Here is a 57671-nt window from a genome sequence, read left to right as displayed (position 1 = left end):
CATGTGTTGAATCTATTAATCAGTGGAATTAAATCTAAAGGAAGTTTTTGATGAAAAAAAATACCTTATCAAACGGAGCAGGGGCGTTTACTGTTAATCATCCATGGTGGGTTTTACTGTTGAGTTTAATTTTTATTGGGCTTAGTGGAGCCGGGATAAAAGGACTGGAATTTACTAATAACTATCGCGTATTTTTTGGAGAAGATAACCCGCAGTTATTAGCTTTTGATGCGTTACAGAATACCTATAGCAAAAGTGATAATGTGATGATTCTGGTTGAGCCCAGGAGCGGCGATATGTTTAGCAGGGAAAATCTGCAGGCCATTGTGGAATTAACTAAAGCAGGGTGGCAATTACCTTATTCCAGCCGTGTCGATTCGATTAGTAATTTCCAGCATACTATTGCCGAGGGAGATGATCTGATTGTTGCTGATTTAATCATCCAGCCACTGCAAATGACCGATGAACAACTGCAATATGTCAGGCAGGTTGCCTTGCACGAGCCTTTACTGTTAGATCGTTTAGTATCTAAAACAGGGCATGTATCCGGAGTTAATATCACTATGCAGTTGCCGGGTACCAATCCGATGGAAGCGATGGAAATTGCTACTGTAGTACGAGATATGACGACAGAGTTTAGTGCAAAGCATCCTGATTTGACCTTGCATCTAAGTGGCTTGGTGATGATGAATAATGCTTTTGGTGAAGCTGCCTTGAAAGATAATTCCAGATTGGTTCCTCTTATGTACGGTATTGTCTTACTGGTATTAATCTTTTGTTTGCGTTCTTTTACTGCAACATTGAGCGTTATTTTGCTGATCGTTTTTTCAATTATTAGCGCTTTAGGTTTGGCGATTTACGCAGGTGTAAAATTAACACCGACCTCGGCGATGGCTCCCACGGTTATTTTAACTATGGCAGTCGCTGATTGTGTGCATTTATTAATCACTTTTTTGCATAATATGCGCCTGGGACATGAAAAAAAACTGGCCATGCAGGAAAGCTTGCGTATTAATTTTCAGCCTATCATGTTAACCAGTGTCACAACGGCGATAGGATTTTTGAGTCTGAATTTTAGTGATGCGCCTCCGTTCAAGGATTTAGGTAATATAGTCGCCTTGGGAGTATTGATCGCTTTTGTCTTGTCAATTACTTTATTGCCGGCATTAATGACGTTATTACCTGTCCGCGTTAAACAACAAGATGAATTAGATAATTCTGCGATGCAGCATCTTGCCTCATTTGTCATTAATCACAGGAAATCCTTATTAGTAGGAAATACACTATTGGCTGTGGTTTTAATGAGTTTTATTCCGCGTAATGAAATTAATGATGAATTTGTAAAATATTTTGATGAAAGTATTGAATTCAGACGTGCAGCTGATTTTTTAAATGATAATTTAAGCGGTATTTATAATATTGAACTTTCGATCGATACGGGTTCAACAGGGGGCATAAGTGAGCCGGGGTTTTTAGCGAAAATTGAACAGTTCAAGCTTTGGCTACTGCAACAGCCTGAAGTCGCGCATGTAAATAGCATTACCGATACCTTCAAACGCTTAAATAAGAATATGCATAGCGATCAGCAGGAGTGGTATAAATTGCCAGAAGAGCGAGATTTAGCGGCACAGTATTTATTGCTGTATGAAATGTCTTTACCTTACGGACTGGATTTAAACGATCAGATTAATATTGATAAATCAGGTATACGAGTGATTGCCAGTCTGAAAAACTTATCCACGAATCAAATGCTGGATATTGAACAACGCATCCATGACTGGATAGAGCTGAATTTAAGTGAATATACTATTAATGCCGCTAGTCCGGTATTAATGTTCTCGCATATCGGCCAGCGTAATATTATTCGCATGTTAATCGGTTCATTCGTTGCGTTAGTCTTAATTTCTATGATTTTGATAGCTGCATTTCGCTCTTTTAAATTAGGCTTAATCAGCTTGATACCCAATTTGATACCTGCCGGGATGGCATTTGGAATCTGGGGTTTAATTGATGGTCAGGTCGGGTTAGGGCTATCAGTCGTAACCGGTATGACAATTGGCATCGTGGTCGATGATACGGTGCATTTTATTAGTAAATATCGCCGTGCCAAAGTTGAAAAAGGCTTATCTTCAGAAGAAGCTGTACGTTATGCGTTTTCTACTGTGGGCGTGGCATTATGGGTGACCTCGCTGGTTTTAGTCAGTGGTTTTATCGTGCTTTCAACTTCGTCCTTTTTGATGAATAGTGGAATGGGTTTAATGACAGCGATTACCATTGCGGTTGCGCTGATAATGGACTTTTTATTTTTACCGCCTATTTTGATGACGCTGGATAAAAAGCCTGGCTAGATAAAGTTGGACGGAATTTGGTGGTCAATTCTGGCAAGTACACCCAAAAAACTGATTGTGTATTCGATATTAAGCGAACGCAGATCATCATTAATTTTAGCAGACTGCGAAGTCCGCTCACCTTGTTTTTGATTAGGAGAAAGAGAAAATGAAAAAAATAGTTATTAGTTTATTATTTTGTTTGCTGCCAGCAATCAGCTTTGCAGAGGAAGTAACAAGTGAACAAAAAGGGCTGGAAATCATGCAGGAAGTGGATAAGCGTGATTTAGGCTGGGGGGACATGGCCACCGACATGAAGATGATACTTAAAAATAAAAATGGCGATGAGCATGTACGTAATTTAAAAATGACTACCCTGGAAATGCAGGATGACGGGGATAAAAGTTTAAGTATTTTTGATAGCCCTAAAGATGTAAAAGGCACTGCCTTTTTAAGTTTTACACATGCATTGGAAGCGGATGAGCAATGGTTGTATTTGCCGGCCCTTAAAAGGGTCAAACGGATATCATCCAGCAATAAATCGGGGCCATTTCTGGGCAGTGAATTTGCCTTTGAAGATTTAACCTCATTTGAGTTAAAAAAATATAAATATAATTATCTGCGTGATGAAGTAATTGATGGTATTGATTGCTTTGTGATTGAAACATTGCCGCAATACGAACACTCGGGCTATGCTCGCAGTTTAGTCTGGGTAGATAAAGAACGCTATATTCCAATCAGAATTGATTATTATGACCGTAAAAATGCACTGTTAAAAACACAGACATTTAGCGATTATCAGCAATATTTAGGACAATACTGGCGTGCAGGAAAATCACTTATGGAAAATCATTTAACAGGTAAAAGTACCATTTTACTTTGGGAAAACTACACTTTCCGTACGGGTTTAACAGAACGTAATTTTGATCAAAGCACTTTAAAGCGTTCACGATAATATTTAAACAGCGTAAGTTGTGTAGGATTCTTTTGCCTGGCAAAGAATCTTGCACGACATTCTAATTGTCCATAGAGAATAACAGTTCAAGAGATGTTTAGTGCAAAATAAGCAATGCTATTGGCTGGTTTTATGTCTGCTATGGATTAAGCCACTTAGTGCCTGGGAGCTATCAGGCTATGTCGGGATCGAAGATACGGTCTTTTATGATCAGCCCCTGGATTCCCGGCAATACATGAACTACCTGTCGGGCGTCATAGAAGCTGAACTCTATCATGAGTGGGATAATGGCAATCAGATATTTGCTTTTGTGCCTTATTTCCGGGGCACTCAATATGACAGTAATAGCACCTATTTTGATATACGTGAACTGACCTGGGTGAAAGCGGCGGAAACCTGGGAGTTACGCCTGGGAATTCGCAAAGTTTTTTGGGGTGTTACTGAGTCAGTTCATCTGGTTAATATCATTAATCAGCGCGATATGGTGGAAAATATTGATGGTGAAGAAAAGCTTGGGCAGCCAATGATTAATTTTGCCTGGATCCAGGATTGGGGAACCATCGATTTGTTTTTATTGCCGGGTTTCCGGGAAATGCAATTTAAAGGCGTGGAAGGAAGGCCAAGAAGCCAACCCGCAGTAGAGGGTAGTCAGGCGAAATTTGATAAAAATGGCTTTGAGAGGCAAATGGCCTATGCGATACGCTGGTCACATTCTATCGGCGACTGGGATATCGGTTTATCTAATTTTTATGGTACCAGTCGTGATCCGGTTTTTCTGCTGGAACAAGATGCAGCAGGGCAGGTCTCGATCATACCTTATTATCAGAACATCAATCAAACCGGGCTGGATGTACAGGCAACGATCGAAAGCTGGCTATTAAAGCTGGAAATGTTTGTACGCGTGAGTGAGATTGATACAACATTTGCAACGGTGGCAGGGTTAGAATATACCTTTTTTAATATCGGTGAGACCGGGCTGGATATCGGATTACTGGCAGAGTATCTCTATGATAGTCGCGGCTATTTTGCACCGACAGCTTTTCAGGATGATTTTTTTACCGGAATACGTTTTGCTTTAAATGATGCGCAAGATTCGCAGATTCTGGCAGGTGTGATTGTAGACAGTAATACGTATGCGCAATTTTATAATATTGAAGCCAGCCGGCGTTTTTTTGATAGTTTCACATTAGAAGTTGAAGCGCGTCTTTTTAATGGTGCATCACCTGGTGACCGCGCGTATATGTTTCGCAATGATAGCCATTTCAGATTTCAATTAAGTTATCATTTTTAAGTATTGAGTGATAACTCGGTATGGCTGATACCTTTTGCAACTCACAGGGCGGTGCTTTTGGGGGCGCCTCCTGCAAGCCGCAATTATTAATGCTCTAACGGCGGCTGAGCCGGCCCGGTTGCATTAATAATAACCTGATCTCCCGTATGTAAAATGCCCGGATTATCATGTAATGCATTTTGCCCAAAAAAAACCTGATTATCCCATTTTCGGGTACGTGCCAGAGTTTGTAGCGGCTCTTTGCCGGTAAGCGCTGTATCAGGGTCAATCTGGGGCACAGAGCAGCGTGAGCAGGGTTTAGGTAATCTGAAAGAAATCTCGCCTATACTGATTTTGCGCCAGATATCTTCAGCATAAGCAGTGCAATCGCTAATCACCAGATTAGGACGAAAACGGCGCATTGAAAGTGTTAAATTCATTTGCTGATTTAATAATTCCAAAGATGCCGCAGCAACAATCAGAAAAGGAAAGCCATCGCTAAAAGAGGTCTGATCATTTGCCAGCGCGTATTTCTGATCAACTGTACGAATATTTTCATTCGGTTGATAGACAAGCGAACAAGGGAATTTTAGAAAATCACTAAACCACTGACTTGCCTGTTGATTAATTTTTTGAGCTGCACACTGATCATGCCAGATTGTTACTTCCTGTATCGTATCTGTTACAGGCGGTTCAAGCCCGAGTTTTAAGTCAGTCTGATCAGGCGCAGAAACAACAAGTTGCTGATCTATAATCCGGGTTTTTATCAAAGCCATTTTAGGCAGGCGGCGTTGAGATAAAAACTGCTGCTGTTCATCGACCAGCATCCATTTTCTATCGTATTTTAGTCCGCTCCGGGTGACTTCCCACTGGTCTAGCTGGATACCTGCAAGAGATTTAATGGGGTAAATAAAAATTTGACTTAAAAAGGGCATGGTTTGACACCGAAAGCAGAATTACACAAGGGAATTTATCGCTTCTAATATATAATAAAAATACTTATTGATATATAAACTACACACTCCTGAATTGATTAACTCGAATAATTAATAAAAATGCTCACTGTCCGATTATTACTATTTTATCTACTTTTATTGTCACTGGTATGCAGTAACAAGCTGATTGCGAGTGAGCAGCAAGAAATCAAGATTGCCTATCTCACACAAGAAATACAAGTACCGTCAGCTTTGTCTAATCTTGAGCCTTTTATTACGGATAAGGGTTTGCAAGGTGCGTTGTTAGGTCTAAAAGATAATAACACCACCGGTCAGTTTACTGCTCAGAACTATTTATTAGAACAAGTTATAGTGCCTGTTGATGGTGATGTTAAACAGGCATTTGCTGAAATACTCAAGCAAGGCGTACAACTTATTATTGTGAATTTACCGGCAGAGAAGTTGCTGCAAATAAATCAACTCAATAATAATCAGGCATTACTTTTTGATGTAGCGACACGCACCGATGCTTTTCGGCATAATCAATGCCTAAGCAATGTATTGCATATATTGCCCAGCCGCGCTATGCGTGCAGATGCATTAGCACAGTATATGTTGAAAAAGCGCTGGAATCGATGGTTTCTAGTGACTGGAAATACTGCTGAAGATGCCTTGTATGCACAGGCAATTAAGCGTTCGGCTAAACGCTTTGGCATGAAAATCATTGCTGAGAAAAAATGGCTTCATAGCTATGATGCAAGACGTACCGCGCAGTCAGATATTCCGGTATTTACTCAGGTGGATGATTATGATGTCTTGGTAGTTGCTGATGAACAGGGCTTGTTCGGTGAATATATCAGCTACCGTAGTTGGTTGCCCAGGCCAGTAATCGGCACACAGGGTTTAGTGGCAACGGCATGGCATCGTACCCACGAGCAATGGGGCGCAGTACAAATTCAAAATCGTTTTAAAACTTTGGCCAACCGGTCTATGCAGGAACAGGATTACGCCGCTTATTTAGCTGCTCGAGCCATCGGAGAAGCAGTCACCCGTACCCGGGCAGTAGATGCTGTAGCAGTAAAAGCCTATTTATTAAGTGATCGCTTTAAATTGCAAGGCTATAAAGGCAAGCCGCTTAGCTTTAGAAGCTGGAATGGACAATTACGTCAGCCCGTTTTACTAGCTGCACCAACCTCATTAGTGATTACTGCACCGTTAGAGGGTTTTTTGCATCCGCATAATGAATTAGATACCTTAGGTTATGATCAGCCAGAAACACAATGCCAATAGGAATAAATATGCATACTAAAGTATTAATCAGCACAGGGCTTTTGTTATTTTCAGTAGTAAGTAGCGCAGAAACAGTGTTTGTCAGTCTGGAAAAAGATAATGCTATCGCAGTTGTTGATCCAGTTGCAGGTAAACTTATCAAGACTGTCAGTATAGGACAAAGGCCGCGGGGCATACAATTAAGTCCTGATGCACAGACTTTGTATATTGCCACTAGCGATGATGACACTGTACTTGAGATTGATGCCAATACACTAGTAGTTAAAAACAGACTGCCTTCCGGTGAAGACCCGGAAACCTTTGCTATCAATTCGACAGGCACACGCATGTATGTCTCTAATGAAGATGATAATCAGGTCACGGTGATAGATTTGCTTAGCAGACAGGCGATACATGCAATCGGTGTAGGTGTTGAGCCTGAAGGTATTGCCGTTAGTCCGGATAATCAATGGATAGTGAGTGCGTCGGAAACCACTAATATGGTGCACTGGATTGATGCCAAAACCTATACAATCAAAGCGAATACGCTGGTCGATCCGCGGCCCAGGGCGTTAAGTTTTACTGCGGATGGGCAGCAATTATGGGTGACTTCTGAAATTGATGGAACCTTGATGATTATCGATGTTGCGACTAAAGAAATTAGCCAGCGAATACATTTTGCAGTGCCTGGATTAGGTAAAGAAAAAATCCAGCCTGTGGGTGTCGTCGTTGATAAAAAGCGGCAATGGGCATATGTTGCATTGGGCCCTGCTAATCGCGTAGCTGTTGTTAATGCCCAAACGTATGAGGTGGAAAAGTATTTATTAGTCGGTGCACGAGTCTGGAATCTGGCTTTCTCACCTGAACAGACACGTTTATATACCACCAATGGCGTGAGTCATGATATTTCAATTATTGATTTAGACAATCATAAAGTAACCAAATCCATAGCGGTAGGGCGTTATCCGTGGGGGCTGGCAGTTAAGCCTTGATTAATCGTCTGTAGAGTGGACTTTAGTCACCCTGTTCGACATGTTGTATGGCATCCGGACAAATCGACTTATATATTATCAGGATAATAATGGCTGAAAAATTAGCATTAGAAATAACGAATTTAAATTTTTCCTATGGCAATAAACATGTTCTGCACGATTTGACTTTCACCGTTGCAGCAGGGCAGTGTTGTATTTTGCTGGGTCCGAATGGGGCGGGGAAAAGTACGCTTTTTTCCCTGATTACCCGTTTGTACGCACATAAGCAGGGTGATATTCATTTAGCGGGTTTTAATATTCACAAGCAACCACTAAAAGCATTGGCACAGCTAGGTGTCGTATTTCAGCAAACAACTCTGGATCTTGATTTAAGCGTACAGCAAAATTTGCGTTATCATGCTGCTTTGCAGGGGATGAGTAGAAAAAAGGCCAATCTGGGTATACAGGAACAATTAGAGCGGCTGGGCATGTACGAACGCCGCAAAGAAGTCGTGCGACAGCTGAATGGTGGACACAGACGGCGTGTCGAGATAGCTCGCGCTTTAATGCATAAGCCTGGTGTGTTGTTACTGGACGAGCCCACGGTAGGACTAGATGCGCCGAGCAGGCATGCGATTGTTAAGCATGTGCACCAACTCGCACAGGATGGCGACTTGGCAGTGCTCTGGGCAACACATCTAATGGATGAAATCTATGCTTCTGATAAAGTAGTGCTTATTCATCAGGGCGCTGTAAAAGCTGAGGGTGCTGTGAAAGATATTATTCAGCAGACACAAACGGATAATATTAATGATGCTTTTTTTAAATTAACTCTGGGAAAAGGCTGATGCGCATATTTCATTACTGGTTTGCCCTCTGGGGTATTGTATTTCGCGAGTTATTGCGTTTTGTAAAACAAAAAGAACGGTTTTTATCCGCATTAGTTCGGCCATTAATCTGGTTATTTGTCTTCGCAGCAGGTTTTAGAGCGGCATTAGGCATTGCCATTATTCCACCTTATGAGACTTATATACTCTATGAAGTGTATATTACTCCGGGCTTAATCGGTATGATCCAGCTATTCAATGGTATGCAAAGCTCCTTGTCTATGGTTTATGACCGGGAAATGGGGAGTATGCGTATATTATTAGTCAGTCCTTTGCCACGCTGGTACTTGTTACTGTCAAAATTACTGGCAGGTGTTTTTGTTTCAATACTGCAAGTCTATGTGTTTTTGGCAATTGCCTGGTTTTATCAGATTCAGGCACCTTTAGAAGGCTATTTGTGGTTACTTCCTGCCCTGATGCTCTCAGGGTTAATGTTGGGTGCATTAGGCTTATTGTTGTCATCATTTATTAAGCAACTGGAAAATTTTGCCGGGGTTATGAATTTTGTTATTTTCCCTATGTTTTTTATGTCAACTGCTTTATATCCCTTATGGAAGTTACAGGAATCCAGTGCATGGCTGTATAAATTAGCAGAATATAATCCTTTTTCTCAAGCAGTTGAGTTTCTTCGCTTTGCAATGTATGCTCAATACAACCAACAAGCTTTTGTTTATACAGCAGTTGCATTTGCGCTATTTTTTATACTTGCTATGATAGGTTATAATCCCTCCAAAGGAATGATGAAAGGGAAAGGGCGTTAATTTTAAAGTATAATAAGCAGCTGGTTTTGCATGCGTATAATAAATTCATTTAGTTGACAGAAAAACAACTAGATAAATAATAAAAATAACTATTTAGATAATGAGGAGTCACCCATGAGTGAATACAAATCGACTGAAGATGAAATAGAAAGTATAAAGGAAAATGCTGAAAAAGCAGTAGACGCTATAGAGGATGCTGTTGAAGAAGCAGTAGATGCTGTAGAGGATGCAGTAGAGGATGCAGTAGAGGATGCTGTAGAAAAAGCAAAACCTCCTTTAATGAAATTTAAAGATGAAAACCCAAAAGTATTTTTTGGAGGTATTGCCGCCATCGTAATAGTTGCTGGCATATTTCTCTTTTCAGGTGGCGATTCTAAAAAGTTGCAAGCACCACAAATAGCTCACGCGGTTGGCCAGACATATACCCTGCAGGCGGCTAATGCATTGCCTGATTCTGGTATAACATTAAAGATTTTGAAAATACCTGGGCAAATGGCTGCATTTGATAGTGAAAGTGAAGATGTAGTTTGTAATGCACCAACAGGGACTCGAGCTACTATCACAAGCTTTCAGGAAGCTTTTGGCAAGAAAAATCTTTTTGCTCAAATAGAGATATTGGACGAAGTGGGTGATTGTCGTAAAGGCGTTAAAGGCTGGACATTGACTACAAACTTGAAATAATTTATTAGGGGATATTGACAGGATCAATAATATCGCTATAATAAGCAATTCAATCAGAGCGGGAATAGCTCAGTGGTAGAGCACAACCTTGCCAAGGTTGGGGTCGCGAGTTCGAGCCTCGTTTCCCGCTCCAAAAGAATTAAAAAGCCGCGAGTAACGCGGCTTTTTTATTTCGATTTTAAGGCTGCGTAGCAAAGTGGTTATGCAGTGGCCTGCAAAGCCATCTACGCCGGTTCGATTCCGGCCGCAGCCTCCAAAAATATTCACACAAGACATACAAGAAGCGGGAATAGCTCAGTGGTAGAGCACAACCTTGCCAAGGTTGGGGTCGCGAGTTCGAGCCTCGTTTCCCGCTCCATGTTTATTTCAGTCATATTATCTTCAACCCTATCCAGGGTTAATCAAAAAAATTACATATTGATAAACGGCTTAGCGTAAAATACCTGATAGTAAAGTATTTGGCGCATTCGGTATAATAGTGATTACGTCCTAATTATCGCGTCAAATTATCTTAACACTTTTATTTTAAGAGTTTGTATGGGGTGGGTTGAACTTATTTTTTCTAACTACCTTATTTTTCAAGGAATTGATAGATTTCATTGCGGGCTTGTCAAACGGGTACGTCATCAAGCCATTCTATAAAAATGTTATATGTGTAACCCATAATCATAATGAGCAGATATTCAAAAAAACAACAGGCATCCCCTGAAACTCATGATGACGCTTTAAAAATTGCTAATGCTACACAACGGCCAGGGCAAACAAAAGAACAGACTAAGCTTATAGCCCAAGGTGTTCAGAAGGGCATAGAACAGTATAAAAAACAGCAAAAAGAAAGGTCACGAGAGCTTAATAAGAAGCTTAAAAAAGTAACGGGTAAGTTAAACCAGCTAGATGAAAAACCTGAGCATGAGTTAGATGCAGAAATTATTTATCGTCAAAGTTACCTGGCATGGGTTTTATTACTGTTAAGCTGGGGCGGTTTTGCTGCTTATCTTATATTGACTTAGATTCGACCAGATAACAATTAAATAAGCAGTTTGTCTGATTGATTTTTTTATAAACTTCAAGATAGGCATTATGTTAGCTTTCCCATTCAATATTAAACATCAAGTTTGATACCTTGATCCCACCTGATCATCTAATTACGTTTCGCGATGTAAAGCTTTACATTACGAGACACTGCTGCCATTCAAAATATATACAAATCGCTTTCATAAACTTAAACCACTCTTCAATGCCTAAATTTCAAGTCTCTCAGAATTCTGCTTTTCCGAATTTATTGCAAAAAATATTTTGAATTGATGCATGCATAGGCGGGGTAAGTTCAACAATATTGGATAATATTTTGTTGATACTGTTTATGATTAAGCAGGGCCATTCATCTGTTTCACTAAAATTCATTTAATCAGATTAGAAAGTTAATGAGTCGAATAAATGGATAACGATGAAGAAATCTTTAAGTCTAGTATTAGATTCGGCGACTTTGTTATTGAAACAACTGTTTGCGAATCAAATATCTGTTGAGCCTTGAGTTAACGCCTCAACCGGGTTTATGATTGCCCTGGCGTTAATGAGTGGCGTTTACGGGCGCTGTGCAGAGAGCACCAAGCCTTGTAACAGGCGCAAACCAACGAAAACGCCTTCTGACTGCCCCCTAAAGGCTACTCACTGCTTGTTCAATGCCTCGATTCAGGCCGGAATGCCACCGAGGGCACTTTGATCTGTCTCCAGAGATACTTTCCGGATCGGTGTGGGAGAGACTGTCCTATTGCTCCGCAGACTCGCCTATGTAGGGGGGCAGTTGTCCAGTACGCCGAAGTAAAGCTGCATGTCAGGGAAGAGTAGGTCCCGAATCCGAACATTTTCGGTCGTTAGCGTGCCAAGCTTTTGAAGGATAGGTTCATCTACCAAAATGATGGTCCTAAACTCAATAGATGTACCAAAGGAAATTCAGCTGTCAAAGATCGCTTTAATTTTTTTTTACAAGAACTTGATTTTCCACTGGTAGCTTTTTCAGCGAGCAAATCTTTAGTATGCTGTTTTAAAATGCAAACTAAAGGGCTGCTACCCGTATCATGACGTTTTAGTTTCTTAAGGTGTAATCATATTTCAAGGTATAATTAAAATTACAATTTTGCCATACGCATTCTTAAATAGTTTGCTGTCTTACTACTACGCTTCTTTACTTTTCTCTGAGCAGACTGTAGCTTAATATTTATTCGCTTTATGTTAAAAAAATCTCCCTTTAATCATTATCTCAATGTTATTGCGCTAGTTATTGCGTGTAGCCCCTTGATCTCTTTTGCATCTGCTAATCCCATTGTTGATATTCAAACTACTCAAGGATTGATTACAGTAGAATTAGCCGCAGATAAGGCCCCGCTCACTACGCAAAATTTTTTAACTTATGTCGGTGAAGGTTTTTATGACGATACTTTGTTTCATCGGGTCATTGATAACTTTCTGATACAGGGGGGAGGGTACTCTGTCTCCCTGGAATTAAAAGAAAATCATGAGCCTATTGCTTTAGAGCTGGGTGAGGGTTTGCAAAATATACGTGGTAGCATTGCAATGGCGCGGCTTAGTAACCCGGATAGCGCCAGATCACAATTTTTTATTAATACAGTGGATAATTTATCTTTTGATAACTTAGGTTATGCTGTTTTTGGCAAAGTTATCCAGGGTATGCAGGTGGTTGATACTATTAGTGCAGTGGCGACAGAGTCAGTTCCCACTGAAGCAGGGTTAATACGCAATGTGCCGGAACACCCAATTATTATCGAGGCCATGCGCCCGCGTACAGGGCAGTTAGAGTTTGTACCTTTAAATGCTGTTTATACTGCGGGTGAAGTCGTTCGAGTGCGGCTTGAAGAAACAATGCACAGGCTTGAAGTACTGGATTTATGGGTTGCTGTATTGAGCGGTGATGGTCTTATATTATATATAACCGAGAAGGGATTTTCATCTGCGCCTGCCGTGTTTAAAGAGTTAGTTCCTGTGAATGAAATAAGCCACCCGGTATTAAATTTTACGCTACCACAAGGCCTGACCGGAGAATACGCTTTGCTGGCTGTTTTTAATAAACCGGGTGCGGGGATAGAAGACTTGATGCATAGTTTACGCTCAAATATCGCGCAAATCAGTGTTGATTTTATTTTGGAATAAATTATGAAATTATTGTTTAAATTAATAGTTGCGCTGCTGATAGTCGGGCTGTGTGCTTATCTTACTGCTGAGTTTTTAATGGAATTCTGGTGGTTTCGCTCTTTGAATCTGGGCACTTATTTTATTCTGCGGGAAAGTTATGAGTGGCTGGTAAAAATTGGCACGACTATTCTTTTAACAAATCTTGTTTACTTAAATTTTTCCTATATGCCACGCGCATTATCACTACATAAGGAAAGTGATAATAAAGGTCTGTTAGCATTTTTGCAAAGCAATAAAAAGTTATTATGGCTGATATCTTTTTTGCTGGTTATACCGCTATTAATTCCAGTTTATACTCATTGGGAAAGTTTTCTATTATATTATTTTGGCGCTAAATCCGAGCTTGTTGACCCGGTCTACGCTAAAGATATCAGTTACTATTTTTTTTCCTATCCTGTCTATGCACTGATACAAAAAGAATTACTTTGGATTTTTGCCGTATTAATAGCGCTGCTTAGTTGTTTGTATCTGGTGTTTTATAAGAAACATAAACAGAAGCTACAGGAATTTCCTGCTGCGGCCAAATTACATATTGCCATATTAGTTGCGATTTTGATTTTTCTGCAAATCTGGTCTATCGCTTTAGAACGGATTGAATTGCTGTATGAAGACAGGCATTTACCTGTTTTTTTCGGGCCAGGGTTTGTGGAAATGAATCATCAATTACCACTCATTATTTTAAGTTTTATCTTGTTTTTAGGAACAGCTGTGGCCGCTATTTATAGTCTGTATAGCGGGCAAAAATATAAACTTGCTATGGGTTTTGGGCTTGCTTACTTGCTAGTATTGACTCTTAAACAGGCGGATGTCATACCAAATCTGATTGATGATTATTATGTTAGCTCCAATCCGGTTCAGGCGGAAGCTAAATATATTCAGCGCCATATTAAAGCTACTGCTGATGCGTTTAATTTTGATGATATCACGGTAAAAAATTATCCGGTAGTTCCCACTTTAACGGCCTCTATAAGTAAAGAAATCACTAGCGAATTAGACAATATTCCACTATGGGATAATGATCTATTACTTTCTGCTTTTGAGCAATTACAAAGTATTCGGCCATATTTTAGTTTTTATCAAATTGCTGCAGATCGTTATAAGTTAGGGGGTAAAAATCAACAAGTGAATATTGCTGCTCGAGAAATTGATTATCAGGGTCTTGCTGTTGAGGCACAAAACTGGCGTAACCGACATCTTGTTTATACGCATGGTTATGGCATGCTTATGTTGCCTTCCGATCAACAAGCAAATAAACCCATGCAATGGTTAATCAGTGACTTTGGGCAGGATGTAAAGTTTGATAAATTACGTATAGATCGACCTGAGATCTATTATGGGCTGGCAAAATCAAAATATGCGGTGGTACCCAATAGTGAATCATTAAAGCCTGAAAATAGAATATCAGGTGACATGAGCACTGATTATCAAGGAACGGGTGGTCTGCCGTTATCATCTTTATTTGCTAAAGCAGTGGTCTCAATATTCTTTAAAGATGAGCGTTTGTTTTTTTCTGCGGGCATAAACAACGATAGCCGTATACTCGTTAGGCGTAATATTTATCAGCGTATTAAAGAGATTGCACCTTTTTTAATGCTGGATAACGATCCCTATCCAGTCTTGATCGATCATAAAATATACTGGATAGTTGATGCCTATACCACATCTAGGCTTTACCCATTAGTTCAACCAGTGACTCTGGAAGACTCAGAGCCAGGTACAACAGCGGAAAAATTTAATTACGCCCGGAATTCCGTCAAAATTATTATTGACGCATATAACGGATCTGTTGATTTTTATGTGGTTGATAGTAAAGATCCATTAATTAAAACCTATCAACGACTTTATCCTGGCTTGTTTAAAGAGTTTGCGCAGGTGCCAAAGCCTTTTATCAAGCATTTTAGATACACTATAGCCTGGTTCGCTTTGCAAATGCGCTTATATGCACGTTTTCATCAAACAGACCCAGTCATATTTTATCAACAAAGTGCGGCTTTAGAGTTTTCTCATATAGGTGATAAACCGGGGCAGCCTTATTATTTGACTCTTGATATTGAAGAGCAGGAAAAAACTAAAGCTGTAGAGAGTCAAAAATTTATTGCTGTTAATCTCTTTTCGCCTTTAGGGCTGGATAATTTATATTCGATTGCTATTGCAGGTTGTTTAAAAGCTGAGCATTGTAATGAGCATTATCAGGATGATATTTTTATCTATAAGTTTCCTCAAGATGTTCAAGTAGAAGGGCCTGCACAGGTCAGTGCATTAATGAATCAAAATCCAGATATTTCAAGGCAGTTTAGTTTGTGGAATCAGCATGGCTCTAAAGTTATTCGAGGAAGGATGATTATTGTGTTCGTAGAGCATACTTTACTTTATATTCAGCCTTTGTATTTACAATCGAGTTCGGCAGAGGGTTTTCCTACGCTGGTGAAGGTGCTTGTAGCGCTGGGTCGGCATACGGAAATAGCAGATTCCCTGACTCAGGCTTTTGAGAAATTGCAGAAAAAAATAATGGCCGCGCAAGGGAGGATAGAGCCTATCTCAACATCCGCTGATTAAATGGTTGCGAGAGTAGGTTTTTTCCGGGGAAGCCTTTAGCCTGCACAACATATTGTACTGTTATCTGTGTAGGCTAAAGCCGGTACACCTCAAAGGCTCTGTAATTTAATCATCATCCTTGTCTGCTTTTTTCTCGGGAATGGGCAATAAAGGCACATGGTAGCTTTGCAGAATTGTATTGATTTGCTGCTGGTTTTTGTTGATTAATGCATTTAGCTGAGCTTTACGCTCGTTATCGCCATAACGCACACCCATCGCCATAGAATAATCAAATTTCAGATTTAGAGTTGATTTCATCGGCAGCATTTTATAGGCATCAGGCTGTTGAGAGACGATATAAGCAGCCATAGGTCCCCATAAAATGACCATATCAATATTACCCGCCTGTAATTCCTTTTTTATCATCATGGCCGTGTTGTTTTCACTGTCACCGGTCATGGTCTGGTAGGGAACCCCTTGGTCTAATAATCCGCTTTGTTGTAACCAGGCAGTTCCTGGTCCGCGGTCAAACATGGCTATTTTTAAACGTTCTTGCTTAGCAAGCGGGAGTGATCTGAGTTGTTCTGGAATAGTAATATTATCCCAGCCACGACCTTTAGCAATCAGCAAAACATATGTTGAATGATAATAAGAATCTGTTGTTGCGGTAAAGTCAAAACCTGCTGGTACGCCCATAATGACATCGCATTTATATTGTTCAGTATCACCAATAGTCGCTTTTAAGGTGTTGCGTACAAAGCCAATGCGCTGAGGAAACCAGAAATATTCGACTTCCTGATCTAGTTGTTTAGCAAACAGTTCAGCAATTTTATTTTCATAACCGTCTTGTTTCTTGCTTGAATAGGGAGGGTTCAATGGATCGGCACACACTCGAAATTTTTCGGTTGCGTGGCTGGAAAACGCTACTGCACTTAATATTAAAGCAGAAAGCAGTGATTTAGATGATTGTATGGCTAACATGAGTAATCTTAAATTAAAGTAGGATGTGTAGGATATGCATTGCATACCGTTAAACATAAGTAGATACATAATATACCCTACAGCATAAACAAAAAAGCCCCGGCTAAAATATTAGCCGGGGCTTTTTAGGTTTAAGTTAATCTAAAAGACAGATTATCTTAGTTAGGTAGTGCGAATACAGTAAATACACCACCTAATTTAGTAAAAGAGCTTAAGCTTCTGTATGCTCCTACCGCACCTAGGCCTTCAGAGTTTGAATCAGATTCACCTGAATCAAGTCCCGCAGCGATACCAATACCAGCCCATCCGCCGATACCTGAAAGTACACCCACATATTGCTTACCTTTGTAAGACCAGGTATTTACGTTACCGATGATGCCTGAAGGTGTTTTGAATTTATATAATTCTTTACCTGTTTTTGCATCAACAGCTTTTAAGTAACCTTCTAATGTACCGTAGAAAACTACATCACCAGCAGTTGCAAGTGAGCCAGACCAAACAGAGAATGTTTCTTTGTTAGACCAGGCAATTTTACCTGTAGTTGCATCAAAAGCAGTGAACTGTCCCAGGTTAGTTGTACCATCCGGTTTGCCTGTAAGTACGTCCGCACCTGCCGGCATCATGCTTAAAGTTGCTCCTACATAAGGCTGACCCGCAGTATATGAAACTTCAAATGGTTCGTATTCCATACATAGGTGGTTACCTGAGATATAGAATAGGCCAGTTTTAGGAGAAAATGAAACAGGCTGCTGGTTTTTAGCACCTAATGCTGCAGGGCATGTGCCTACAGTATTAACGTCTTCACCATTAGCTTCTGTACTGTATTTAAGATCCAATACTGGACGACCTGATTTCATATCAATATGTGTTGCCCAGTTAACTGATTTATCAAATTTTTCAGCAACTAACAATTCACCAGTAACACGGTCTAATGTGTAACCAAAACCATTACGGTCAAAATGCACGATAGTTTTGCGCATTGCACCTTTAACTTTTTGATCAACTAAAACAGTTTCGTTGATACCGTCATAATCCCACTCATCATGTGGAGTCATTTGATAAACCCACTTAACTTCACCCGTGTCAGCATCACGTGCCCATAAAGACATGGACCATTTGTTGTCGCCAGGGCGTTGTACAGGGTTCCATGTAGAAGGGTTACCTGATCCGTAATACACTAGATTTAGTTCAGGGTCATAACTGAACCAGCCCCAAGTAGTACCACCACCGATTTTCCATTGGTCGCCTTCCCAGGTGTTAGTACCTGAGTTTTTACCAACAGGGGTAACTTTGCCATCTTTCCAGGTTGTTGATTTTTTAGGATCCATAATAGTATCGCCATCAGGACCCATACTATAGCCTTTCCATACCAATTGACCTGATTTGATATCATAAGCAGCCAAGAAACCACGTACTCCAAATTCACCACCAGAAATACCTGTGATAACTTTGTCTTTAACAACTAAAGGGGCTTGAGTGTTAGTCATCCCTAATTTAGGATCACCATTTTGTACACTCCAAATACGTTTACCCGATTTAGCATCTAAAGCAGTTAAAACAGTATCAGATTGTTGCAGGAAGATTTTACCATCACCATAAGCTAGCCCACGGTTAACCGTATCACAGCACATAACCGGGATAGTAACGTCTGCATCCATCGTTGGCGTATATTCCCAGATAACAGCTTGTGTTGCTTGATCAATCGCATAAACTGTATTAGGGAAAGGTGTATGGATATAGATAACATCGTCAATGACTAATGGGCCACCTTCGTGTCCACGTAATACACCTGTAGAAAAAGACCATGCTGGCTGCAGATTTTTAACATTATTGGCGTTGATCTGATCCAATTCACTATAACGCGTACCTGCGTAGTTGCCACCCCAAGTTGCCCAGTTAGCAGGGTTGCTGGTTAATTTCTCAACACCACTATTTGCAGATGTAATAAAAGGCGTTGCAAGTAAAGCTGCTACAGTTGAAGCAAGTAGTAAGCGTTTTAAAGGCTTCTTCATATAATTCCTCCAAAGATTCTATTTAAAAAATAGATCCGTGTTTGTTGTTGTTAAGACTAATATTAGTTTTAAGCTTAAACGAAGTAATGTTATTTTGATCCCGAGCTACGGGTTATTCCAATCACTTCGGCCTATTAAATTTAATGATTTTGAGGTAAAAGTCAACTTATAACTTAGATGATTGTGAGGGTTAAACTTGATTGCTTATTACGAAATCAGTGTAAGTTATTGGTAAAGCATCATTTATTACGGCATAATTTTCCTTTTGAACAGAATTATTTAGATGACATTATTATGACAGATCGATGGGATACTAATTGATGACTTTACCAGATATTATATTGATTATGTCAGGATTACTGGTGATATCAATGATGGCTGATAGTCTCTGCCGCCATTTACCCATCCCTTATACCGTTTTATTAGTGATATTAGGCATGGCGGTGAACTATTTTGCGAATGATGTGCAGATTTTGAATTTACATCATTTCAGCCAGTTTCATTTGACCTCGGAATTAGTATTGTATATTTTTCTGCCCGCGTTGGTTTTCGAATCTGCATTGTCATTAGATGCGCGTGCCTTAATGAAAAATATAGTCCCGATATTAATGATGGCCATTGTCGGTATGTTGGTGTCTGTGGCACTTGTAGGTTTTGGAGTGTGGTGGTCTTTGAGCTTACCGCTAGTTGTGGCTTTACTGTTCGCCAGTTTGATTTCTGCCACAGATCCCGTGGCTGTTATTTCTCTATTTAAAGAGTTAGGTGTTTCAAAGCGCTTAAATGTTTTGGTGGAAGGCGAGTCATTAATGAATGATGCCACAGCAATTGTGTTATTCAATATATTAATGATGCTACTGGTAGAGGATAACTTTTCGTTTGCAAATGGCTTGCAGGCAGCGGGGGAGTTTTTTAAGGTTTTTTTGGGTGGTATTGTTGTCGGAATATGTACCGGCATCATCGTCAGTGAACTGTTGGTGCGCTTATTTCATGGCAATCAAAGTATTCCAGTGGTTTTATCACTGGTACTGGCCTATTTTAGTTTCATTTTTGCCGAGCATGAACTGCATGTTTCAGGAGTTATGTCCGTTTTAGCGGCGGCGATTACTTTAAACATTGCAGCCTTAAGTCGCCTGTCAAAACAAACCATTGATAGCATTCATGACACCTGGAAATTTATAGTTTTAATCTGTAATTCATTGCTGTTTATTATGATTGGTTTATCAGTTGATATAGTTCAATTGGCTGATTTTTGGCATGCTATTTTGTGGGTAGTTATCGCGGTCTATATCGCGCGTGCAGTGAGTGTTTATGTTTTAATTCCCTTGACTACAAGAAGCTTTTCGTTAGCACAAATCAGTTGGTCTGAGCGACATATCATGTGGTGGGGGGGGCTAAAAGGAGGTTTAGCGATTGCAATAGTTATGTCTATTCCTGAAGCCATGCCAGAGAAGCCTTTATTAATAAGTTTAACATTGGGTGTGGTGCTAGTTTCCTTGCTGGTTAATGCGCCTACGATTCACTGGTTAATGCATTTTTTGAAAATGGATTTATTAAACCAGAGCGAGCAAGCCGAACTTAAACAGACTATGCAGCAAGCGACTCAGTCTGTTGATAAGGTTCTGCATCAATTTACAAGCTTGCATTTACTGGATAGCACGATGGAATCAACGGTTGAGTCCAAGTTGCACCGTACTCTGGATATTGCTCAGATTACCTTGTCTGATCAGCAGTTGCTGAGACATGCGCACTTAAAGGCATTGCAGGCTGAGACAGAAGAGATTGAATATCTGTATGAAATAGGATTGGTTAATTATTATACCTTGGTCACTTTTAAGGATATTTTACGTATCGACGGGCAACACAGTATCGATTATTTGAATGCCAAGGGTAATGGCTGGCTGCAGCCTAGTCTATTACTCGATTTTGAACGCTTTATTATCCATTCTCTGAGCGAAAAAGAGTGGACTCAAGGTTTATTAACGCACTATCAGAGACGCCGTTTTGCAAATAAAATCCTACATGATATTGCTGGCGTATTAATGGCGCATAAGGGTTTGAAAGCAATCAAGCAGATGATTAAAGACGGACTTGATGCCGAATTAATTAAGCCTATTCAGCAAGGGTATCAAATACGTTTAAAACGCCGACAAAATCGCCTGCATTATTTTAGCGAAAATTACCCCTTGTTTTTTCAGCGCTATGAAGCCTATGTATTTCAAAAAGTGGCTTTGCGTTATTCATTGCAATTGCTGCAGAAAAGTCATGATCAGGGGATGATTAGTGCTAAAGTATTGCAGCTTATCAGCCAAAAATTGACCGATTCACTGGAGCAAGTGTCGTTTTTTAAAATGTCATCGCCCCTTGCTAATCGACATGCATGGCTTAATCGAGTTCCCCTTTTTGAAAATCTCCCTGTCGATTTTTTAATGAAAATGGGGCAGGAAGCTGTCTATGTTAATTTTTTACCTGGAGATACTGTTTTTTATCAAGGTGATGTAGGCGAATCACTGTATATTCTTTTAAGTGGTCAGGTCAAGGTATGGATTGCAAATGAGGCAGGTGAAAATCAACTGGTAGCAGAGCGAGGTGAGGGTGCACTTATTGGTATTCGGGCTTTATTAAAAAATAGTAACAGATCGGCAACGGTAGAAGCAAAAACCTATGTGACCTGTTTACGTTTATCAGCTAAGAATATATTGCAATTTTCTATAGAAAATGAAGTCTTGGGCGGGCGTTTACAAAAAATGGGATTATTAACAAAATAATGGATCAGCAACAACAAATTGAGGAGTTTTTTGCCGCCGACGGCAAATTAGCTAAAGTGATTCCTGGCTATTTGCCGCGTGTGGCACAAGTGGAAATGGCAAAAGCTGTCGCCCAAAGTATTGAAAATAAAGAGCACGTTATTGTTGAGGCTGGGACAGGGACAGGAAAAACCTTTGCCTATCTGGTGCCGGCAATTTTATCCGGTAAAAAAGTCATTGTTTCGACGGGAACCAAGAATCTTCAAGATCAGTTATTCAACAAAGATGTACCGCTTATACGCGCAGCGATGACAGTGCCATTTGCTGCCGCGTTATTAAAAGGGCGCGCTAACTATCTATGTACTTACCGATTAGAGCTAGCTATACACTCAAACCTGGGCTTTAGTCGCGAAGAAGCAGCAGATCTGGCTAATATTAAAAAATGGTCCAAGAGCACGCGCACAGGTGATATTTCAGATATGCCCGATGTAATGGAATCCAATCCTGTCTGGGGGCAGGCAACATCGACCCGCGAGAACTGCATAGGTCAGGAATGCCCTGAACATGCAGAATGCTTTTTAATGAAAGCGCGTAAAAAAGCTCAGGATGCGCATTTAATAGTCGTCAATCATCATTTGCTCTGTGCAGACTGGTCAATCAGAGAGACAGGTTTTGGTGAATTGCTGCCCAATGCAGATGTGGTGATTATTGATGAAGCGCATCAATTAGCCGATACCGCATCAAATTTTTTAGGCATGTCCCTGGGTTCAAAGCAACTCAGCGATTTGGCAAAGGATGCATTAATGGAATATTTTCAGGATGCTAAAGACATGCCTGATTTACGCGTGGCCTGCGAAAACCTTGAGCATGAAATTAAAGATATGCGCCTGGCCTTTGGCCTGGATATGACGCGGGGTGACTGGAAGGATATCGAAGCTAACCCCAAAATTATGGACGGATTAAAGCGTTTACAACAACACCTGGATAGTTTGGCTGATCAACTGGAACTCGCTTCAGTGCGCACCAAAGGGCTGGAAAGTTGCTTTAAACGCGCGGAAGAACTAGAACAGCAGTTTAAAAATATCTTACAGGATAGCAGTGGCAAATGGGTGCGCTGGTATGAAACGCATAAAAAATCTTTCACCTTAAATCTAACACCATTAGATATTGCAGCAGAATTTAAAACCTTTATGGCACAGCACAGTGCATCATGGGTCTTTACTTCTGCAACCTTAAGTGTCGCACATAAATTTGATCACTTCGCTAAAAGCCTGGGGATTAGCGATCCCAAAAGTTATAGCTGGGAAAGTCCCTTCGATTTCCCCAATCAATCCCTGTTTTATCATCCCAAAGGCTTGCCTCAGCCGAATTCACCTGAATTCGTTGCAGAGATTGTAAAAGTCGCAATTCCTGTTATTAATGCCAGCAAAGGGCGCACCTTTTTCTTATTTACCAGTCATCGGGCCTTACAGGCGGCTGCGAAAATATTAGACAAACAGATCAAGTATCCTATATTAGTTCAGGGTGACAAGCCGAAAGCTATTTTACTGGATGATTTTAAGCAGAAAGGTAATGCAGTATTACTCGGCACCGCCAGTTTCTGGGAAGGTATTGATGTACGGGGTGATGCATTATCAACCGTTATAATTGATAAATTACCCTTTTCATCGCCGGGTGACCCGGTTTTAAAGGCACGTCTGGAGGCCATGGAAAGGCAAGGTCGAAAACCGTTTATTGAATATCAGTTACCCACCGCTGTCATCGCCTTGCGTCAGGGAATAGGGCGGCTAATTCGTGATGTTAATGATCGCGGAGTGTTATTACTATGTGATCCTCGATTACTCAAAAAGTCTTACGGGCATATGTTTTTAAACAGTGTACCCGCTATGCGCAGGACGCGTGATATTAAGGATGTTGAAGCGTTTTTTGCTGAGCAAGAAGAGTAAATCAAACTTTAGACGTTTAGCAATGCAATGAAGTAAAAAGGGGCATTACGCTGCAAGTCCTTTCCAGAGTGTGCTAGTTTTTAGTGGCGCCTGCCTGGTACACCAGAGCATGTAAGCAAAGGAGTTCATGATGCGGCGTAACACTGTTTTTGTTGAAACTGGGCAAGGCTGACGATTCTCTTTTTAGCTTATTTGTCTATAGATTCGTAATCTATGTTCTTCCTTAAAAAATGAAAGTGTGTTACGGTTTCATATATATTTTGCTGCACATCAGGAGATATGTGGCATTCGGTAAACCCCTCTAGCCACTTTAATAAAAACGAGGATGCCATGGATATGAAACGAACCCTTATTTTCGTCCTGTCACTTTTTCTGACATCACAAGTTCAAGCACAAAGTGATCAAGAAATCTTGCAAATGCTCAGAAATGCAGCTGAACTGGTTCGGACGAAAAATGCCACAACCCAGAGTATGCTGGGTATTTACCAAATGGCAAACAATGCTGAAGGTTACCGATTGTCTCAGCACGAGGCTCAGTACCATCAGCAATTTTTCAATTATCTGGAAAGTTTATCGAAGAATCCTGGTCAGTTACGGAACCCTACGAATGCTCTGGATTACGATGCAAAGTACTGGGAGTATTGCTATCGCACAAGCCAGCAAGATTATCGGGCCTATCAGCAGATTGCACCTGCTCTGCAACAATGGGTGGCTCAAAGGCAATGGGAGGCTTCTACTTCTGAAGGGCGCCAGGCATATCAAAATCGTCGTCAACAAAACCAATCAAACTGGAATGCGTATCAGGCTAATCGCAAGGAAAAAGCCGCTGGATTCGATAGCTATATGAAAGGTTTGCGTGAAGCTTCAAATCAACGTGATAAGAATCAACGCCAGTTCATCAACGCCATCAACGAGGAGGAAACTGTAACTAATCCGTATGATGGGGAATCCTATCAAATAGACTCAGGTGCAAATCAAACGTGGATGAACACTGATGGCGAGTATATTCAAAGTGATGACGTCTTTTACGACCCGAATGCCGATAATGACACGAATTATCAAAACTGGCAGGAGGTACAGCCGGATTAGGGGGGGTAATGACATTAAGTTTATATTTACTTAGCCCTCTTGTAGTTTCCAAAATGGAATTTATTTTTCATTTTGGATTTAGCTCTGTTATAGCTTCTACCAACCCGTATCGGCTCATTCGTACAAAGTGCAAATAGGGACTTCAAGTCTTGCAATGATGCGTTAATGCAAGACCTGAACATCCCTCTGGAATTTACAAGTTATTTTTATAAATCAAACTAATTATCTGGCGAGATAAGATTAGGCTGATACTTTTTTATTCGTAATGATATTACGATCTATACGAATTACTCTTCGTCTTGTGATTTTGAGTTTTTAGCAGAGGTCGTTATTTTTTTTAAATCACTTAAATTAAAGTCATCTAAATAAAGTATTAATATTCCCAAAGAAATAGAGAATAAATAGCTAAATGTAGGCACTCCAGGAAATAAATAAATATCCAACAGCCCCCAGACTCCTCGCCATAGCATAATCATAGCTATCAGAATGACAATGGCATTAATGCTGGGATATTGCTTTAATTTAGCTAATGGAAGTTTTGCTTTTAGTTTTATTAACATGATTTTTCTCTTAAAATTTGGAGTAGTCGCCAATCGCTGGAGGATATAGAGTATAGGATTGTAGTTTTTTAAACTTCAATTCTTTTATTTTAACACGAATGGGAGCAAGCGAAGCCAGGGAGGTCCCAGTTCTAACAATACAATATCTATACTGCTATCAAAGGCGTGGCTAGATTGTTAACGCACAGGGTAAAGTCTATGATTCCAGAAAAATGTATGAATATTAGAACTGATCCTAAAGTTCCTTAATTCAAACGACACACTTTGAGGTGTGATTGGTTTTAACCTGTCAAATATAGGGTACTAACTGGCGCGGGCTAAAGCCATGGCCTACTAGGGATTATTTACTACATAGACAGAAAATAACTGCTGTCTATCGCGAAACATTTTTTTAATAACAGAAAGTCCTGTCTGGCGGAAACACTTTTTATAAAAATGCTCGTTTTCTGGTAAATCGTTATCTATCACATGTGAGCAAATGCTGCTAATCGCCTCATCATCAAAATCATGCCATTGTTCTGTAAATACATCACATGCTCTTTTAATATAGGCAGGTTGATTTTCATCTGCTGTCATTTCTAGATCATAAAAAATAAATACTCCCTGGTTCGATAAATGCCGGGATATCAAGCTAAAACATTGTTGTTTCTGTTCTGTATTCAGATGATGCAGGCTATAACCTAAGAGAATAATGTCATAGCGGTGTTGATTAGTTTGCAATTCACTGAGTAAATCATTGTTGATTAGCTGTATATTTCCACTGAGCGATTGTAAATTAGTTTTGCCAATTTCCAATGCCGCAGGTGATAAATCGATACCACGGTAATCAATTTGTTTATGTCTATTATTTACATTTTTGATACTCTGGCTGAATATATAAGCATCCCCACAACCTAGATCGAGTATAGACAGGCTGGTAAATTTTCCGATTTCGCAACTGACAATATCTACAATTTCAGCATGGTACATATAATTATTGCGGATTACTTTTTGATAAATATTCCACTGCTGAGTAAATAATGTTTGCTGAGATTTATCTTCAATTTTCAATACTGACTCCTGACTCTTGTCCTATTCTTGATTTTGCCATTGCACTAGCATCAGATTCAACACAAACACTGAATAATAAACCAAACCAAAAGAGTTAGTATGGATTAAAAATTAAAATTAATTATCTGCTGCTTATGGCTGTACGCTGACGACTATCTTAAATTAAAAACATCACGCAGGGACTCGTCCTGATTCTGCCAAATTGGAAAGCATTATTTGTCAATTGTTCTTGCCCCACAATACACCGTTGACTATACCTTTTGCGTTAAAGCCCTGGGCGAACCATGACGTATTAAGTGTTGTAAGCAGTGCTCTCCGAAGTATTATGCGGGATTATCACTATCAATAAATACGCATTCTAAATGAAAGTGCATTTGTATTTTTTGCATAAGCGCTAGTACGCCAAAAATTTCTGTTGCATAATGCCCTCCGGCAAACATATGGATACCGTTTTCCTGACTTTCATGCCAGTCATGTTCGGATATCTCGCCGGTAATATATGCATCCAGTCCTGCTTTTTGTGCCAGAGCCCAGTGACTGTTCGCTCCGCCAGTAATAATTCCGATTGATTCAATCAGCTGATTTTCATCTGGACTGGCTATAATGACATCATGATTTAGTACAGAATGTAATTTCAAGGCAAGTTCTTTGGCAGAGAGTGGTTGTTCAAGCAGACCTTCAATCCCGGTCGGATTACCTTTATAATCCCCAAACGGGCCTTGTTGATGACAGCCTATCAGTTGACCCAGGAGAGCTGCATTACCGACTTCAGGATGTGCATCCAATGGGAGATGGTAGGCAAATAAATTGATATTGTGTTTTACCAAAGGGAAAATGCGTTTGGCAAAAGATCCGGTCAGCGTACGAGTGCCGTGGAAATGCCAGAATAAGCCATGATGTACAACCAGCGTGTCGGCCCCAAGATTTGCTGCCTGGGTGATTGAGTCACGCGTAGCAGAAACAGCAAACGCTACTTTCTGGATGCTTTCTGATCCCTCAATTTGCAAGCCATTAGGACAATAGTCTTCAAAGCTTGACGGGTTGAGCAGGTCGTTAAAATAGCGATTTAATTCGTCCCTATGCATGGTTTTGTGCCTCGAATTTTAACCATAAGGTTTTAAACGTGTCAGTAAGAGTCTGGTCGTTATCGGCAACGCGCCGGGAAATATCTTTTATATTAAACCATTGACCACCATCAATTTCTTCCGCTTCTAATGTAAAAGGGCCGTTGTGTGTACTACGATAGACCTGTACAAATTCCATGCCTGTTTCGGGTATTGCAGGTAATTTGAACAGAAACGTGAGTGTTGAGTCTACACAAACCCCCAGCTCTTCAATAGTTTCCCGGTGAGCACAGGCAGCGTATGTTTCTCCTGCATCGACATGCCCCGCTGCTGAAGTATCCCATAGCCCGGCATTGATATCTTTACTTAGTGAGCGTTTTTGTAAAAAAAGCTGCTGTTTATCATTGAATACGAGAATATGCACAGCTCTATGACGCAAGCCAAGTTGATGGACTTTCTTACGGGGCTGGTTTTCGATAAATTGGTCATTTTCATCAACAACAGCAATCAGTTCATGGTTCATATGTCTCCGTATAAGCATAAACCTGCAGGAATCAGTCAGACTGTTATTTTATTAAACTGATTTTTACAGGATAAAGGCTTTAGCCTTTTTTAGTATTGAGGTATTCTAAAACATTCATCAGCTAATGCGGTAATATTATGGCAAGACGTAGTGAACATAGTCAGGTAGAAATAAAGCAAATGGTGCTGGAAGCTGCGGAAGATATTGTCCAGGAGTATGGATACACTGCGCTGAAAGTGCGTAAAATTGCCGCCGACATCGGTTATACCGTCGGTAGTATTTATATGGTTTTTGCTAATATGAATGATTTGATCATGCATATTAAAGTCCGGACATGGCAGAAACTGGATCAGTACTTACAAGCGCGATTAAAGACAACTGGAACCGTGCAAGGTATCGCGCTTGCTTATCTTGATTTTGCTGTCGCTAATGAAGGTTTGTGGCGCATGCTGTTTGAGCATCAGTTGCCGCTGGGAGAGCCTGTTCCTGAAGGGTATTTGCAAGAAAATCAGCGAACTTTTGAGTTAATGTATGACTTGATTAGGCAGCTTGATCTCAGGCATACCGATGATCAGGTGCAAATGGCTGCACAGGTTTTAATTAAAAGTGTACAAGGGATCGCTATGCAATTATTAATGCAAAATCAAACGTCGGAAAACATCACAGTAGCAAAGGCAGAAATTATATTGCTAGTTGATTGTTTCTTGGGCGGCTGGGGCAATCAGGCTAAATAAAGTGACTTTTATTTCTGCTCAACAAATAACACTCGTAAATGTACTAGTAAATATATACAAGCTGAACTGAAACAAGTTTTTTCTATAAAGAATATCAAGTATGCGTACAAAATGAGCAAACAGGAAAATTACCAGATTCGTCGAAGTCAGCGTGCCAGGCGTGCCAGGATCGTGGTAACAGCTGATAAAGTAGAGGTTGTAGCGCCGTTGCGTATGCCCGAGAAACAAATTCAGCAGTTCATGCACGCTAAGCAGGCGTGGATTGAATCGGCAAAAAATAAAGTGCAGCGACATGTTGATAGCAGCGTAAGTTTTGCCCCCGAAAGTTATCAGCAGGGTGCGAAGATTCCCTATTTGGGAGAAAGCTATTTATTGCAGATTGAATTTGGCCAGCACACGCAGATTAGAATCGATTTTTTTCAGTCTTTTATTGTTTATGTACCTGAGAAATTTAAAAAAATGTACAGTGGAACGGCACTGAATGAACAAATTCGTCTGGCAATTATTCACTGGATGGGACAGGCCGCTGCAAAGCAGGCGCAAAAAACGATTGATCAGTTTGCTCCCTTATATCAGCTCAGCCCGCGTTCTATTAGCATTAAAACCCAGAAAAGTCGCTGGGGCAGTTGTGGTATTCATAATGATATTAATTTGAACTGGTTATTGATTCTAGCACCTGCCGAGGTATTTGAATACGTGGTGGTGCATGAGTTATGTCATATACAACAACGTAATCATTCTGCTGCATTTTGGGCTCTTGTTGCCAGACATTGCCCGGGATATGAGCAACAGCGACGATGGCTTAAAAAGTACGGGGCGAGTTTAATGCTCGGCTTATGAAAATAATAAGGGATTTATTGTTATTGATTATGTTTGTCGGATTGTTACAAACCTTTATGCAGCGTGATATGCGCTCAGGTGCTACGCCTGATTTGCCGATGAAAACCCTAAGCGGCGAAAATAGCGCTAAGCTGTTGGCCAATAAACCGGCTATTATTTATTTCTGGGGAAGTTGGTGTGGCATTTGTGCTGCTATTCAAGGCACCATCAGTGAGGTTTTGCATGATTATCCGGGGATAACAGTCGCTTTGCGCTCCGGCAATAATGCCAATGTTTTAAGCTATATGCAAAAACATAAGCTGAATTGGCAAGTTATTAATGATAATGACGGTGCTTTAGCAGAAAGTTTCGGAGTGAGCGCAGTGCCTGCTGTTTTTATCCTGGGGGCTGATGGAGAAGTAAGTTTCATTACGCTGGGGTATGTAACTGAAATAGGTTTAAGAGTCAGGTTGTGGTGGTTGACATCTGGTTATTGGGTCGGCTGATTTTGGTGTAAGCCGTAAATAATATACAATACAAAAAATTTTTTAAGAGAAAAAACTAATGAGTAAACTTAAATGTGCAGTTATTGGAACCGGTTATCTGGGTAAGTTTCATGCCGAGAAATACGCTTCACTGCCTGATTGTGAATTAGTCGCTGTCGTTGATATTAATCAGCAGGCGGCTAAAGATGTTGCCGAAAAACATGGCGCTGAAGCCTTAACAGATTACCAGTCTCTATTAGGTAAAGTCGATGCAGTCAGTATCGTCGTGCCAACAACTTTGCACCATCAGGTTTCTAAAGATTTTTTAAACGCTGGGGCACATGTTTTAGTAGAAAAACCAGTGACTGTTACAGTTGAAGAAGCAGATGAACTTATTGCGATTGCTAAGCAGAAAAATCTTGTTTTACAGGTAGGACATTTAGAACGTTTTAACGCCGCAGTGATGGGTTTAGGTGTCTTGGAAGATAAACCTTTGTTTATAGAATCTCATCGCTTATCACCTTTTAATCCTCGTGCTAATGATGTTAGTGTCGTTCTGGATTTAATGATTCATGATATAGATATTATTCTAGCCATTGTTGATTCAGAAGTAGATCATATCGAAGCCAGCGGTACGGCAGTATTGACAAAAGGAACAGATATTGCCAATGCGCGTTTAACGTTTAAAAATGGTTGTGTGGCTAATGTCACGGCCAGTCGTATAAGTATGAAGATGGAACGTAAAATGCGTATGTTTCGTCCAAATTCATATATTTCTATTGATTTTCAAAATCGTGTTTTAACCAAGCATTTTGCCGGTGACAAAGAAATGTTTCCTGGTATACCTGAAATTGAAACTGAAAAATCTGTTTTTGAAAATGGGGATGCTTTGTTAGAGGAAATCAAGCATTTTGTTAACTGTATTCAAACGGGAACGACGCCTGATGTTTCTGGTGAAGCAGGCCGGCGTGCGTTGGCAACAGCCATTGAGATTACTAAGTTGCTTCAATAGAACAAGGCCTTAGGACGGATTTGAGTCCGTTTGTTATGCAGTTACAAAACATTTAATAGTGAAAGGTGATAAATATGATCCCAATGGTAAACCTGAAAGCGCAGTATGCGGAAATAAAAGAGGAAGTTGAGCAGGGCCTGGCAAAAACAATAGAAAATTGTTCTTTTATTTTAGGCCCAAATGTACAAGGCTTTGAAAAAGAAGCGGCTGAGTATTTAGGTGTTAAACATGCCATTGGTGTAGCTTCTGGTACCGATGCTTTGCATTTGGCTTTACTGGCTGAAGGGATTGGTGAGGGTGATGAAGTTATTACCAGTGCTTTTACTTTTATCGCTACCGCTGAAGCCATTTGTTATGTTGGCGCAAAGCCGGTTTTTGTTGATGTTGATCCTAAAACATTCAATATCACTGCAGAAGCAATTGAAGCCGCTATCACGGATAAAACTACAGCGGTTATGCCGGTACATTTGTTTGGTCAACCTGTCGATATGACTGCGATTAAAGCGGTATGCGATAAGCATAAGCTCAAATTAGTAGAGGATTGCGCGCAGTCTTTTGGCGCATCTGTAGCGGGTAAACAAACTGGTAGTATTGGTGATTCTGCAGGATTTAGCTTTTTCCCAAGCAAAAATTTAGGTGCTTTTGGTGATGGTGGTTTAGTGACGACTAACTCTGATGCAACCGCTGCTAAAGTTAAACAATTACGTAATCATGGATCTGATGTGCGTTATTATCATGATGTGATTGGTTTTAATAGCCGTCTTGATGATATGCAAGCGGTTGTGTTACGTGCCAAGTTAAAGCATATCGATCGTTATAATGACAGCCGTCGTCATGCGGCGCATTTGTATTCGGAGTTAATGGCTGATTTACCATTAGAAACTCCGTATGAGGATGGCGCGGGCGTACATGTTTATCATCAATATACTTTACTGGCAGATCGACGTGATGAGATTCTAGCGGCTTTACAAGCAAAACAAATAGGCTGTGCGGTATATTATCCTGTGCCATTGCACCAGCAAAATGTCTTTAAAGAAGATTGTACTGGCGTTAGCTTGCCAGTAACTGAAGCGATTGCAGCACGTTGTCTGTCTTTACCGATTTGTTCTGAATTGAGTGATGCAACAGTTAAAGAGATTGTTGCTGTCATTCGCAGTGTGTATGCCGAATAAATATTTTGTAGCCAGAGTTAGTATATTAAGAAAGCGCGATATTTAAGCTAATTATTATCGGTAAAATCCATATCTTGTCGGTTTCAACTTTATTGCCTGGCAATCGAGGATTTAAAACGACCTACCTTAAGTGTTATATGAACAAATCCCTAATTTACGCATTAGATTTTGATGGTGTTATCTGTGATAGTGCCGTAGAGACAGCAATTACCGGCTGGAAAGCAGCCACCCATATGTGGCCTGATATGGTGGGCACTATTCCGACTGAAGCACATATAGAACAATTTCGTAGTTTACGTCCACAATTGGAAACAGGCTATGAAGCCATTGTTTTAATGCGCCTGTTACAACAAGGTGAGTCTGTTGCCAATATTAAAGCAAATATGGGCCAATTTATTGACCATTTAGGGGAGGATGTCGCTTTATTAAAAACCTTGTTTGGCCAAACACGCGATCAGTGGATAGAACATGCAAGAGATGAATGGATTATTATGAATCCTTTGTTTGAGGGTATTTCCGATAAATTACAGCAATTGCAGGGGCAACCCTGGTATATCGTCACGACCAAACAAGAGCGTTTTGTCAAACAAATTTTAGCGGCTAATCAAGTTTCTATGCCTGATGATATTTATGGTTTGGATAGAAAGATGAGTAAAACTGAAGTTTTGCAAGAGCTCGTGCTTAAACATGCTGATGCAAAGCTATGTTTTATTGAAGATCGTTTGCCTACTTTACTGACTATTGCGGATAACAAATCTTTATCTTCTGTTGAATTGCAGTTAGTGGACTGGGGCTATAATACTGAGCAAGACCGCAATCAAGCCAAAGAATCAGGCTTTCAAGTTATTTCGTTGCCTGAGTTTTTAGCTTAAAGATAATTTATTGAAGCGTCCTCCGGTTCGCGCTATATGATTTATGGCATAATGACCGGTAAACGATATGGCTAAGGAGATAAGGTGATGAGCGAAGCTTATACTGATACAGAAGTAACAAACAGGTTAACTGAAGAATTGCCGCACTGGGTTTATGAAAAAGGCTGGATTCGGCGCAAAATTAAGACCAGCGGCTGGAAAGCGAGCTTAATGGTGGTTAATACGGTGGGTCATTTAGCCGAAAAAGCTTGGCATCACCCCGATTTAACCGTGTCGTATGCATTTGTGATTGTTAAACTTGTTACGCATTCAGCAAAAGGCATTACCGAAAAAGATTTTGCTTTAGCGAAAAAAATTGAAGAAGTAGTCATGTGGGATGCCGCAGAAACATCACAGGGTATTTTTGAAGGTACGCCTGATGATCCACGCTTTAAATATATTAAAAAAGATACATAGAGGAACAGCGAGTGATTGAAATAACTGAAGTACCCAGTCCTTTTTGTGGTATTGGAACGGATGATCTGACGGTTCAAATCGACGGATTGGCTGTAAAAGTTAGTGCCAATGGTTGTACAGTGAACACACCTGCGTTTGAACAAACGATTACCGATACCAGTGCGCGCGTGGACGGTAAGAAAGTTAGTCTGGATATCGCTGTTGCGAAAGCAGCTGAATTATTGCGCGGGAGTAATCAGCCTGTTATCGGTGGTTGTGCAACCGATGTCAATGGCATGCGTGGCGTTATGGCGGTGGCTGATAAGGCTGGGGCTGTGGTCGATAATTTGAATTTTACCGCAGCGCGACGTAATTTTCTGGCTTTGCAAGATACCGGCTGGATGAATACCACTTTAGCGGAAATAAAAAACCGTTGTGATTTATTGTTGATTGTTGGTGTTGATTTAGAAGGTTTTGCCCCACGATTTTTTGAACGTTATTTATGGAATAAAGAATCCATGTTTTTGGCTGATACCAGCCAGCGCAATGTTGTGTATTTAGGTCGAGCACCCTCGGGCAATGCTTCGACCTCTCCCGCAGGTATTAAAGCAAAAGTGCTACAATGTGCTGATGCAGATTTACCTGAAGTGATGGCGGTTTTACGTGCTTTAGTGAAAAGTAAAAAGATTGTAGCTGAGTCGGTGTGTGGTATTGCTGTAAGTGATTTACAGCAAGTGGCAGAGCAGTTAAAAGCCGCTAAATACGGTGTCGTGACTTGGGCGGCAGGAGCTTTAGACTATGATCAAGCGGAATTGACCGTACAAATGCTCTCGGAAATGGTGAAAGATATTAATACCATGAATACGCGTTGTTCTGGTTTTCCATTGGGCGGTAAAGAAGGCGATCAAACGGCTAACCAAGTGTGTGGCTGGACCTCGGCTTATCCTGCTAGAGCGCGATTTTCCAGTGGTTTTCCCGAGTATGACCCTTTTCTATATGATAGTAATGCGATGTTAGCCAATGGTGAAGCCGATGTTTTGGTGTGGGTACAGGCCTTTAATAGCACTTCTTTACCACCCGCAACAGAGTTACCAATAATTGTTGTGGGGCGTTCAGGCATGACTTTCGCTAAAGAACCCGCTATTTTTATTCCCGTGGGTACACCGGGTATAGATCATGCCGGACATGCGTATCGTTTAGATAATGTGGTCGCCATTCGTCTTAAAAAATTACGTGATTCAGGCTTGCCTAGTACGGCAGATGTTTTGAATGCAATTGAACACGCTTTGTAGGAAAGAATAATCATGTTGATAAAATTAACAGGCGGAACTGTTTATGATCCTGCCAGTGGTATTGATGGTCAGGTGCAGACGCTCTATGTTCAGGATGGTCGCTTTGTAAAGCAACCGGCAGCGGATATAAAGATTGATAAAGAATATGATCTGAAAGGTAAAGTGGTGATGTCTGGCGCGATTGATATGCATACGCATATCGGTGGCGGTAAGGGAAATATTGCGCGTATGTTAATTCCTGAAGATCACCGTAAAGATCCGGTTTATCGTTCTGATATTACGCGTTCAGGCTGTGGTCATGCGATGCCCAGCACTTTCGCAACCGGTTACCGTTATGCAGAAATGGGATATACCGCCGGTTTTGAGCCGGCTGTATTACCTGTTAATGCCCGTCAAGCGCATATGGAAATGGGTGATATTCCTATTTTAGATAAAGGCGGTTATGTTCTGATGGGCAGTGATGATTATTTGCTGCGCATGCTCACTGCTAAAAAAGATCAAAAAGCCATTAACGATTATGTGGCATGGACGATGAATGCGGCTAAAGCCATAGGCGTAAAAGTGGTGAACCCCGGTGGTATTAACGCGTTTAAATTTAACCAGCGTAAATTAGAATTAGATGAGCAAAATGCGCATTACGGCGTCAGCCCGCGTGATATTTTGAAGGTTTTAGCTACCGCAGTTAAAGAACTTGGCGTTAAACACCCTTTACATGTACATGGCTGTAATCTAGGTGTACCGGGTAATATGAAAACTACCTTAGATACTATTCAAGGTATTGGTGGTTTACCCATGCATTTAACGCATATTCAATTTCATAGTTACGGCACTGAAGGTGATTTTAAATTTTCTTCAGGCGGCGCGGCGATTGCAGAATCGATAAATAAAAATAAAAATATCACTGCGGATGTTGGTCAGATTTTATTTGGTCAGACGATTACCGCCTCAGGTGATAGTATGCGTCAACATGCGAATCATGGTTTTGCCAGCCCGAATAAATGGGTGTGTATGGACATTGAGTGTGATGCTGGTTGTGGTGTGGTGCCATTTAAATATCGCGACCAAAACTTTGTCAATGCACTGCAATGGGCGATTGGCTTAGAAATTTTCTTGTTAGTTGATGATCCGTGGCGCGTATTTTTAACCACTGATCATCCAAATGGCGCACCGTTTACCACGTATCCGCATTTGATTCGTTTGTTGATGGATAAAAGTTTCCGTAATGATATGTTAGCAACCATTCATCCTGAAGCGCAAAAAATGACTACTTTAGCTTCTATTGATCGTGAATACAGTTTGCAAGAAATCGCTATTCTGACTCGAGCTGGTGCGGCTAAACTAATCGGTTTAGATGACCGTGGTAGTTTAGGCGAGGGCGCTTGGGCTGATATTACTGTTTACACTGATAATATTGATCGCGAAAAGATGTTTGAAAAACCGGACTATGTATTCAAGGATGGTGAATTAGTGGTCGTTGACGGTAAAGTCGTACATACCAAATGGGGCACTACGCATATTGTTCGTCCTGACTGGGATATTTCTGTCGAGCAAGATTTACAAAAATATTTTGATCGCTTTATGACGATGAAGGTCGGTAACTTCAAAATCAGTGATGATGAAATTACGGAAGATGGGCGAGGCAGTTTGACGACACATACGTTAAATTCTATTTCATGATGACTGCATTAATACTATAAAGTGAGTTCAAGATTATGATTATTAATGGTGTAAGCATTGATGCAACCTTCGCTGAAGCGTTTCCAATGAAAGCGACACGCGCAATTATTACTGCGCAAAATGAAAAGTGGGCGATGATTTCAGCGCAAGCGATGACGGGATTTGCCACCTCAGTGATTGCTTGTGGGTGTGAGGCGGGTATTGAGCGTATTCTAAATCCTTCAGAAACACCAGATGGGCGTCCCGGTGTGTCGATATTGATTTTTGCTATGGGTGGAAAAGGTTTAGCCAAGCAATTAGAAACGCGTGCAGGGCAGTGTGTCTTAACGTCTCCAACATCAGCATTATTTGCTGGAATTGATGAAGGTGAGCAAATTCCACTGGGTAAAAATCTACGTTATTTCGGCGATGGCTTTCAGACCTCAAAAAAAATTGATGGCAAACGGTATTGGCGCGTGCCTGTCATGGATGGTGAATTTTTAACTGAGGCAACCACAGGACGAGTGAATGCAGTTGGAGGAGGTAACTTTTTAGTTTTAGCTGAATCCCAGCATCAAGCGCTTGCCGCGTGTGAAGCAGCGATTATCGAGATGAAGAAAATGCCTAATGTCATTATGCCGTTTCCTGGAGGTGTAGTGCGCTCAGGTTCTAAAGTAGGTTCGAAATATCCTGCTTTAGGCGCATCAACTAATGATGCTTTCTGCCCTACATTAAAAGGTATCACTGCAACGGATCTTTCTCCGGAAATTGAATCGGTAATGGAAATCGTTATTGATGGCTTAACTAAAGAAGATATTGATAATGCGATGCGTGTGGGGATTCAAGCGGTCTGTGATTTAGGTGCAAAAAATGGTATTAAACGTATTAGTGCAGGAAATTACGGTGGTAAATTAGGGCCGTTCCATTTTCATTTACAGGAGATTATGGCATGAGTGCTTTAACTTTTACGGTTAAACAAGAAACCGCACAACGTGTAGATATGTCACCTCTGGTGTGCCAGTTATTAACAAATAAAAGCGTAGCTGAAATTGCTGGTATTGAACTGCAAAATGGTAAACGTAAAATTCGTGCCGATGCGTTATTTGAAATTACGGGTTCAGATACCCAAAATATTATCATTAAAAACAGCTTTGCCAAATTAGATTTTATCGCCAAAGAATTGCAGGATGGTAATATGACTGTCGAGGGTGACGCGGGTGCTTATTTGGCAATAGGAATGAAATCAGGTGCTGTCACTGTTAATGGTGATGCTGGTTTATATGCAGCGTGTGAAATGAAAAATGGCTTATTAACCATAAATGGCAATGCCGGTGATTTCTTAGGCGCGGCTTTACCTGGTAATAAGCAGGGTATGAAAGGGGGCACGGTTATTGTTAAAGGTAATGTAGGGCAACGAGCCGGTGATCATATGCGCCGTGGCACGATGTTGATTGAAGGCAATGCAGGTGATTATTGTGCTTCACGTATGATTGCTGGAACCATTGCCGTCATGGGGTCTACCGGGCGGTTTTTAGGTTATGCAATGCAGCGTGGTACGCTATTACTATGGCAACATCCAACACTATCTGCGACCTTCAATGATTGTGGTTCGCATACGCTGGCATTTTTACCTATCATGTTTAAGTCCTTCGCTAAATTAGACTCCAGGTTTGCTGATCCGACTCAGGCGTTTGATAGAGTACAGCGTTTTGGTGGTGATATGGCTGAAAAAGGCCGTGCTGAAGTTTTAGTTAAGCTTTAATTCCGTTTTTTATCGATTTTTTTTTAGGTTTTAATGTATTGACAGCAGAAATTAACAATCTAGTACAAACTCGAATTCCAACTGAGCATGGAGAGTTTGTATTGCATTATTTTAGTAATACCATCGATGATAAAGAACATGTTGCGTTGGTGTTTGGTGACGTCGCCCATAAAATGGAGGTCCCTGTGCGTATTCATTCGGAGTGTTTTACCGGTGATGTGTTAGGTTCCAGGCGTTGTGATTGTGGAGATCAACTGGATAAAGCTCTACAATTAATCAGTGAACATGGCTTTGGTGTGTTGATCTATCTTCGTCAGGAAGGAAGGGGTATTGGTTTACTCAAAAAGTTACAAGCCTATAATTTGCAAGATGAAGGAATGGATACGGTGGATGCTAATATTCATTTGGGTCACAGGCCTGATGAACGTGAATATACAATAGCGGCATTGATGCTGGAAGACTTGCAAATAGATTCAATTCAGCTGATTACTAATAATCCGAATAAGATAGAACAATTGCAGGCACTTGGCGTTAAAGTTGAGGGTCGTATTGCAATTGAAATCGAATCAAATTGTGATAATCACGCTTATTTGCAAACAAAAGCACATAAAATGGATCATTTTTTGACTAAAACGAAAAAATAAATGAGTTTGATGTCGTTGTGAGATAACAGTGCGTGTTGTATTTATCGCTAAATATTTCACCAAATACATCGGCAAGAGTATAATGCATACCTTTTACTGCCACATAACAGGGCAGTTGTTAGTAATACAAGCTAGAACCCACGCAGTCTATGACGCAGAAATTATTTATTTTGACGACAGGTTGTCAAATGAACGAGTACGATTCGGATAAGATGGCCGACGTACTCAAAGCTTCTCACGCAATGGAATTAACAGAAACGCCTGAGGAAGCCGATGTTTTACTTTTAAATACATGTTCAATTCGAGAAAAAGCACAAGAGAAAGTTTTTTCTTTATTGGGTCGTTGGCGAAAAATTAAAGAAAAGCGTCCTGATGTTATTATCGGGGTCGGTGGTTGTGTGGCAAGCCAGGAGGGCGAAGCGATACAAAAAAGAGCGCCTTATGTAGATATCGTTTTTGGTCCGCAAACCTTACATCGATTACCTGAATTATTAAATAAATCTCGCAGTGGCGTTAAGCGGGTTGTTGATATATCTTTTCCTGAAATTGAAAAATTTGATGCTTTGCCCGAGCCCCGAGCTGAGGGCCCTAAGGCATTTGTTTCAGTGATGGAAGGCTGTAGCAAGTATTGTACGTTTTGTGTTGTACCCTACACACGTGGCGAGGAAATTAGCCGCCCAGTGCAAAGTGTGCTAGATGAAATTAGTACTCTGGCTGAGCAGGGTGTGCGTGAAGTCAATTTACTCGGGCAAAACGTTAATGCCTATCGTGGTGTAATGGATGATGGCGATATTGCAGATTTTGCCTTATTACTACACTTTGTCGCTGCCATTGACGGTATTGACCGTATTCGTTTTACCACCTCACACCCTATTGAATTTACTGATGAATTAGTGGATGCTTTTGCTTCAATTCCTGAACTGGTCAACCATCTTCATTTGCCTGTACAGAGTGGTAGCGATAGTATTTTATCGATGATGAAACGAGGGCATACGCGTGCTGATTATTTAGCAACCATGGAAAAAGTTAAAGCAGTACGTCCTGGTATCAGTCTATCTTCTGATTTTATTATTGGTTTTCCTGGTGAAACGGATGCAGATTTTGCCGATACCATGGATTTAATTGAACAAGTTGGTTTCGATTTTTCTTATAGCTTTATTTATAGCTCCCGACCAGGTACACCTGCTGCGGATCTGCCAGATGACACCTCTGAAGAAACAAAAAAGCAACGGCTTAAATCATTGCAAACGCGTTTAGATGAAATGACTATGTCTATATCAGCATCAATGGTTGATACAGTACAGTCAGTATTGGTTGAAGGTGTGTCGAAGAAAAATCAACTTCAGGTCACAGGTCGGACTGAAAACAATCGAGTAGTAAATTTTATCGGTCACCCTCGTTTGGCAGGACAGTTTGTGGATGTGCTGATTACGGAAGCTTTACCTAATTCATTACGTGGCAGACTAGTAGAATCTTCTCTAGATAAAATCGTACAGCAGGCATAATGAGTGAGTAGAGAAACATTAGAATTAACATTAGAGCCTGTCGATAATAAACGCTTAGCTAATCTGTGTGGACAATTTAATGCACATTTACATCAAATAGAACGTCGTTTGAATGTAGAAATTGCCAATCGTGGCAATCAATTTAAAATTACCGGCCTCGTACAGGCGACTAAAGCAACTCAAGCGATATTGCAAATATTGTTTAGTGATGCTGCAAATGAAGAAATTACTCCCGAACAAATTCATCTCTCCATGCAGCAGGCAAGTATTGAAGATATAGTACAGGAACCCCCTCAGGAAGATGGGCCGTCAGAAGTGATGATCAAAACCAAGCGCGGTGTTTTAAAAGGGCGTGGTGCAAATCAGCGGGACTATCTGAAAAAAATAATGTCTTATGATATTAATTTTGGGGTTGGACCAGCGGGAACAGGAAAAACTTATTTAGCTGTGGCTTGTGCTGTAGAAGCATTACAATCAGAACAAGTACGACGTATAGTGCTGGTTAGGCCTGCCGTTGAGGCAGGCGAGAAATTGGGTTTTTTGCCTGGAGATATGGCACAAAAAGTCGATCCCTATTTAAGGCCGCTGTATGATGCCCTCTATGAAATGTTAGGTTTTGAACGGGCAGAGAAACTTATTGAGCGCAAAGTTATCGAGGTGGCGCCTTTGGCATTCATGCGCGGACGTACTTTAAATGATTCGTTTATCATTTTAGATGAAGCTCAAAATACCACTAATGAGCAGATCAAAATGTTTTTAACCCGTGTCGGGTTTGGTTCGACAACTGTTATTACTGGGGATATTACCCAGATTGATTTACCCAACGATAAAATGTCAGGCCTTAAGCATGTTTTAAAGGTACTCAAGGATGTCGATGGCATTAGCTTCACATTTTTTAGTGCTAAAGATGTAGTGCGACACCCTTTGGTGCAACGTATTGTATTGGCCTATGAAAGTTATGAACGCGAGCAAGGGTGATGGTGATTCGTGATTTAGAAGTACAACGAATTATTGATTCATCCCTTTTGCCCAGTGATGAAGAGTTGCAGTTTTGGGTAGAAAAAGCACTTGTCGATTATCAGCAAGATACTGAAATTCTTATCCGTATAGTTGATACACACGAGATAACAGACCTGAATGAACAATATCGACATAAACAAGGACCTACAAATATTTTAAGCTTCCCGTTTGAAGTGCCAGAAGGTATTGAAGGAATTAACCTGTTAGGTGACTTAGTTGTTTGTGCTGAAGTTTTGCAGCAGGAAGCAATAATGCAAAATAAAACTTTAAAAGATCACTGGGCTCATATAATTATCCATGGTATTTTACATCTTATTGGTTTTGATCATGGTAATGAAGCAGAAGCTCTTGAGATGGAAGCAAAGGAAGTTGACTTGTTACACCAATTAAATATTGATAATCCTTATCAGGAGAAAGAAATAAATGGCTGACGAGGTCGCGGAGAGTAATAAATCTTCGCAAAAAAGCTGGATGGGACGCATTGGGCAAATCATTGGAGGAGAACCTCAGGATAGAGAGGACTTGCTGGAAATTTTAAGAGAAGCTGAAGAAAAGCATCTTTTAGATAAATATGCTTTGAAGATGTTAGAAGGGGTATTGCAAGTCTCAGAGCAAAGAGCACGAGATGTTATGGTGCCGCGCAAGAAAATGATCGTGTTAAAAAAAGATGCGTCATTAGAAGATGTTTATCCTGTCGTTATCGAATACGGACATTCCCGGTTTCCAGTTATTAGCGAGGATAAAAGTGAAGTCGTCGGAATTTTATTAGCCAAAGATTTGCTAGCGCATGCTTTAGATAGAAAAGATATCAAAGTTGAAGAATTGATGCGCACAGCAACAGTTGTGCCGGAAAGTAAAAGATTAAATATTCTGTTACAAGAGTTTCGTTCTAAACGTAGTCATATGGCGATTGTAGTAGATGAATATGGTGCAGTAGCCGGTGTAGTCACCATTGAAGATGTGTTAGAGCAAATTGTCGGTGAGATTGAAGATGAACATGACTATGCCGATGAAGAATACATTACAAAACGTACTGATAGCGAATATATTGTACAAGCACTCACACCGCTAGCGGATTTTAATGCTTACTTCTCAACTGATTTTGATACTGAAGAATTTGATACTATCGGTGGTTTTATTGTAGGACGTTTAGAACACATGCCTAAAAAAGGTGAAAAAGTGGAACAAGATAGATTTCGCTTTGAGGTGCTAAGAGCTGATGGCAGGCGTGTGCATTTGCTAAAATTGAAAATAAAAGGTAAAAAGAAAAATCAACTCAATTCTAAAGTTTAATTCTAGTACTCAAGCGGCTTTTCGCACTTAAAGTGTGCAAAAATACAATATCAGGTGTTTGGTCGATTAGGATTTTCCGTAGGCGATGGTCGATTTTATTCATTACGTCCTTAACCTGGTGATATTGGTTAAGTCAACGTTATATACAAAGAAACTTTTGCACAAGTAAGTAAATCAGGAAAGCCCAGGATTGGGAACACCTTTACATAAACTCAGGCTGTTAAGTTGTTTGCACATTATGTCACGTGCCTATTATTTCTCTAGCTTTCGATCTCTTTAGCTCTAGCAATTTTACAATAACAAAATTTTAACCATCATCAACGGCGGCCTTACTTGTCCAGCCCGTTTTTTGCTAAGAATTTTTCCAATTAATTTTCTATTAATTTCCTGCCAATAAGTTAAGTGATGTCATCTCATTCTTCTAAAGCTTGATGATGTGGTATTAATGCATATGAAGCTAATTTGAGATAGGTTTTTCCAGACTATCATCTGTTTCTTATTGGAAGTTTTGATATACTTTTATTTAATCAAATTATGCTGAATACTTCGTGCAAAGGTCACATAATGTCTTTCATCAGGGCTTAGGCGTTAATAACTACATTTGTAGCCCCTGAATATCTGTTGTGTGACACCAGAGTTTTGATTCAATTCAACACCGTGTATTGCGACCAGTTACTTTCTGAGCTAGCGCTCTTATTATACTAATTCAGGTCTGTTGAATGTGACGAGATTTTTAATGAATAAAAACAAACTAATTGATACTTCTAATTTACGGGGTGATTTTTTCGGTGGATTAACCGCCGGAGTTGTCGCTCTACCACTCGCTCTGGCCTTTGGCGTACAGTCGGGTATGGGGGCAATAGCGGGTATGTACGGAGCCATTGCGCTGGGGGTCTTCGCCGCCTGGTTTGGTGGTACCAATACTCAAATCAGTGGACCCACTGGACCCATGACCGTAGTTTCGGCTGTAGTTATTGCTACTGAAATTGAATTGCATGGCAGTCTGGATGCCGCATTAGGCACGATCATTGCTATTTTTCTGTTGGCAGGGTTATTACAAATTCTACTCGGTGTTTTAAAAGTAGGGCAGTATATCCGTTATATGCCATACCCCGTCGTTTCAGGATTTATGAGTGGTATCGGTGTTATTATCATCGTTTTACAGATTTTTCCTTTTCTAGGACAGTCTTCCCCGAAAAAGATATTAGATATTTTTGCTGAATTACCCAGCGTCTTGCCCTTTGCGAATATAGAGGCGATTGTACTGGCATTGGCGACTATTGCTACGATTTTTCTTTTTCCTCTGGTGACCAGGTTGATTCCAAGTGCCCTGGTTGCTTTACTCGTTTTGACTGCTGTTTCTACTTTTATGGGACTGGATGTGGCCATTATTGGTGATATTCCAGATGGTTTACCTGCTTTACATCTGGATAGTCTAGATCATATAGATTTTAGAGATCCAATGTTGATTCTTATTCCCGGGCTGACCTTAGCTGCATTAGGCACCATTGATTCCTTATTAACCTCTATTGTTGCTGACAATATGACTAAAACCCAGCATAACAGTAATAAAGAACTGATTGGGCAAGGTCTGGGTAATATAGCAGCTGCAGTTATTGGTGGAATTCCTGGCGCTGGCGCAACAATGCGAACAGTAGTGAATATTAACTCGGGTGGAAAGACCAGGCTATCAGGCGTTATACACGGTCTCGCCTTATTATTTGTACTCATCGGAGCCGGAGCCTATGCTAGATTGATTCCATTGCCCGTTTTAGCTGGCATTTTAATTACGGTAGGCATAGGTATTATTGATTACAAAGGCTTGAAGCATATACTGCATGTACCTAAATCAGATGCTGCGGTGATGCTGATAGTGTTGATTATGACTGTGTTTGTTGACTTATTGCAGGCTGTTGCAGTCGGAATGGTATTGGCCTCAGTGCTGTTTATGAAAAAAATGAGTGATATTGTTGAAGAACAATCTGCTAATAATTCAGCTGAGGAGTTGGCTCGTGAAGCAGCCTGGATGGATGAAACTGAGTTAAATGATGAAATGCTGAAAAAAGTTTATATCAAGCATTTTGATGGTCCTATTTTCTTTGGTTTTGCCTCCAGGTTCCAGGAAATAAGCCGCGCTTTTCCCGAAGTGGATGTGGTTATTATGCGTATGAGAAATGTACCTTATATAGATCAGTCTGGTATGTATGCCATTGAAGATGCGGTAATGGCTTTACTGGAAAAAAATGTTCTGGTGCTAATGACAGGTATACAAGAACAGCCTAGGGATATGTTGAAACGGATTGGTATTGTTCCAGGTATGATTGCCGAACAGCACTTGTATAAAGATTTTAATAGCTGCGTAGAAGACTTAAAGTCAGGCGAAGTGTTTAAAGATGTACAGGAAAAAAAAGATTACGCCTGGACGCATATATTGAGTTAATTATCACTGGAAACAAATGAGCCAGTTTTCAGGCAAGAGATTTTAGGAAGGAAGAACATGCCCAGACAAAAAAGCCCCCTCTCACTGCTTGAATGGGGGCTTTTGTATTTAATCCTCGCGCCTAAAAATAAAGCGGAAAATTAAATTTTACCATCTAAACCCATCTGGAAATATTTATGGGTGATTTTGTCCTGATTGTCTAATAACCAATCGATGCTCGGCTCGTTGTTCATTGCTTTTTTAATGGCAAGAGCTGTAGCTTTACGATGAATATCAAAAAGAATTTGATGATCCAGATTGTCATCAGTCGCAACACTAGGGTTTAACCACACTGAACAAATAATACCCAGGTCATTCGCTTTTTCTTTAGGTATATCGCCTGCACGAACGGCATCTAAAACTCCATTAGCAATCGCAGCCTGTACAGTACCCATTAGAATATTGGTGTAACGGCTGTTATTAACAGTTACTTTACTGACCATTAGCGTAACAGGACGTACCTGAATATCCGTGTTTAAAATAGCGAATACTTTAGAGTGACCTTTTGCCTGGTCGCCAGTTAATGTTGCTAATGCTGTACCGACTGGTCCATCTAATTCACCGATAACAATTTCAGGTTCTGCTGCTGTACCTGGTGGGCCGCCTGCAACTAATGCTTCGCCGGTACGTAATACGATTCTATCGCTCATATTTCTCTCCAAAAACTTAAATAAATATTTTTCTAACCCAGTAGAATAACATTTTTTTAAGATTAATTTTAGCTTTTATGTCCAGACTTACAGTAAAAAACCATGATCGTGATGTCGCAGGTTACCGCTATATTTACCCTGTTATCTCCAGGCGTTCAGGTGGTTTGTCGATAGGCATTAACTTTAATACAAATAATGCCTGTAATTGGCGCTGTGTGTATTGTCAGGTACCTGACTTAAGCATAGGGGCGGCACCGCAGCTGGATTTTGAATTATTAGCGACAGAGTTAGCCGATTTTTTACAGGATGTGTTGCATGGGAATTTTTATCAACGATTTGAAATAGAGCCGGTAAGACAAATGATTAAAGATGTTGCTATTTCCGGTAACGGTGAACCCACTAGTGTGCATAATTTTGCCAAAGCAATTGCCTTAATTACACAGATTGTCGAACGGGCAAATATCCCTGATCCATTTCAATATGTTTTGATTACTAATGGCAGCTTGATTCATAAGGCGGATGTGCAGGCAGGCTTGAGGTTGTTTAATCAATACAACGGACAGCTTTGGTATAAATTAGATAGCGCCACAGATTTTGGCCGTGAACAAGTAAATCATGCAGGCTTAAGTTCACATAAACAGCTGGAAAATTTAATAAGTTCAGCCAAACTCTGTGCTACATGGATTCAGACTTGTGTGCTTGGTTTTGCTTCAGCAAAAGGGAATGTTGGATTGTTAGAAGAGCAAGAGCAAGACGCGTATTTAGTCCTTTTAACTCAGGCCATTCAACAAGTACCGTTACAAGGTGTCATGCTCTATAGTTTGGCTAGACTCTCATTACAGCCTGAAGCAGATAGAATTACCACCGCCAATCTGGAACAATTAAATGATTTTGCTGAGCGTATACGTAAACTGGGCTTAAGTGTGAAAGTTTCTTTGTAAATTTTGTAGCTTGATAGTCTGCTAAGCTTTAGTCTCTCAAATAAAAATGAAGAAACGAGTAAGTCTACTCTGTATAACCAGACTAAAAGGCAATAATCAGCGCCTAAAAAGGGTTTAATTGACCCCGTCGTTTGCATTTTTTGTTGCCCCTTTCTTGCGGTATCGATCAAAAACAGAGCATTAGAAAAATAAACGAAAATTTCCAGCCTAGATTGACTTAAATGCTTATATTAACCGCAAAAAACATAGTAAAATAAAATGTTGAGTTTCATATTATCATCAAGTTATTTTTTTAAAAGTTTAGCGAAATAAATTGTGTCTGTCGTTTTAAACGAAAATCTAAAACACGACTACTTAAATAAATGTTGGTCTATGATTTAATGTGTCCAGGTTCGTGCTATCTGTTCGTAAACTACTAATAACAAAAAACTAAATATGCTTGAACCCGTTGCTTTAAAAGATTTTTTTATTACCTTTTTTTCCTCAGCTTTGATTATTATGGCTGGGGCAAGTTATGCGCTGTTATTTGCCTGGTCTAAAGTCAAACCTCGACTCATTATCAAATTATCAGCCTATGCATCCTATATAATATTGCTTGTTTCTGTTTACCAATTAACGCTTGCCGCTAACCTGGATGGCTACTGGCGGATAATTTCCTATTTAATGGTCATTGGCTATTTTTTTGCGCCTATTGCTATCTGGCACCTATGCAAACAAACCTATGATGAACCGGATTTAATTACTACCCTGGAGAAAGATAAATGAGTGAAACACCTCAGTGGGCTACCGAGTCCTTTTGGAAAAAAGTAGCCGTGTGGGTAACCGCCGGCTCCTTTTTGATTCTGGTTGTTTTAACCTTTGATACCTTAAAACAAACCTCAGCTGGTGGAGAGCGTGTCTCTGCCTATTCAGTGATCAATAAAAAAATTGATTATCAGTTTGATAAAAAGCTAAATAAATATATGCCGGTTATTGGCGGTGAGGAACTATTATTTGGTACTGTTTTTAGTGAAGAGGAAGCTGAGCAACTGGTAACTTTAGGTAAAAAAACGACGCAGGCTAAAAACTGTATGAATTGCCATACCCTGTTAGGCAATGGTGCTTATTATGCGCCTGATTTAACGAAAGCCTGGCTTGATCAAGGATGGTTAACCGTTGATTTACGTGAAGAACAGATGCTGAAATTTCTCATGGATCCAGAAAAAAATGCACGCACTTTTGGTACCGGTCGCAAAATGCCTAATCTTGATATAACGGAAGATGAGGCTAAAGGCGTTGTTGCTTTCTTAAAATGGATGTCAAGTATTGATACTAATGGCTTTCCATATAATTTCACCACCATTTACGCAGAGGATGACTAATAATGAGTGCTAATACTGAAACAGTTAAACAAGGCTCATCTGCACTCAAGGATAAATTAATCGCGTTCCACTCGTGGGCAGGCGTTGATGATAGCACCTTGAATGGCGGACAAAAACTAGCTGTCAAATATTTCATGGGGGCAGTGGTATTATTTATCTTCCAGATTTTATTTGGTTTGCTGGCTGCTGCACAATTTCTTGCTCCAGGATTTCTTTATGACATTCTGGATTTTAGTGTTAATCGCATGATACATATCAATGCCATGATTTTGTGGATGTTGTATGGCTTTATCGGTTGTACTTATTGGCTTTTAGAAGACGAAAGCGGCACTGAAATTGTAGGGCTAAAATTTGGTGTGCTTGGATTTTGGGTGTTAACAGCGGCTATTGCTGTGGTTGTTCTGGTTTATTTATTAGTGCAAACAGGTGCTGGTAACGACACCACTATATGGCTTATTAATGAAGGCCGTGAATATATCGAAGCACCTCGCTGGGCAGATATAGGCATTGTCGTGGTGATGCTGATTTTCTTTTACAACGTCGTGATGACATTTAGTAAAGGTCAATGGTCTGGAATTGCAGGCGTATTAACTTTGGATCTTGTTGCTTTAGCAGGTCTGTATGTCGCAGGTATGTTTTATATGACTAATATCACCCATGAACAATTCTGGTGGTGGTGGGTGATTCACCTATGGGTTGAAGCGACCTGGGAAGTTCTGGTCGGTGTTATTATGGCCTGGTCATTAATGAAAATTTTAGGCGTCAGCCGTAGAATCGTACAAACCTGGTTATATATCGAAGTTGCTTTAATGTTTGGCTCGGGTATTTTAGGTTTAGGCCACCACTATTTCTGGATTGGTACACCTGAATACTGGCTGACAATTGGTGGTTTTTTCTCTGCGTTAGAACCCATTCCTTTAGTGGCAATGGTTGTTCATGCGGTCTACGATTCGGGCGAACGCGGATTTAAAAATTTGAATCACCCGGCAATGGCCTGGCTAATTGCACACGCATTTGGTAACTTCTTTGGTGCCGGGGTCTGGGGCTTTATGCACACTTTGCCACAAATTAATTTATACACTCATGGTACACAATGGTCAGCTTCCCATGGGCATTTAGCCTTCTTTGGCGCTTATGCGACGATTAATATCGCGTTCTTTTATATCGCCATCCAGCACTGGCGTGGAAATGTCTGGATGGGGGCCGGTTCACAAAATGCCTGGCGCTGGAAATGGGCACTGGCTTTGTTAAATATCGGTGTACTGGGTATGACTATTGCGCTACTAATCGCAGGTTATGAACAGTCCTTTATTGAACGTGCCATAGGCGGATCTACCTGGGGGGGCTATTTTTCTGCGCAAACACACCCTTCTTTTATGAGTGCGATGCAATGGCGTATGTTTTTTGGCTGGGTTACTGCTTCAGGATTAGGTTTATTAGTCTGGGATTTACTGACCATTGGTAAAGGCGAAACGCGTACAGCCGAAGTGATCACTCAGGCAGAATAAGCTAATTATTTTAGTCAAACTACAGGAAAGGGGGAGCACCTCCTTTCCTTTTTTTAATCTGTTTATTAAAATGATATTCTTCTAATCGGGATGATTAATCAATCAACTCAGGAAAGGTGAATGTCCTCAGATGACAAGAAGTATAACAAGCAATACGGCCGCTCATTTTAGCCCTTACTGTTGCAATACAAAGGAAGATAGAGCATTAGCCTGCTCGATGTTTAAGTTAGTCATTGCCGGCATAGGCATTTTCCCCCATTTTCCGGTACTCCCTTTTGGATCGAGGCAGCTAATTTAGATTTCGCTCCCGCATCTCCCTTATATTTGGTCGCGATTTCATGAAAGGCTGGCCCGACTAGTTTTTTGTTAATGGCGTGACAAGCAAGGCAACCATTGTTATTGAGCAACACCTGCACATCAATAATGGTATTCGCGTTGCTGTTTTCAGCGCTAGGATCAAGTTTTGATGCGGCAACCACGCTGTCATCGGTCGCTTTGGCATTCCCATAGGCTACGGCAAGATAGGCACCAATACTCCTGGCCTCGTGCTCACTAAACATTGCGCCGTATGAGCGCTGCATTTTAAATACTTCATTGGTCCACTGACTCTGAGTCATGTCAGGAGCCTGATAATTAATGTAGTCTGCCGAATGGCAGATAAGGCATTGCTGGGTTGCAAGTGTGTACCCAGGTAGCTTGGATACACGTAGTTTGGCTGTTTCTGGTGGTAGTTTTATTTGCTCAGCTGCGGCTTGTGTCTGTAGCATTATCAGTGTAATGATGAGTGTAAAAGCCAGACTTAGGGTAGGGGTTTTAGTGTATTGCATGGCTTGTTCCTCAGGCTATGGTGATCGGGGTGGATTCGATGGCATGGCGTCGATAGCCGCCAGGGTTCCAGTCGGCCTTAAGTGGTTGTATTTCTCCTTGCCTATTACTGGCTCGCACCATCAGCACGGCTGAGCCTGTACTTTTAAAACTTATGGCGAGTTGCCACTCCCGGAATGAGAAGCGCCCCAGATCATTGCCCAGTGTTGCGGCGCGCCAGGTCTGGCCACTGTCTATGGACACATCAACCGTCTTAATGCCAGAACCATCATCGAAGGCAATGCCTTTTAATTTTATTGTGCGGTTTACTGGTAATACGTCATCTGTTTTTACGCTGGTAATGAAACTGCGCACCGGTAATGTGGATATTGGGCGCGTCTTGTCAGCACTCGTTCCTGGTGCTACGCACATACAATCATTATCTGGTAGACGGTAGGCTTTAGTCATAAAGTAAGCATCGTGACCCTCGTAGAGATGGTCAATGACCTCTATTTCAGATAGGTGTTTGACCCAGTAAGTGCCAAAATATCCAGGTACAATCAGTTTCAGTGGGTAGCCATTTAAAAACGGCAGGTCCTCCCCGTTCATACTCCATGCCAGCATCGGTTCAGGGCTTAGTGCATGTTCAATGTCGAGCGCTTTGCGAAAGTCTGGAGTGCTTGGTAAAACTGGTTTATCCAAACCGTTGAAAGTGACCTGTCTGGCACCTGATAGAACGCCAGCCTTTTCGAGCACCGTTTTTAACGGTACACCGACCCAGCGAGCATTGCCCATTGCACCGTTGCCGAGCTGGGCGCCGAACACTCGAGGTGACGAGTAGCCTCGGCTATTACCCGAGCATTGATTTACTGCGACGACTTCAACTTGCTGCATGCTCGATTTAAGTTCAGCAAGCGATAGACTGAGGGGGGTCTTGACGGCGCCTTTGACTGTGAGCCTATAAGTCTCAGGATCGATTGAAGTTGGAAAATTAGCCAGGTGGTAACGTACGAAAAATGCATCATTAGGCGTGATCACGCTTTCGTTGAATACGGAAGCAGGGGTTTCCAGGTGTGGTGGACGGGTATGCACCAGAATTAGTTCACGTTTACCCGGATAACGGACTAACGGACGTGGACCATCTGCAAATGTAATGCCTTCGCTAGTATCGCTAGCCGCTATAGCATTTAATGGCGAGGCGGCCAGTGCCAGCGCGCCAGCATTGCGTAAAAATTGGCGGCGGGAAGTATGAACTTTATTGTATTTATCGATCATGAGTCTGGTTTCCTTGGGTTGTCGGGGTAACCTGTCTTGTAATACCTAATATTGAGATTTTCCTCATTTGGCGGTCTACTCCACTTCACGCGGTGATGGTCGAGGGAACATAGTAAGGCGTTTTTTTGTTGAGAGCAGGGCGCTGAAACAGGCGTATCTTGTTATGTATCTGTTTCAGCAACACCGCTAAAAAATCAGCAGCAGCTGGAAGTCTGCAATGGTGACCGCGCGAAGTATAAATGTATTGCTTAATGAATATAAAGTATTAGTATGTGAAAGTAAATGCCAGATGGTTCTGGTTCTATTTTTTGGATAAAACTTTAGTAACCCTTTCTAAGCTAGCGTAAATATTAAGCAGATAATTATGTCTATGTATCAAAAAATTTTAAAGTTCTGGTTTGAGGAGCTTGATCCTAAGCAGTGGTGGGTAAAAGATGATCAGCTAGATGAAATAATTCGGATTAGATTTTCAGAGATTCATGAGCAGGCAAAGCGCTGTGAATTGTTTGAATGGCGGGCAACAGCTGAAGGCAGGCTGGCGGAAATTTTAGTTTTGGATCAGTTTTCCAGAAATTTGCATAGGGATTCGCCGCTTTGTTTCGCGAATGATGCATTGGCTTTGGCGCTTGCTCAAGAAGCCGTTTCTATCGGTGCAGATATGGCGTTAACAGCGGTTCAACGTAACGTACTCTATTTACCCTTTATGCACAGCGAGTCATTAATAATTCATAAAGTGGCCATGCATTTGTACCAAAGTAATGGTATTCAATCCAGTTTTGATTTTGAGATAAAACATCAGCAGATCATCAGGAAATTTGGTCGTTATCCGCATCGTAACAAAGTTCTTGGCAGACAATCAACTGAGCAGGAAATCGACTTTTTGCAACAGCCCGGGTCTGGTTTTTGAATACTTTTTATAGTGCAGCAGAATGAGGATTTTGGTAGTAGATATTTTCAGTCGTTAAGCGTACACGACCAATTTGTCATTTGGGAAGTAAAAAATAATGCAGAGTTATTTTATTAATACTTGAATATCGTTAAAAGGACGAATCCACGCTTTTAACGATTTGAATTGCTTGCTGCCTTTTTCTGCTCTTTGGTGCGTCGAATAATAGCCATAAATAACAGTATAAAACCGTTTGGAATTTTTTTTTCTGTGTTGATAAATAGCATAATTTCCCTGACTACTTTGTTGCCCGATGAAATCTTTCGCTGCTTGCTCGGAACTGAAGGCAGCTAACTGTAGGGTAAAGTAATTTTTAGCTTGTTGCTTGATCCAGGCCTGGTTATGAATTATTTTTTTTGTGCCAGAAAATGGTTGTGCTATTTTAGCAGTGGTGGGTTGATTTTTTTGAGGGGGCGTTACGGACAATTGTTGTTGCTTGTGATCACCTTTTAATTGTGCCTGAATATCTTTAAAAGGACGAATCCAGGCTTTTAACGATTTGAATTGCTTATCGCCTTTTTCTGCTTTTTGGTGAGTCGAATAATAGCCATAAATAACAGTATAAAGCTGCTTGGAATTGTTTTTGCTGCTTTGATAAATAGCAAAATTTTCCTGATTACTTTGCTGTCCGATGAAATCTTTGGCTGCTTGCTCGGAGCTGAAGGCGGCTAACTGTAAGGTAAAGTCATTTTTAGCCTGTTGCTTGATCCAGGCCTCGTTATGAATTATTTTTTTTGTGCCAGAAAATGGTTGCGCTATTTTGGTCGGGGAGGATTGTTTTTTGGGGGGAGACGTTGAGGTTACTTTTTGTTGCTTTTGCTGGGGCTGACTACTTGCTTTATAGGTTTTGGTGCCGCCCAGGCATTCGGCTACAGCGAGTTCCTCGCCTCGTTTGACATGTAAGTACTTGCGATGAAATGCTTTATCAACTTTTTTGGACCACGCGTTTGCCTGCCTGTTTCTATATCGGGCAACCTGTCCAGGGCCGCCGTTATAGGTTGAATAGGTCGATCGAGCCAGGTTATCTATGCCGCCAGATTGCTTGTGTTCACTTTTTTTTATTGCATAACTGGTCATATACTTAAGTAAAATATTGCTCCCCGTTTCGACATTGTAGGCAATGTTCCAGCGTAACTTATGAGTATTAACGAATCCGCGCCAGACATTTTCATTGACTTGCATAATGCCGGTATCACCCGTTGATGAGTGCAGGGCAACAATTTTTTTGTTTTTTATGACATATTGCCGCCAGCAGCTTTCTTGCCAGGCTGTGGTCAAAACCAGTTTCTGGAATATATCGCGTTGTTGTGGTGTCAGTGATGATTTTGTAATGGATCTCCGAGCGCTATTGATTAACAGTGTGCGTACTTGTAATAGATAATCATCTAGTTCGTCAGGTGCTGGGACCCAGTTATCTAAAGGATGTTTACCTGCAGCCATCGCAGAATTAACAGGCCAAAAGTTAAATTGATAATGGCTGCGCTCGTCACTGCTACCGTCAGGGTCAGGATTAAACTGAAAAATGCGTAACAGTTCAGGATCGATAGCCTGGTCATAATACAGGGGATCTATAGTAGGGTTGCTATTTAGCATTCTGGCTAATCTGCGCAAACCATCTATGGAAATATCCAGGCCAAAAGTGGGACCTAGTTTGTCCAATGTCTCCAGAGCATCGGTTGCGGTGACCAGAGTTAATAGTGCCAGCGGTGCCTGTTGAGGGTTTTCTGCACTGATCTTTTGCAGTATCGGTATGAGTTGCGTCCAGCTTTTAATAAACCAGTGTCTGACAGGGTCACTCGCCTGATCTTGTTGCAACGCAACTTGTAATTGATAACGTGCATCTAGCAGAATATCAAACAGTGCTTCTCTGAGCTCTTCAAGTTCAGTTGCTGCAGCATAATATTTGATGGTATAGGTCAGCAGAGCATCCATGCTTTGCCACTTTTGCTGCCATTGTTGTTGTTCCTGCTCATTTAATACACGTTCTTGCTGTTTTACTGGCGCAACGGTATCCACATCAAATTGTAATTTTCCATTAATGCCACTTTTGTTGATCTGAATATCGTGCAGTTGCATTGAATCGAGCATAGAATTTACCTGGTCATGACTATGCTGTGGGAGAAACAAGGGCAAAAAGCTTTTTATTTCATTGATTGAGGGTGTTAAATCCAGACGAAAGTTATCAAACAGTGGTTGAATTTGCTTTCTGGTCTGGTCCCATAATGGTCCTGTTGTTAATTTCTCCTGATCAAGGTTGATCAGATGGCTATCAATAACCTGCAGGTAAATCAGGTGCGGGTTGTCTGCTTTTATAACCGGTTGACTAATGATCTGTGCATAGCCATCCCAGTTTAATAAAGGCATACAGATATCCAGCATTTTTACTGCGAGTCTGGCTGTAAACCGGGCATCAACTTGTAAGTGTTGATTGAATTCACTTAGTTTTGGATCGGATAAGATGATTTCACTACAGCCGTGAGGGTCGTTTAATATTTCTGATGAGGCAGATGGATCTTTAAATAACTGGCTGATGAGTAATTGTTGTAATTGCGGGAAATCAATTTTCATGGGGACTGAGATAGTCTCAGCTTGTACCAGATGCGTAGATAATAGAAAAATCAAGGTAGCCGTTAGGAGCGATAGGGGGGTGGCGAAGTGTCCGCGAAATTTGCCCATGCCAAAAATAGCGATAGCTGTTTGCATAAGTGATTTTTTAGAATTATTTTAATGAAAAGTGGGTTACTAAATTAAACCAGAACAGCTCTTCACCATGAAGGACATGAAGCTAATGAAGAAAAAAGACTAAATCTTCCAGACCCCTCAGAAAACTTATTGGTTTTTTTAGCGATTAGTATATCGTGCCAATAAAAGAAGTTCGTGATGTAGTATAAAAAAACAAAATATTTTGTTGAAATTGACCGGTGGATTACAATCTAAATGCGACATTAACCCAATTACTTTTAAACAAGATAACATCGCAAATGACAACTTTTAACAATCCAAGTGCACTTAAATTCTATCAATATCAATAGATATTTTATCTAAAAAATCCTGAACTAGTTCCGAACTTACCCCCTTGTTACGCAGGTATCTAAAGTCTTTGTATTGGAATGTTGTGATTTTGGCAGACATCTTATTTAGATCCTTATTCTCTGCATTATTCTCTTTAAAAGAGCAGTGCATACCCTTAGGGCAGTCTCTATAATATATTGGAATAATGGTTTTTTTAGAGATAGCCCAATTCAATTCACGCATGCACATCTTGCTATTGAAATAGGATGGGGACATTATTGGCAAAAAAAGATCGGCATCTGAAACAAGGTGATCAAGTTTTTCATACCAGTCGTCTCCCCATTTCAGATCATGAACATCTACAACAATTTTTGTTTCAAACCCAATTGTTTCATCTAATATAATTTTAAATGCCTCCCTGAGCGTAGTCAATTTATATGGCTTCTGATCATCAAGCTTTGCATAGCTCCAAAATATCTTCATGGCACTAATATTTTTATATTGTTTTGTATGAATTTTTCGACATTTCAATTGTCTTTGTTTTCTGGTTTTTTTTAGTTTTATTTTTCATCATGTCTTTTTTCGTTAAATAAAACAGAATAAACGGGTTAAAAATTAAATTTAATAGCCATCACGTCGTAGTCTACGGTCTATATCCTCCAAAGTTCGCTTAGCCTCTTCACTAGTCATCGACTTCACCATTCCATATGTAAAAAAAGTATTCATGTTCACCGACATACCCGCCATAACTATTCTTTGAGTTAATATATACTTTGACAAGATAGTTATAATCAATTGCCTTAGGGCTCGTTCCTTCACTATGATGCTTCTTCGGTTCACCAATATACCGATACTCAGCTGATGATGGGTCTTTCAAGCGCGTCTGAAGAAAGTCTCGAATAATTTGTTTATAATTTGAGGGATAAGAGCCGTAATCAGCTGCCGCTATCTCCTTTTGCGTCGGATAATAGGATGGTTCTTTGGTGACATGTTTGGGAGTGCAGCCACCAAGCACAAGTGTCAATATAATTACGTGAAATATTAATGTTGCCATATGAGTTTCCTTTAATGTGAAATAAGAGTGTGTATGTTGGTAATTCCAAAAAACATAACTGCTGCTAATTTTCCGAATAGGTGAGAACCATGATTCCACTATAAGCAATTCAGCTTCACCTATCCTCCTAGATTCAATTCAACACCGTGTTTTGCTACCCGTTACTTTCAGAGGAGCTTGTAAGCCTTCATGAACTTCATGATCTCCATGGTAGAAATGTTAGATTATTTACCTGCACTTAAGTATTGATTAATTTATTTGAATTGTTTTGCCTAGCTCTACTGATTCCAGAGCGGCAAGAATAATTTTACAGTTATCCTTTGCATCCAGCAGGGATAATTTAGGTGCTTGATGATTCAGTATGCAGGCACAAAAATGTTCGACTTCCAGTTGAAAATGATTGGCTAAATCCAGGCTTTCAGAATGCTGTTCGCCTGAATCTGTTTGCCAGGAAATAATGGGTTGTTCATCTGCCTTGGCCCAGACGTTGTGGCATTTTATGCCGCCTTTAGTACCGATGATTTCATATTCTGCACGACGGGCATGTTCGAAGCCGAAATTAAATTGTGCATATTTACCATCACCAAAGTCAATAATCCCGCTGCTACTGACATCTGCGCCATGTTCATTATGTTTTGCCATTGCAGTAACGGCCCTTGCTGGTAGATCACCAAAATGAAATCGGGCAGTATGAATTGCATAGCAGCCAATATCCCACATTGCTCCTCCACCCTGACTAATTGGACGGTTAATGCGATACAGTCGAGCGGGCTGCATCGGATAGGCAAAACAAGTGCGTACTGAGCGAACTTCACCGATAACACCTGATAAAATGATTTCCTGGATTCGCTGGTGTTGTGGATGAAAGCGATACATAAACCCTTCCATAACACAGACCTGGTTTTTTTCTGCCGCGCTTTGAATAGCTTCTATATCTGTAACGCTCAGAGCTATGGGTTTTTCACATAAAACATGTTTGCCGTGTTCTATTGCGCGTAAAGTCCATAGTGCGTGTTCTTCGCTGGCAAGTGGTATATAGACAGCCTGAATGTCCGGGTCATTAAGCAGTTCGGCCGGATCATTGTATATGTGTACATTTTCAACATCAGGCGCATATTGTTTTAGAGTTGTCTCAGCTGCATCTGGTCTGCGACTGGCAATAGCAACAAG

Annotated in this window: 51 protein-coding genes and 3 tRNA genes (2 of these 54 cut by a window edge); 40 read left to right on the top strand and 14 right to left on the bottom strand. The window is 40.6% G+C overall.

Going from position 1 to position 57671, the window contains the following annotated elements; all coding sequences use genetic code 11:
* From AU255_RS17235 to AU255_RS17220, 4 genes are all read left to right on the top strand, one after another.
* Positions 1-51: the end of a TetR/AcrR family transcriptional regulator gene (locus AU255_RS17235; protein WP_080524123.1), read on the top strand. Its footprint begins 540 nt before the window's first position; the window shows 51 of its 591 coding nt (coding positions 541-591); its start codon lies beyond the left edge, outside the window; the stop codon is at positions 49-51.
* The gene (locus AU255_RS17230) at positions 51-2348 is read left to right on the top strand and encodes an efflux RND transporter permease subunit (RefSeq protein WP_080524122.1); all 2298 of its coding nucleotides are present in this window, start codon (positions 51-53) and stop codon (positions 2346-2348) included. Before AU255_RS17235 ends, AU255_RS17230 begins: the two co-directional genes overlap by 1 nt.
* A gap of 148 nt (positions 2349-2496) precedes the next feature.
* On the top strand, positions 2497-3282 hold the full coding sequence (locus AU255_RS17225; protein WP_080524121.1) for an outer membrane lipoprotein-sorting protein: 786 nt from the start codon (positions 2497-2499) through the stop codon (positions 3280-3282).
* Positions 3283-3382: 100 nt separating this feature from the next.
* Positions 3383-4573, top strand: coding sequence for a hypothetical protein (locus tag AU255_RS17220; RefSeq protein ID WP_080524120.1), 1191 nt, complete (start codon positions 3383-3385; stop codon positions 4571-4573).
* Between the two features lie 86 nt (positions 4574-4659).
* Here AU255_RS17220 and AU255_RS17215 read toward each other — a convergent pair whose 3' ends face one another.
* Positions 4660-5487, bottom strand: a complete 828-nt coding sequence (locus AU255_RS17215) for an MOSC domain-containing protein (RefSeq protein ID WP_080524119.1) — start codon at positions 5485-5487, stop codon at positions 4660-4662.
* Positions 5488-5607: 120 nt separating this feature from the next.
* On the opposite strand from AU255_RS17215, the gene AU255_RS17210 reads away from it, so the two are divergent.
* The 11 genes from AU255_RS17210 to AU255_RS17160 all read left to right on the top strand — a co-directional run bounded on the left by AU255_RS17210 (position 5608) and on the right by AU255_RS17160 (position 15822).
* On the top strand, positions 5608-6777 hold the full coding sequence (locus tag AU255_RS17210; RefSeq protein WP_080524118.1) for an ABC transporter substrate-binding protein: 1170 nt from the start codon (positions 5608-5610) through the stop codon (positions 6775-6777).
* A gap of 8 nt (positions 6778-6785) precedes the next feature.
* Positions 6786-7748 (top strand): PQQ-dependent catabolism-associated beta-propeller protein, encoded by a 963-nt coding sequence (locus AU255_RS17205; protein ID WP_080524117.1) that lies wholly within the window; start codon positions 6786-6788, stop codon positions 7746-7748.
* An 89-nt stretch (positions 7749-7837) separates the two neighbouring features.
* Positions 7838-8575, top strand: coding sequence for an ABC transporter ATP-binding protein (locus AU255_RS17200; RefSeq protein WP_080524116.1), 738 nt, complete (start codon positions 7838-7840; stop codon positions 8573-8575).
* Positions 8575-9375: an ABC transporter permease gene (locus AU255_RS17195; RefSeq protein ID WP_080524115.1), complete on the top strand. Its 801-nt coding sequence runs from the start codon at positions 8575-8577 to the stop codon at positions 9373-9375. Before AU255_RS17200 ends, AU255_RS17195 begins: the two co-directional genes overlap by 1 nt.
* A 114-nt stretch (positions 9376-9489) precedes the next feature.
* On the top strand, positions 9490-10056 hold the full coding sequence (locus tag AU255_RS17190) for a hypothetical protein (protein WP_080524114.1): 567 nt from the start codon (positions 9490-9492) through the stop codon (positions 10054-10056).
* 58 nt (positions 10057-10114) lie between these two features.
* A tRNA-Gly gene (locus AU255_RS17185) sits at positions 10115-10189 on the top strand.
* 49 nt (positions 10190-10238) lie between these two features.
* A tRNA-Cys gene (locus tag AU255_RS17180) sits at positions 10239-10312 on the top strand.
* Between the two features lie 27 nt (positions 10313-10339).
* Positions 10340-10414, top strand: a tRNA-Gly gene (locus tag AU255_RS17175).
* Positions 10415-10727: 313 nt separating this feature from the next.
* Complete coding sequence (locus AU255_RS17170; protein ID WP_080524113.1) at positions 10728-11066, top strand: DUF2956 domain-containing protein; 339 nt, start codon at positions 10728-10730, stop codon at positions 11064-11066.
* Positions 11067-12285: 1219 nt separating this feature from the next.
* A complete protein-coding gene (locus AU255_RS17165; protein WP_080524112.1) occupies positions 12286-13224 on the top strand; it encodes a peptidylprolyl isomerase in 939 nt (312 codons plus the stop codon).
* Between the two features lie 3 nt (positions 13225-13227).
* Positions 13228-15822, top strand: coding sequence for a UPF0182 family protein (locus tag AU255_RS17160; protein ID WP_080524111.1), 2595 nt, complete (start codon positions 13228-13230; stop codon positions 15820-15822).
* 105 nt (positions 15823-15927) lie between these two features.
* Here the strand turns inward: AU255_RS17160 and AU255_RS17155 are convergent, their stop codons facing one another.
* Entirely contained in the window at positions 15928-16782 is an 855-nt protein-coding gene (locus AU255_RS17155; protein WP_080524110.1) for a quinoprotein dehydrogenase-associated putative ABC transporter substrate-binding protein, read from the bottom strand.
* A 158-nt stretch (positions 16783-16940) separates the two neighbouring features.
* Complete coding sequence (locus AU255_RS17150) at positions 16941-18794, bottom strand: methanol/ethanol family PQQ-dependent dehydrogenase (RefSeq protein ID WP_080524109.1); 1854 nt, start codon at positions 18792-18794, stop codon at positions 16941-16943.
* Positions 18795-19114: 320 nt separating this feature from the next.
* Here AU255_RS17150 and AU255_RS17145 point away from each other — a divergent pair, with 320 nt between their 5' ends.
* From AU255_RS17145 to AU255_RS17135, 3 genes are all read left to right on the top strand, one after another.
* Positions 19115-21559 (top strand): cation:proton antiporter, encoded by a 2445-nt coding sequence (locus AU255_RS17145; RefSeq protein ID WP_080524108.1) that lies wholly within the window; start codon positions 19115-19117, stop codon positions 21557-21559.
* A complete protein-coding gene (locus tag AU255_RS17140; RefSeq protein ID WP_080524107.1) occupies positions 21559-23484 on the top strand; it encodes an ATP-dependent DNA helicase in 1926 nt (641 codons plus the stop codon). The genes AU255_RS17145 and AU255_RS17140 overlap by 1 nt, the downstream gene beginning before the upstream one ends.
* Positions 23485-23820: 336 nt before the next feature.
* Positions 23821-24573: a hypothetical protein gene (locus tag AU255_RS17135; RefSeq protein WP_233144721.1), complete on the top strand. Its 753-nt coding sequence runs from the start codon at positions 23821-23823 to the stop codon at positions 24571-24573.
* 287 nt (positions 24574-24860) lie between these two features.
* Here AU255_RS17135 and AU255_RS17130 read toward each other — a convergent pair whose 3' ends face one another.
* The 4 genes from AU255_RS17130 to AU255_RS17115 all read right to left on the bottom strand — a co-directional run bounded on the left by AU255_RS17130 (position 24861) and on the right by AU255_RS17115 (position 27770).
* Complete coding sequence (locus AU255_RS17130) at positions 24861-25133, bottom strand: hypothetical protein (RefSeq protein ID WP_080524105.1); 273 nt, start codon at positions 25131-25133, stop codon at positions 24861-24863.
* 333 nt (positions 25134-25466) lie between these two features.
* The gene (locus tag AU255_RS17125) at positions 25467-26183 is read right to left on the bottom strand and encodes a class I SAM-dependent methyltransferase (RefSeq protein WP_080524104.1); all 717 of its coding nucleotides are present in this window, start codon (positions 26181-26183) and stop codon (positions 25467-25469) included.
* 323 nt (positions 26184-26506) lie between these two features.
* Entirely contained in the window at positions 26507-27268 is a 762-nt protein-coding gene (locus AU255_RS17120; protein ID WP_080524103.1) for a Nif3-like dinuclear metal center hexameric protein, read from the bottom strand.
* The gene (locus tag AU255_RS17115) at positions 27261-27770 is read right to left on the bottom strand and encodes an NUDIX hydrolase (protein WP_080524102.1); all 510 of its coding nucleotides are present in this window, start codon (positions 27768-27770) and stop codon (positions 27261-27263) included. Before AU255_RS17115 ends, AU255_RS17120 begins: the two co-directional genes overlap by 8 nt.
* 137 nt (positions 27771-27907) lie before the next feature.
* Between AU255_RS17115 and AU255_RS17110 the strand changes: the two genes are divergently transcribed.
* The 17 genes from AU255_RS17110 to AU255_RS17030 all read left to right on the top strand — a co-directional run bounded on the left by AU255_RS17110 (position 27908) and on the right by AU255_RS17030 (position 44911).
* Positions 27908-28504, top strand: a complete 597-nt coding sequence (locus tag AU255_RS17110) for a TetR/AcrR family transcriptional regulator (RefSeq protein ID WP_080524101.1) — start codon at positions 27908-27910, stop codon at positions 28502-28504.
* Between the two features lie 111 nt (positions 28505-28615).
* A complete protein-coding gene (locus AU255_RS17105; protein ID WP_080524100.1) occupies positions 28616-29344 on the top strand; it encodes a M48 family metallopeptidase in 729 nt (242 codons plus the stop codon).
* The gene (locus tag AU255_RS17100; RefSeq protein WP_080524099.1) at positions 29341-29829 is read left to right on the top strand and encodes a protein disulfide oxidoreductase; all 489 of its coding nucleotides are present in this window, start codon (positions 29341-29343) and stop codon (positions 29827-29829) included. Before AU255_RS17105 ends, AU255_RS17100 begins: the two co-directional genes overlap by 4 nt.
* A gap of 58 nt (positions 29830-29887) precedes the next feature.
* On the top strand, positions 29888-30820 hold the full coding sequence (locus AU255_RS17095; protein WP_080524098.1) for a Gfo/Idh/MocA family protein: 933 nt from the start codon (positions 29888-29890) through the stop codon (positions 30818-30820).
* 74 nt (positions 30821-30894) lie between these two features.
* Positions 30895-31992: a DegT/DnrJ/EryC1/StrS family aminotransferase gene (locus tag AU255_RS17090; protein WP_080524097.1), complete on the top strand. Its 1098-nt coding sequence runs from the start codon at positions 30895-30897 to the stop codon at positions 31990-31992.
* A 137-nt stretch (positions 31993-32129) separates the two neighbouring features.
* Positions 32130-32864 (top strand): HAD family hydrolase, encoded by a 735-nt coding sequence (locus tag AU255_RS17085; RefSeq protein WP_080524096.1) that lies wholly within the window; start codon positions 32130-32132, stop codon positions 32862-32864.
* Positions 32865-32951: 87 nt separating this feature from the next.
* A complete protein-coding gene (locus AU255_RS17080; RefSeq protein ID WP_080524095.1) occupies positions 32952-33320 on the top strand; it encodes a 4a-hydroxytetrahydrobiopterin dehydratase in 369 nt (122 codons plus the stop codon).
* Between the two features lie 11 nt (positions 33321-33331).
* The gene (locus AU255_RS17075; RefSeq protein ID WP_080524094.1) at positions 33332-34591 is read left to right on the top strand and encodes a formylmethanofuran dehydrogenase subunit B; all 1260 of its coding nucleotides are present in this window, start codon (positions 33332-33334) and stop codon (positions 34589-34591) included.
* Between the two features lie 12 nt (positions 34592-34603).
* Positions 34604-36268: a formylmethanofuran dehydrogenase subunit A gene (locus tag AU255_RS17070; RefSeq protein ID WP_080524093.1), complete on the top strand. Its 1665-nt coding sequence runs from the start codon at positions 34604-34606 to the stop codon at positions 36266-36268.
* A gap of 35 nt (positions 36269-36303) precedes the next feature.
* Complete coding sequence (gene fhcD, locus AU255_RS17065) at positions 36304-37200, top strand: formylmethanofuran--tetrahydromethanopterin N-formyltransferase (RefSeq protein WP_080524092.1); 897 nt, start codon at positions 36304-36306, stop codon at positions 37198-37200.
* On the top strand, positions 37197-38009 hold the full coding sequence (locus AU255_RS17060; protein WP_080524091.1) for a formylmethanofuran dehydrogenase subunit C: 813 nt from the start codon (positions 37197-37199) through the stop codon (positions 38007-38009). Before fhcD ends, AU255_RS17060 begins: the two co-directional genes overlap by 4 nt.
* A 38-nt stretch (positions 38010-38047) precedes the next feature.
* On the top strand, positions 38048-38653 hold the full coding sequence (ribA, locus tag AU255_RS17055) for a GTP cyclohydrolase II (protein WP_080524090.1): 606 nt from the start codon (positions 38048-38050) through the stop codon (positions 38651-38653).
* 149 nt (positions 38654-38802) lie between these two features.
* Positions 38803-40158 (top strand): tRNA (N6-isopentenyl adenosine(37)-C2)-methylthiotransferase MiaB, encoded by a 1356-nt coding sequence (gene miaB / locus AU255_RS17050; protein ID WP_080524089.1) that lies wholly within the window; start codon positions 38803-38805, stop codon positions 40156-40158.
* 3 nt (positions 40159-40161) lie between these two features.
* Positions 40162-41136, top strand: a complete 975-nt coding sequence (locus AU255_RS17045; RefSeq protein ID WP_080524088.1) for a PhoH family protein — start codon at positions 40162-40164, stop codon at positions 41134-41136.
* A 5-nt stretch (positions 41137-41141) separates the two neighbouring features.
* Entirely contained in the window at positions 41142-41609 is a 468-nt protein-coding gene (ybeY, locus tag AU255_RS17040; RefSeq protein WP_143736015.1) for an rRNA maturation RNase YbeY, read from the top strand.
* A complete protein-coding gene (locus AU255_RS17035; protein ID WP_080524086.1) occupies positions 41602-42471 on the top strand; it encodes an HlyC/CorC family transporter in 870 nt (289 codons plus the stop codon). Before ybeY ends, AU255_RS17035 begins: the two co-directional genes overlap by 8 nt.
* Before the next feature lie 736 nt (positions 42472-43207).
* Positions 43208-44911 carry a SulP family inorganic anion transporter gene (locus AU255_RS17030; RefSeq protein ID WP_080524085.1) on the top strand — a complete coding sequence of 568 codons (1704 nt, stop codon included), beginning with the start codon at positions 43208-43210 and terminating at the stop codon, positions 44909-44911.
* A gap of 140 nt (positions 44912-45051) precedes the next feature.
* Here AU255_RS17030 and fae read toward each other — a convergent pair whose 3' ends face one another.
* Positions 45052-45600: a formaldehyde-activating enzyme gene (gene fae / locus AU255_RS17025; protein ID WP_080524084.1), complete on the bottom strand. Its 549-nt coding sequence runs from the start codon at positions 45598-45600 to the stop codon at positions 45052-45054.
* Between the two features lie 77 nt (positions 45601-45677).
* On the opposite strand from fae, the gene AU255_RS17020 reads away from it, so the two are divergent.
* From AU255_RS17020 to AU255_RS17005, 4 genes are all read left to right on the top strand, one after another.
* Positions 45678-46541 (top strand): radical SAM protein, encoded by an 864-nt coding sequence (locus tag AU255_RS17020; protein WP_080524083.1) that lies wholly within the window; start codon positions 45678-45680, stop codon positions 46539-46541.
* A gap of 435 nt (positions 46542-46976) precedes the next feature.
* Positions 46977-47306: a hypothetical protein gene (locus AU255_RS17015; protein WP_080524082.1), complete on the top strand. Its 330-nt coding sequence runs from the start codon at positions 46977-46979 to the stop codon at positions 47304-47306.
* The gene (locus AU255_RS17010; RefSeq protein WP_080524081.1) at positions 47303-47902 is read left to right on the top strand and encodes a c-type cytochrome; all 600 of its coding nucleotides are present in this window, start codon (positions 47303-47305) and stop codon (positions 47900-47902) included. Before AU255_RS17015 ends, AU255_RS17010 begins: the two co-directional genes overlap by 4 nt.
* A gap of 2 nt (positions 47903-47904) precedes the next feature.
* Positions 47905-49410, top strand: a complete 1506-nt coding sequence (locus AU255_RS17005; protein ID WP_080524080.1) for a cbb3-type cytochrome c oxidase subunit I — start codon at positions 47905-47907, stop codon at positions 49408-49410.
* 230 nt (positions 49411-49640) lie between these two features.
* Here AU255_RS17005 and AU255_RS17000 read toward each other — a convergent pair whose 3' ends face one another.
* Together AU255_RS17000 and sorA are read right to left on the bottom strand one after the other, a co-directional pair.
* Complete coding sequence (locus AU255_RS17000; protein ID WP_198942677.1) at positions 49641-50237, bottom strand: c-type cytochrome; 597 nt, start codon at positions 50235-50237, stop codon at positions 49641-49643.
* Positions 50238-50247: 10 nt separating this feature from the next.
* Positions 50248-51489: a SorA family sulfite dehydrogenase catalytic subunit gene (gene sorA, locus AU255_RS16995; protein WP_080524079.1), complete on the bottom strand. Its 1242-nt coding sequence runs from the start codon at positions 51487-51489 to the stop codon at positions 50248-50250.
* 370 nt (positions 51490-51859) lie between these two features.
* Between sorA and AU255_RS16990 the strand changes: the two genes are divergently transcribed.
* On the top strand, positions 51860-52396 hold the full coding sequence (locus tag AU255_RS16990; protein ID WP_080524199.1) for a DUF924 family protein: 537 nt from the start codon (positions 51860-51862) through the stop codon (positions 52394-52396).
* Between the two features lie 105 nt (positions 52397-52501).
* Here the strand turns inward: AU255_RS16990 and AU255_RS16985 are convergent, their stop codons facing one another.
* The 4 genes from AU255_RS16985 to AU255_RS16970 all read right to left on the bottom strand — a co-directional run.
* Positions 52502-55138, bottom strand: coding sequence for an SPOR domain-containing protein (locus AU255_RS16985; protein ID WP_080524078.1), 2637 nt, complete (start codon positions 55136-55138; stop codon positions 52502-52504).
* A gap of 306 nt (positions 55139-55444) precedes the next feature.
* Positions 55445-55930, bottom strand: coding sequence for a toll/interleukin-1 receptor domain-containing protein (locus AU255_RS16980; RefSeq protein WP_143736004.1), 486 nt, complete (start codon positions 55928-55930; stop codon positions 55445-55447).
* Between the two features lie 199 nt (positions 55931-56129).
* Positions 56130-56501, bottom strand: coding sequence for a hypothetical protein (locus AU255_RS16975; protein WP_080524076.1), 372 nt, complete (start codon positions 56499-56501; stop codon positions 56130-56132).
* Positions 56502-56750: 249 nt separating this feature from the next.
* Positions 56751-57671 carry the 3' portion of a Gfo/Idh/MocA family protein gene (locus tag AU255_RS16970; RefSeq protein ID WP_080524075.1) on the bottom strand. It continues 96 nt past the right edge of the window, so only the last 921 of its 1017 coding nucleotides appear in the window; the start codon falls outside the window, past its right edge; it ends in the stop codon at positions 56751-56753.

This window comes from Methyloprofundus sedimenti, from assembly GCF_002072955.1.
Classification (GTDB): domain Bacteria; phylum Pseudomonadota; class Gammaproteobacteria; order Methylococcales; family Methylomonadaceae; genus Methyloprofundus; species Methyloprofundus sedimenti.
The sequence above is the reverse complement of the archived record's forward strand: the minus strand, read 5'-3'. Positions and strand labels throughout refer to the sequence as shown.

Bases quoted from the DNA above. Each gene is read 5' to 3' on its own strand.
- AU255_RS17030 (WP_080524085.1), top strand. From the start codon at position 43,208: ATGAATAAAAACAAACTAATTGATACTTCTAATTTACGGGGTGATTTT.
- AU255_RS17105 (WP_080524100.1), top strand. From the start codon at position 28,616: ATGAGCAAACAGGAAAATTACCAGATTCGTCGAAGTCAGCGTGCCAGG.
- AU255_RS17190 (WP_080524114.1), top strand. From the start codon at position 9,490: ATGAGTGAATACAAATCGACTGAAGATGAAATAGAAAGTATAAAGGAA.
- AU255_RS17170 (WP_080524113.1), top strand. From the start codon at position 10,728: ATGAGCAGATATTCAAAAAAACAACAGGCATCCCCTGAAACTCATGAT.
- AU255_RS17135 (WP_233144721.1), top strand. From the start codon at position 23,821: ATGAAACGAACCCTTATTTTCGTCCTGTCACTTTTTCTGACATCACAA.
- AU255_RS17080 (WP_080524095.1), top strand. From the start codon at position 32,952: ATGAGCGAAGCTTATACTGATACAGAAGTAACAAACAGGTTAACTGAA.
- fae (WP_080524084.1), bottom strand. From the start codon at position 45,600: ATGAGCGATAGAATCGTATTACGTACCGGCGAAGCATTAGTTGCAGGC.
- AU255_RS17090 (WP_080524097.1), top strand. From the start codon at position 30,895: ATGATCCCAATGGTAAACCTGAAAGCGCAGTATGCGGAAATAAAAGAG.
- AU255_RS17160 (WP_080524111.1), top strand. From the start codon at position 13,228: ATGAAATTATTGTTTAAATTAATAGTTGCGCTGCTGATAGTCGGGCTG.
- sorA (WP_080524079.1), bottom strand. From the start codon at position 51,489: ATGATCGATAAATACAATAAAGTTCATACTTCCCGCCGCCAATTTTTA.
- miaB (WP_080524089.1), top strand. From the start codon at position 38,803: ATGACGCAGAAATTATTTATTTTGACGACAGGTTGTCAAATGAACGAG.
- AU255_RS17115 (WP_080524102.1), bottom strand. From the start codon at position 27,770: ATGAACCATGAACTGATTGCTGTTGTTGATGAAAATGACCAATTTATC.
- AU255_RS16990 (WP_080524199.1), top strand. From the start codon at position 51,860: ATGTATCAAAAAATTTTAAAGTTCTGGTTTGAGGAGCTTGATCCTAAG.
- AU255_RS17205 (WP_080524117.1), top strand. From the start codon at position 6,786: ATGCATACTAAAGTATTAATCAGCACAGGGCTTTTGTTATTTTCAGTA.
- AU255_RS17085 (WP_080524096.1), top strand. From the start codon at position 32,130: ATGAACAAATCCCTAATTTACGCATTAGATTTTGATGGTGTTATCTGT.
- AU255_RS17155 (WP_080524110.1), bottom strand. From the start codon at position 16,782: ATGTTAGCCATACAATCATCTAAATCACTGCTTTCTGCTTTAATATTA.
- AU255_RS17015 (WP_080524082.1), top strand. From the start codon at position 46,977: ATGCTTGAACCCGTTGCTTTAAAAGATTTTTTTATTACCTTTTTTTCC.
- AU255_RS17005 (WP_080524080.1), top strand. From the start codon at position 47,905: ATGAGTGCTAATACTGAAACAGTTAAACAAGGCTCATCTGCACTCAAG.
- AU255_RS17150 (WP_080524109.1), bottom strand. From the start codon at position 18,794: ATGAAGAAGCCTTTAAAACGCTTACTACTTGCTTCAACTGTAGCAGCT.
- AU255_RS17010 (WP_080524081.1), top strand. From the start codon at position 47,303: ATGAGTGAAACACCTCAGTGGGCTACCGAGTCCTTTTGGAAAAAAGTA.
- AU255_RS17130 (WP_080524105.1), bottom strand. From the start codon at position 25,133: ATGTTAATAAAACTAAAAGCAAAACTTCCATTAGCTAAATTAAAGCAA.
- AU255_RS17140 (WP_080524107.1), top strand. From the start codon at position 21,559: ATGGATCAGCAACAACAAATTGAGGAGTTTTTTGCCGCCGACGGCAAA.
- AU255_RS17120 (WP_080524103.1), bottom strand. From the start codon at position 27,268: ATGCATAGGGACGAATTAAATCGCTATTTTAACGACCTGCTCAACCCG.
- AU255_RS17100 (WP_080524099.1), top strand. From the start codon at position 29,341: ATGAAAATAATAAGGGATTTATTGTTATTGATTATGTTTGTCGGATTG.
- AU255_RS17165 (WP_080524112.1), top strand. From the start codon at position 12,286: ATGTTAAAAAAATCTCCCTTTAATCATTATCTCAATGTTATTGCGCTA.
- AU255_RS17225 (WP_080524121.1), top strand. From the start codon at position 2,497: ATGAAAAAAATAGTTATTAGTTTATTATTTTGTTTGCTGCCAGCAATC.
- AU255_RS16980 (WP_143736004.1), bottom strand. From the start codon at position 55,930: ATGAAGATATTTTGGAGCTATGCAAAGCTTGATGATCAGAAGCCATAT.
- AU255_RS17000 (WP_198942677.1), bottom strand. From the start codon at position 50,237: ATGCAATACACTAAAACCCCTACCCTAAGTCTGGCTTTTACACTCATC.
- AU255_RS17230 (WP_080524122.1), top strand. From the start codon at position 51: ATGAAAAAAAATACCTTATCAAACGGAGCAGGGGCGTTTACTGTTAAT.
- AU255_RS17095 (WP_080524098.1), top strand. From the start codon at position 29,888: ATGAGTAAACTTAAATGTGCAGTTATTGGAACCGGTTATCTGGGTAAG.
- fhcD (WP_080524092.1), top strand. From the start codon at position 36,304: ATGATTATTAATGGTGTAAGCATTGATGCAACCTTCGCTGAAGCGTTT.
- AU255_RS16985 (WP_080524078.1), bottom strand. From the start codon at position 55,138: ATGCAAACAGCTATCGCTATTTTTGGCATGGGCAAATTTCGCGGACAC.
- AU255_RS17110 (WP_080524101.1), top strand. From the start codon at position 27,908: ATGGCAAGACGTAGTGAACATAGTCAGGTAGAAATAAAGCAAATGGTG.
- AU255_RS16975 (WP_080524076.1), bottom strand. From the start codon at position 56,501: ATGGCAACATTAATATTTCACGTAATTATATTGACACTTGTGCTTGGT.
- AU255_RS17195 (WP_080524115.1), top strand. From the start codon at position 8,575: ATGCGCATATTTCATTACTGGTTTGCCCTCTGGGGTATTGTATTTCGC.
- AU255_RS17070 (WP_080524093.1), top strand. From the start codon at position 34,604: ATGTTGATAAAATTAACAGGCGGAACTGTTTATGATCCTGCCAGTGGT.
- AU255_RS17060 (WP_080524091.1), top strand. From the start codon at position 37,197: ATGAGTGCTTTAACTTTTACGGTTAAACAAGAAACCGCACAACGTGTA.
- AU255_RS17035 (WP_080524086.1), top strand. From the start codon at position 41,602: ATGGCTGACGAGGTCGCGGAGAGTAATAAATCTTCGCAAAAAAGCTGG.
- AU255_RS17200 (WP_080524116.1), top strand. From the start codon at position 7,838: ATGGCTGAAAAATTAGCATTAGAAATAACGAATTTAAATTTTTCCTAT.
- AU255_RS17145 (WP_080524108.1), top strand. From the start codon at position 19,115: ATGACTTTACCAGATATTATATTGATTATGTCAGGATTACTGGTGATA.
- AU255_RS17215 (WP_080524119.1), bottom strand. From the start codon at position 5,487: ATGCCCTTTTTAAGTCAAATTTTTATTTACCCCATTAAATCTCTTGCA.
- AU255_RS17020 (WP_080524083.1), top strand. From the start codon at position 45,678: ATGTCCAGACTTACAGTAAAAAACCATGATCGTGATGTCGCAGGTTAC.
- AU255_RS17210 (WP_080524118.1), top strand. From the start codon at position 5,608: ATGCTCACTGTCCGATTATTACTATTTTATCTACTTTTATTGTCACTG.